This is a genomic window from Alicyclobacillus fodiniaquatilis (genome assembly GCF_042678105.1).
Lineage (GTDB): Bacteria > Bacillota > Bacilli > Alicyclobacillales > Alicyclobacillaceae > Alicyclobacillus > Alicyclobacillus fodiniaquatilis.
Genome location: NZ_JBHUCX010000092.1, coordinates 276,643 through 333,566, shown reverse-complemented (window position 1 = coordinate 333,566; position 56,924 = coordinate 276,643). Strand labels below are relative to the sequence as shown.

Below are 56,924 nucleotides of genomic sequence, written 5' to 3'. Positions count from 1 at the left end.
TGGAGAATGGACAGTTGGATTACGCAGGTGTGGGATATTCACAAGTGGTGTACAAGCAAGTGATGAAGGTGCACCAGAATTCGTACATTGCAGCGCCGCAGAGCGTGGGGATGGCGCTGTATTTCAACCAGAATGTGGCGCCGTTTAACAATGTGAAGGTGCGGCAAGCGCTGGCGTATGCGATTGACCGACCGACGGCGCAGAAGATCGGTGAACCGATTGGCGCGTTTAATGCAGGGACGATTGACGGAATGGATGAGACGGTGGCGCAACAATGGCTGACGCCGGATCAACTGAAGTCGTTGGATCCCTACAACTACGACCAAGCGAAGGCAGCGTCGCTGTTGAAGTCGGCCGGGTTCAAGAAAACGTCGAGCGGATGGGTGATGCCAAACGGGAAGCCGTTCACGTTTAACATCACAGTGCCGAACTACACGGACTGGGATGCGGGGATAGATGCGGTCGCGACACAATTGCGCAAGGAAGGGATCAACGCGCAAACAGCAGTTGTGGATGGAACAACGTGGACGCAGGAAGTGCCGTTGGGCAAATACGCGGTGTACGCGAACTGGTGGGGCGGATCGGACGTGAATCCATCGCAGCCGTACAACCAACTGTACATTGCGGACAACAACTACAGTGTGACGACGACAGGGCAGTTGAAGAACACAGCGACATCGAAGAGCGCACAGCAGGAAGGGATTCCGGAGAACGTGAGCGTGCCAGGGCTTGGCACGGTGAATCCGATGGCGTTGACGGTGCAGTTGTTGGGCGATTTGCCACAACAGCAGGAAAAGTCCATCATCTACAAGCTGGCGCAGACGACGAACTACGATGTGCCGATGATTCCGATTTGGGGACAAGCGGCAGGGCGGACCATCTCGTCGGCAAACTGGACGTGGCCTAACTACAAGAACAATCCAGCAATCTTGAACCAATTCACATATCATACGCCGTTTGTCGTATTCCAGACATTGGGCTTGATGAAACCAGCCAAATAAATAGGACGTAGGACAAGTGGTTAGGCATTCATTCTCGGATGAGGGTGAATGCCTTTTTTGTCGCTTGAAATTTGGTTGTAACGTTTTGCGAACCTAAGTGTGGATCATAGAGTGAAATACATATAATTCATAAAGTAGTTAATTATTAATTATATTTGAACATATGAACACCAATATATATGTTATTGTTTTGGATTGAATGATGACTTTTGATATGAATGTTTAAGAGATGGAGCGCTTCATAGTCTAGTATTCAAAATCAATGAGCACATCTGTATGGATATCTAATATCAGATGCGCTAGCTTTATGCGCTATATATGGTGTTTTATTCGTTGTTTATCAATATATATGGTGTTTATGTGAGTTCAAATCATTCTACAGAGCACGCTTACAATTTGATCTGAAGCGTGTCAAAGAAGTCGGATTTTATTTGTTATTGACAAACTGAATTGTCGGAACTATTATTTGAATTAACATATTGAAATATATCATATGTATGCATATGAATATTGGTTTTCAGAGGCGAGTGCGGATGAGCAATACAGGACCGCTATACGATCAAATTGCAAAGACGTTGATACAGAGCATTGTCGAAAATCAATATCAAGAAAAGATACCAACGGAAATTCGGTTGGCAGAGCAGTTTGATGTGAGTGTGCCAACCATCAAAAAAGCGATGACTGTACTTGTGGAAAACGATATCGTCACGCGCATCCCTGGCAAAGGAACATTTGTGAAAGATCCAGGTAAGGCGCGGAAGATTGCGCAAGGCGGTCAGCGTGATGAACCGGAAAAACTGGAAGGAAAAGCTTTGGTTGTAGGGGTTGTGTTCCCAAGCATCAGTGATGACTTTACCAGTGGCTTGTTGAACGGCATCACGGAAGCGCTTGCTGAACATCATGCGCATGCGCTGCTGGGAATTTCACAAGATGATCGAGCGAAAGAAAGCGAAATCATTGAGGATTTTTTAAATGCTCACGTGGATGGATTGATTATTTTCCCGATTGAGGGGGAGGTGTACAACCAGGATATTGTCAGGCTTTCGCTGGACGATTTTCCACTCGTGCTGATGGACAGATGGTTGCCTGGGATTGATGTATCAAGAGTCGTCAGCGAAAACGCGCTTGGCGCCGAACGCGCAGTGGATTACCTGTATGAGTTAGGTCATCGAAATATTGCGCTTGTGTCTGTCTCGTCCGATTCTCCGCTGTCGACGCAGAGCATCGTCGAAAGAAAACTTGGGTTTATACAATCTCTTGAGAAACACGGGAAAACTGCCCAAGAGAGCTTGGTTTGGGTAGAGACCCGAAATCCAGCTGGTAGTCGGGAAATTGCAGTCGAGTACATTGTTCAGAAGTTTAGAGAAAATCCATATGTCACAGCTGTCATTGGAACATCGGCATCCGATACGAGTCTGGTTTTTGAAGCTGCATCACGTTTGGGGATGCGCATTCCAGAGGACATCTCTGTGATGGGGTATGACATCGGGAACATGTTCCGAGGCATGGATACCTTTTTTTCTGGTGAGGTGGATGGCAGTCCAGTGACATGGTTGGATCAATCCGAGCACTTGATTGGCAAAGAGGGTGCAAATCTGATTTGTAGATTGATTTCCGAACCCAAACGCAAAGAGATTGTGGAAGTTCCGATTACATTGCGGATTGGGGCAAGTTGTTCTTCACCGAATGAAAAGGCGCGTGTTGGTGAATGAAAACGCGAGTACGCGTGACTAATTTGTCATTTGTAAGCGGCTACTAGATGACGGAAGTGAGTTGACATGTATGCCATACGAGAAAATCAGCATTCGCAAGTTGCGTCACATGTGTAACCGTATCCAAGATCGCATTTATACAAAAATTGCGCCGCTGTCTGTGAGCGCCTGGGTGACGCCGGAACCGGTGTCCTACGAAAATCGGATGTCGGGCAATCAAATCACGCTGGCGCCGGGAGAAAAATGGGGAGAGTTGTGGGACTGCGCATGGTTTCACTTTGAGGGTACCGTCCCGCAAGAAGCAGCAGGACAAGCTGTTGTTTTGCTCATTGATGTCAACGGCGAGGTTTGTCTGGTGGACGAAGAAGGGACGCCGTATCAAGGACTCACCAATGTGAATTCAGAGTTTGACTTGAGTCTTGGTCTACCCGGGAAACGCGTAGTTCGCATCCATGAAAACGCGCGTGGTGGTGAAGTGATCGACCTGTGGGGCGATGTCGGCAATAACGACCTGTTTGGTCGCTTTCGCAGCGGCACGCTGAAGGAAGCGGACATCGCCATTTGTCATGAAGAGATTCGCCAGCTTTATTACGACGCAGAAGTGTTGCTGGAGTTGGCGGAGCACCTGCCGGAGCAGTCGGTTCGCAGAAAACGGATATTGCAAAGGTTGTATGAAGTCAGCCTACTCGGGGAAGTGAATGATGCCAATGTCGCGCAAGCGCGTCAATTGCTCACACCAGAGTTGGAGAAACGCGGTGGGGATCCATCGTTGACAGTGAGCGCCACTGGACATGCCCACATCGACTTGGCATGGCTGTGGCCCATCCGGGAAACGTTGCGCAAAGGTGCCCGTACTTTTTCAACCGCGCTTCGCATGATGGAACGTTATCCCGATTACGTCTTTGGCGCAAGTCAGCCACAACTTTATCAATGGATGAAAGAGCGCCATCCGAAATTGTATGAGCAGATCAAACAGCGTGTCAAAGAAGGCCGCTGGGAAGTTCAAGGCGCGATGTGGGTGGAACCGGATTCCAATGTCTCAGGCGGTGAAGCGCTTGTTCGCCAAATATTGTACGGGAAGCGCTTTTTCCAACAAGAGTTTGATAAGGATGTAAAAGTGCTGTGGGTACCCGACATCTTCGGATATGCAGCGAGTTTGCCACAGATTTTGAAGAAATCAGGCGTCGATTATATGATGACGCAAAAGTTGTCGTGGAATAAGTACAACGACCACCCGCATCACTCATTTTGGTGGGAGGGCATCGACGGTAGCAAGGTGCTGACGCACATGCCGCCAGAGGATACCTACAATGGTCCTGCAGCGCCGAGGTCCATTCTCAAAGCGGAAAGAGAATACCTCGACAGCAATGTGTCTGAACACTGCCTCTTGCTCTTTGGCATTGGAGATGGCGGTGGCGGTCCAGGTGAAGAACATCTGGAACGGCTGAAGCGAGAGAAAAACCTGCAGGGCTTATCACCTGTTGTACAAGAGCCTGCGATTGACTTTTTTGAAAAACTAAATGAATTTGCAAGTCAGTTTCAAACCTGGCGCGGCGAGTTGTATCTGGAGTTGCACCAAGGCACATTGACCACGCAAGCGCGCAACAAGTGGTACAACCGAAAATTGGAGAAAGCTTTGCGCGAGTTGGAATTTGCCGCAGTGCTCGAAGCTTTGCATGGCGGGTTAGACTATCCGGCGCTCGAGTTGGAAGAGGTGTGGAAGGAAGTATTGCTCTATCAATTCCACGACATTCTTCCTGGTTCATCTATCAAGCGTGTCTATGATGAATCTTTGGAGCGATACGAGAAATTGTTGCAGCAAGTCAATGAAATGACGGAAGCGCGATACAGCAGTTTCGCTGCTCGCATGACTGGCAATGGGGCAGAACAGCCAGTGGTGGTGTTTAACTCACTGCCTTGGGCGCGTACGGAATGGTTGAACATCGGGGATAAGTGGATGAAAACGACGGTTCCGGCAATGGGGTATCAAGTACACGATTTGTCTGAAATCGAAAAGATGCCCACATCGAGTGCGCTGCGGGCCGAAAATGATTTGGTCGAAAATGATATCTTCCGTATCCGTTTCGCAGCGGATGGCACAATTTGCTCGATTTTTGATAAAGAGTCACAACGAGAAGTTGTCGCAGATGGCAGCAAGGCAAATCTGCTTTCTGTGTATCAGGATGGCGACAATGCATGGGATTTTCCGACAGATTACAGGCAAATGCCTTGTGAACAGATGGAATTGAAGAATGTACAAGCGAAAATTGACGGACCACAAGCCGTCATTGAGCAAACCTATCAAACCGGTGAATCACAACTCCGGCAGAAAATTGTTTTGACGTTGGGCAGTCGGCGGATCGACTTTGTCACAGAGGTTGATTGGCGAGAGTCCGAAAAAATGTTGCGCACTGCGTTCCCTGTGGATATCTACACGGAGCAGGCGAACTGTGAAATTCAATTCGGACATCTAAAACGGCCAACGCACCGCAATACGATGTGGGATTTTGCGAAGGATGAAATTTGCGCGCACCAGTGGATCGATTTGTCGCAATCCGATTACGGCGTGTCATTGTTAAATGATTGCAAATATGGTCATCGAGCCTACGAAAATACGTTGGATCTCAACCTGCTGCGCAGCACATCTTCTCCTGGTGAGCAGGCGGACAAAGCCATTCACAATTTTACGTACAGCCTTTTGCCGCATGCCGGGGATTTTGTACAAGCAGAAGTGTATCGAGCAGGTTACGCGCTAAATGTTCCAATTCAAGTCATTGAAACACAGGGTTCACAAGCGCAGGGGCAAGACGCATACTCTTTGATTTCGTTGGATGTGTCGAATGTCATGATTGAGTCGGTCAAGAAGGCTGAAGATAGCGATGACATCGTCATCCGTTTGTACGAAACGAACGGCGCTAAAGCAACAGCGAAGATCAGTGTTCCATTTACTTATCACACGGCGCATTTGACTGATTTGTTGGAGCAGTCCATCGGCCCTATTGCGGAGTTTGGTGAAGTGATTCAACTCGATTTCACACCGTTTGAAATCAAAACGCTGCGAATTTCCAGGTGAGCGTTGTTTGTAATTAGGGAGGTGAGGCAGAGGAGAGCTTTCTCCATGCATTACTTATATTAGTACATTCTCTACATTTATGTTGTTTTGAATTATTCATTTTGTAAGCGTTTTGGGTTTGCCTTTTTAGAAGGGGGTTCACTTGTATATGAAGAAACAGGCGAAAAAAGCGGCAAAGCTCTCGATGATTGCTGGTGCAGCAGTACTTCTGGTATCTGGGTGTGCACAAGGCGCAAGCAGTGGCGGATCGTCCAATCAAAGCGGTGGTACGACCAAAGCGACGGGCACCATCACTTATGCAGGTGGCTGGGCGACCAATGGTGTCGTCAATCCATTCGGAACAAATAACATCATCCAGAATGACCTGAGTTATGTGCCGTTGGCTTGGTACAAGTACACTGGGAATTATGATTACTGGAAAGTACTGGCGACCAGTTGGAAGATGAGCAAGGACGGCAAGACGTTCACGGTGAATATCAACCCGAAGGCCAAGTGGTCAGACGGTTCGGCGCTGACGGCAGAAGACGTGTACGTGACGTTCGAACTACAATTGCTGACGGGCGCAGCCGAGGGCTGGGGTCTCAATGGCATGAAAATCGTGAATGACCACACCATCGAATTCACGCGCGACCCGAAGACGCTATACAGCACGGTGATGTTTGAGCGTCAGATTTTGAACAACGTGGAGATCTTACCGGCGAAGGTGTTCAAGCAATACATCCCGTCAGACATCTGGACACTGTCCAAGGATTGGAACGGCGATCCGAACGCGGCATCGACGAAGGCGGCGACATCGAAACTGACCCAGGCAGCGACGAAGGCGCAAAGTGTCAACATGAAGGCATCGGATCTGATTTACAATGGACCGTGGTCGTTGGTGCGGACAAGCTCATCACAGGAGTTGTACCAGAAGAATCCAAATTACTTATATGCGAACAATGTGACAGCGTCGAAGGTCGTTGCGTTAAACCAGACGACGAATGACGTGACCTGGCGGGCGTTGGAGAATGGACAGTTGGATTACGCAGGTGTGGGATATTCACAAGTGGTGTACAAGCAAGTGATGAAGGTGCACCAGAATTCGTACATTGCAGCGCCGCAGAGCATGGGGATGGCGTTGTATTTCAACCAGAATGTGGCGCCGTTTAACAATGTGAAGGTGCGGCAAGCGTTGGCGTATGCGATTGACCGACCGACGGCGCAGAAGATTGGTGAACCGATTGGCGCGTTTAACGCCGGAACGATTGACGGCTTGGATGAGACGGTGGCACAACAATGGCTGACGCCGGATCAACTGAAGTCGTTGGATCCCTACAACTACGACCAAGCGAAAGCAGCGTCGCTGTTGAAGTCGGCTGGGTTCAAGAAAACGTCGAGCGGATGGGTGATGCCAAACGGGAAGCCGTTCACGTTTAACATCACAGTGCCAAACTTATCTGACTGGGATGCAGGCGTGGATGCCATCGCAACGCAATTGCGCAAGGAAGGCATCAACGCGCAAACATCGGTTGTAGACACGACGACATGGACACAGGAAGTGCCGTTGGGCAAATACGCGGTGTATGCGAACTGGTGGGGCGGATCGGACGTCAATCCATCGCAGCCCTACAATCAACTATACATTTCGGACAACAACTACAGTGTGACGACGACAGGACAGTTGAAGAGCACGGCGACATCGAAGAGCGCACAGCAGGAAGCGATTCCGCAGAACGTGAGCGTGCCAGGGGTTGGCACGGTGAATCCGATGGCGTTGACGGTGCAGTTGTTGGGCAATCTGTCGCAACAGCAGGAGAAGTCCATCATTTATAAGCTGGCGCAGACGACGAACTACGATGTGCCGATGATTCCGATTTGGGGACAAGCGGCAGGGCGGACCATTTCGTCGGCAAACTGGACGTGGCCTAGCTACAAGAACAACTTGGCCATCGAGAACCAATACACATATCATACGCCGTTTGTCGTATTCCAGACGTTGGGCTTGATGAAACCGAAAAACTAAACGATCTCGTTAAATTAAAGGGAGTGAGTCGTGTGATGAGGGAACATGGTCACCGCGTGGGGTTCATGGAGAGGATCGTTGCCGGAGCACGACTCTTCTTCATCTGGTCCGTATTTTTACTTGTGTTGGAAATCGTCACGTTGTTTGGTGCGACTGCGCCAGCATCTAGAGTGTTGGATCTGTGCGCGATGGTTTTCACCATCGTCTTGATGCTGGCGACTACCGTCGGTTTGCGTCTGCTCATAAAATGGCAAACCAAGCGAGAAAGGCATGAACGGGTATGAAATGGTTAAAACGAATTCTCATGGCCTTGGCAACGACGTTTGTGGTGGCCTCCCTTACGTTTTTCTTGGTTCGCTTGATGCCTGGCAGCCCTGTCCAGGTCATGTATATACAGTTGATACAAAAGGGTATCCCTGCAAGTCAGGCGATGAACCAAGTTCGCCAGATTCTGAATGTGATACCCAATCAGCCGCTGTGGCAGCAGTATATACTGTGGCTCGGCCAAATTATTCACGGCAACATGGGTCAATCGATTCAGCAAACGGGTGTCCCGGTTACAGAACTGATTTTTAATGCGCTGCCATGGACACTCATCACTGTCGCAATTGGTTTGCTCATCAGTTTCTTCATCGGTGTGGTATTTGGTGTGTTGAGCGCGTCCTGGCGGAACAAATGGACAAGCAGCGTCATTGACAATATCGGATCAGTTGCGCACGCCATTCCACAGTTCGTCACAGCAGTCGCATTGTTGTATATCTTCACAGTGATATTTCACTGGTTCCCGTCTTCTGGTGCTTACAGCATCGATGTGGTACCAGGATTAAGCGGGCCGTTCATTTTAAGTTTTCTCTACCATATGGTCTTGCCTGTTTTCACTTATGTTTTGACCGGTTTTGGCTCATGGACGTTGCTGATGAAGTCATCGACCGTCACTGTGCTCAAAGAGGATTTTATGATGGCTGCCCGGTTGCGCGGATTGCCGCAGGATAAATTGATGGGGTACTTGGGGTGGAACTCCATTTTGCCTTTGTTCACCAGTTTTATGTTGAGTCTCGGCGCGATGTTTGGTGGTTCTATCTTTATTGAAGGAACATACGCGTTCCCTGGTATTGGGAATCTGCTGGCGACCGCCATTAACACACGCGACTATCCCGTCATGCAGGGTTGTTTCATTTTGACTACTGCGACAATCATTGTAGCCAATTTGCTGGCTGACTTTGCTTATTCAAAATTAGATCCGCGAATTACGGCGTAAAGGGGAGAAGCGCAATGATGGTGGCCTGGAAGGTTTTCAAACGCCGTCCATCTCGAATTGTTGGATTGGTGTTCCTGTTATTCTTTGTCCTGATGGCTGTGTTTGGCAATTTGGTTTATCCACATGCACTCAATGTCAATCCGAATGATATCTACGCACCTCCGTCGTGGCATCATCCACTTGGCACGGACTATGCTGGGCGCGACGTTTGGCAGCAAATTGTGCAAGGTGCGCTGAACGTGCTCTGGGTGGCGGCGCTTGCAGCTTGTTTTACCATGGCGATCGGAACCCTTGTCGGTTTGGCCGCTGGGTATTTGGGACGAGTAGTTGACACGATATTAATGCGCATTACCGATTTGTTCTTGACGATTCCTTCCATTGCATTGTTGCTCATTTTGGCTGTGAGTCTTGGCATGAGCAACATGGTGGTGTTGGCGCTGTTGCTCAGTTTCACGAGCTGGGGCGGTCTGGCGCGGGCCATTCGTTCCATGGTGCTGAGCTTGCGTGAGCGAAGTTTTATTGAAGTTTCCAGAGGGCTAGGCCTCGGTCGCTGGTATGTGTTGTTTCGCGATGTTTTGCCCAATTTGATGCCGTTCGTTTGGACACATCTGATGTTGGCCATCACCGGCGCCATCTATGGTGAAGTCGGGTTGTTCTTCCTGGGCGTGGTGCCGTTTAAGGCGGATAACTGGGGTGTTATGCTCAATTTCGCCACAGGCAGTTCGGGTGCGATGTACAGCACGCAATCCATTCTGTTCCTCGCTGCACCTATCTTGGCCATTGTGTTGGTCCAAACAGGTATCGTATTGTGCGTAGATGCGGTCAACGAATTGGTCGATCCGCGGTTACGCGTATCGCACTAGGAGGCGTTCACGTGGAAACAGTATTAGATGTACAAAACCTATCAATTGAATTTCCCACTGAAACAGGCGTCGTCCGTGCGGTAAAAAACGTGAGTTTTCAGATTCAAAAAGGCGAGAGTCTGGGGATTGTCGGCGAAAGCGGCAGTGGGAAAAGCACAATCGCATTCGGTTTGTTCAACAGTGTGCCGGAGCCAGGGCGGATCGCCGGAGGTGAGGTCCATTTTATGGGCGGCCCGAACTTCTTGGACGTCAAGGGAGAGACGCAGCGCAGATTCTATTGGAGCAAGCTGTCGATGGTCTTTCAAGCTTCGCAAAATACGCTCAATCCGCTGTTGAGAATTCGCAGACAGGTCGAAGATATCGCGGAAGCTCACCGGGTGGACAAGAAAAAAGCGAAGGCGAAAGCATTAGAGTTGTTTGATATGATGCACCTCGACGCAAATCGGGTGATGAACGCTTATCCACATGAACTGTCTGGCGGTATGAAACAGCGAGTCAGCATCGGTTTGGCGCTGTTGTTGGATCCAGAGGTGATTGTATTTGATGAACCGACTACGGCTTTGGATGTCATCAGTCAGGCTTCCGTCCTGCAAATCTTAAATCAGATTCGCAAGGAAAGCGGCATTTCATTGATTTTTATCACGCATGACATCTCGGTCATCAGTGAGGTGGTCGACACTGTAATGGTCATGTACGCCGGGCAAGTGGTCGAGCGCGGGCCGGTCAGCCAAGTGATGCTGAATCCGACACATCCTTATACACGAGGACTCATTGGGTCCATTCCGCCGCTGGTTGGAGATGTGACACATACAAGGGCGATTTCAGGCAATCCCGTTCAACTGTCCAAGGTATCCGGCGGTTGTCCGTTTTATGCTCGCTGTGAGTTGCGGCAGCCAAAGTGTTTGGATGTTGCACCACCGTGGATGGAGTTGGACAACGATGTGGCGGTTGCCTGCCACTTCGCAAAGCGGGAGGTGACCCTACAGGGATGATTGAACTAAAGGATGTTACAAAGCGATTTAAGTTAAAAGGTGATGCGGCCAGGAAGCGGAAGACGTTCACTGCTGTCAATGAATTGAATCTGAGTTGGCGGCGCGGCGAGTTCATATCAGTGGTTGGCGAAAGCGGCTGTGGCAAAAGCACGCTGGCAAAAATGATCGCGGGGCTGACGGAGCCAACCGAGGGAACGATGTCACTGAATGGGGAGCCAGTTCGCCTTCATAACCAAGCAGAGCGCGTGAAGTGGGCGAGAACTGTTCAGGTGGTGCCGCAAGATCCCTATGCATCGTTAAATCCAGTGCGCAAAGTGCGCTCTTCTTTGGCCGACGCATTTTTATATCATAAACTCTCCACGCGGCAGGATTTGAACAAAAAAATGGAATCGCTGCTAGAGCACGTCGGTTTAAGTGGGCGAGAAACGTTAGATAAGTATCCGCACCAATTGTCAGGCGGCCAGCGGCAACGGCTCGTGATTGCCAGAGCGCTCTCTGTCGATCCCGACTTTCTCATCGCGGATGAATCTGTATCGATGATGGACGTTTCATTGCGGGTCGGTATTTTGGATTATCTGAAACAGGTGTCGCGCGATCGTGATCTTGGGCTGCTGTTCATCACGCACGATTTTCGGGTAGCGCGGTACATTTCAATTACGGGTAAAATCGCGGTGATGTATTTGGGGCATATTGTCGAATATGGACCAACAGAGGAAATCTTGACGAATCCGATGCACCCGTATACGCAGTCGCTGATATCTGCTGTGCCGCTGATAGCAGGGCGGGAACGTCGTGTTGAGGAAGTGGTGCCGAAGTCGTTTGAACTCGACAACGTCGATGAAACGTACCATGGTTGCCCATTCGCTGCAAGATGTCCGTTTGCACAACCGGATTGCCTTGAGGAACGTCCTGTATTGAGTGAGACCGTGAGCCAACATCATGTTGCTTGTCACTATGCGACCGCTCGGAAAATGATCGTTAATCAATAGACCGCCCTACGTGATGCGTCCCACACGAATCATGAAAATGCCAGTGAATCAGGGTATCGCGAATGGCGCACACGAGGGTACCATATTGTTTCCGGGCAGAAAAAAGGTGTGTTGCCAGACGTATCTAGAAAACTCACTATATTTCACTTCTGTCTTAAACGTCACTGGGTATTAGGCATTCGTCTCCATGAGGGATGAATGCCTTTTTGGGTTGGGCCAAGTCATACGGATTTGCTTTTCTGTACAAAATATTACATATTGCAGTTGGTGTACTGTGTGATATAATACACATAGTTCTCAGGAACAGGATAGCGACAAATGTGGGTACTGAAAAGGCGAACAATGTATTTTGGAAAATATGGTGTCAGCAATGGCTTTAAAAAACGAGGAGGGAAATTAATTTGCAACATAGCTATACGTTCATCATCATCGCATTGGCCATCATGTTTGGTGTTTATCGGCGCATTCGGCGCAATATCGGGTTTCAGCCGCTCAAGCCGAGTCGTTTGCGCGTGAGAGCGTTTATTTTCATCATCATTGGCATATTGCTGTTGGTTGCAACCATTGCGCATCCGATTGCCTACGTGTCTGACGCAATCGGAATTGCATTAGGCTTATTGTTGGGGTATTTTGCGATACAGAATACCCAATTTGAGCAACGAGGGCAATCATGGGCATATCGCCCCAAAGGCTGGATTGGCGGTGTGGTCATCTGCTTGTTCTTGGCTCGATTGGTTTACGGATTTTACAGAGACTTTGAAGTCATAGGCAATGCATCAGCAACCACTGGCGCAACATCACCATTTTCGTCCAGTTATTTTGGCGGTGATCCGTGGACTGAAGGGATTATCTTTATCTTGTTTGCTTATTATCCATGTTACTTCTTGTTTCTGGCGTATAAAGCGCGCCATCTGGATGGGGATAGGTTAACACATGCCCGTTGATTTGAGTTGTCGTATCAATCGGTTCTTTATACGCAACGGTGATGTACACATTCCAATTCTGCGTTCTCCCAAGGTACTGCTGCTTGAGCCAAAGCCTTCATTGCTACTCAAATGAAGGCTTTGGCTTGTTTAAATGAACTGAAAGTGAAGTATGTTTTTGGTTATTTCTTTGTTTGGCATTTTTTCGTTTGGTTAAAGATCATTTTAACCATTGACAAACTAAATTATCAGACTTATTATATCCATTAATATACATTGTATGTTTTGTATGTTTAAATATTAGATTAAAATGTAGAGTTGGGGCGAGTGCCGTTGCCGAATGCAGAACCACTTTATAACCAGATTGCAAACGCTTTAATTCAAAGTATCGTTGCCGGTCATTATCAAGATAAATTGCCGACAGAAGTGGCTTTGGCAGAACAATTTGACGTGAGTGTCCCAACGATAAAAAAGGCGATGACCATTCTTGTGGAGAATGACATTGTCACGCGTATTCCGGGTAAAGGGACATTTGTAAAGGACTACGAAAAGGCGAAATACATTGCGCTTGAGGCCGAACAGGAAGATGGGCAAACACAAGTGAAAAAGCCACTGGTTGTCGGCGTTGTCCTGCCAGAAATCAAGGATGATTTTGCAAACCGCTTGTTGAATGGGATCACGAGTGCTTTGTCAGAACGTGGCGCGTATGGAATATTAGGACTCTCCCGGAATGAGCGGGAGATGGAGAGCCAGATTATTGAAAATTTCTTAGACATCGGTGTGGATGGCATCGTGATCTTTCCGACCGAGGGCCAATTGTATAACCAGGACATCGTTCGGCTCTCGTTGGATGATTTTCCACTCGTGTTGATGGATCGATGGCTGCCGGGGATTGATGTGTCAAAAGTTGTCAGCGATCATGCGAATGGCACGAAACGGGCAGTCGAGTATCTGTATGAGCTGGGTCATCAAAATATTGCACTTATCTCTGTTTCTTCTGACTCGCCATTGTCGACACAGAGCATCATTGAAAGAAAAAATGGTTTTTTGCAAGGTATGGAGAATATCGGCATGCCCGTTGCGGATCACTTGGTTTGGTTGCAGGATAGAAGTGACGATGAAAATCGAGAGCTTGATGTTGAATTTGTGATGAACAAAATCAGCAGTCAGCCAGATGTAACCGCTTTAATTGGCATTTCCGCAGCGGATACGCGCATCGCTTTTGAATGCGCCAATCGCCTGGGGCTCGCTGTTCCTGAAGATATCTCCATCATTGGATTTGATATTGGCAACGCATTTCTCGATATGGGTTCATTTTTTAACGGGGGCGTGGATGGGCGAGTGGCTTGGTTAGATCAATCAGAAGATCTGATTGGGAGAGAAAGCGCAAATTTAATCTGCAGGCTCGTCAAAAATCCATGTTGTAAAGAGGTCATTGAGGTGCCGATTTCGCTCCATACTGGCGCGAGTTGCCAAGCGCCGAGGCATCTTGCGCGACTCGTTGAAAAATAGCCTTGCGTGTGCATAGGGCGGCTGATCATGCCACTCTATGCACATTCACGCTGTCTTAAATTCCGCACATTTCATGATATTGCAGAACACCAATTCGTGCGCTGATTTTATTGTTGGTCGTCACTTTGCTTCAGCAAAAAATCAATTTCCTCTTTGTACTTCCCGCCAGGTGTTTCAAGAATTTGCGGTATGCCACGCAATTGTGGGTGATGAACGATGCGTTTCAGCGCGTCACCGCCCAGTGTGCCTTCACCCACATTGGCATGGCGATCTTTCTTCGAGCCGAATGGATTTTTTGAATCATTGATATGCGCCACCTTTAGGCGATCAAGACCAATGGTTCCATCAAACTGTTCCAGAAAGTCATCAAAATGATGGACAACGTCATAGCCGTAGCTGTAGTTATGACACGTATCGATACACACGCCCAGCTTGTCCGCATGTTTGACACGTCGAATGATGTCGGCGATTTGTTCCAGGCTGTTGCCCACTTTCGATCCGTCGCCTGCCATGGTTTCCAAGCAGATGAACAGTTTCTCTGTTCCTGTTAATATCTCGTTGAGCGCGCTGGCGATTTGTTCAATGGCAAATGATTCGCCTTCGCCGACATGCGCACCTGGGTGCATGACAATGTAGCGAAAGCCAAGATATTCTACACGTTGAATTTCCTCGCGTAAAACGTCTTTGCCGTACGTGCGCGTAGCTTCCTTCGGGCTGGCCAGATTGACCAAATAAGACAAGTGCACGACAGGATCGACAATCTTGTGCGCCTTCATCAATTCAAGGCCAGCTTCCCGATTAAAATCCTCAATCGGACGAGCTTTTCCTCCACGATTGCTGCGCGTGTAAATCATAAATGTATTGGCGCCATATGAAATGGTTTCCTGCACTGCATTGAGCAATCCTGTTTTAGCCACGGACACATTTGCGCCCAACAAAATGCTGTCGTGTTCTCCTTGCACATCAATCCCTCCGTATCTGTGGTTATGTTAGCACATCACCCGCTGCGCTTTCAGCAAAGGTGCTTCGGGATTTCAAGATGACTGTCTGATGGATGGGTTGGGCAAGCTATGGTACATCTACAGAAGGCGCAGCAGCGCAGCGCTGTCTCATCACGGCAGGGGGGTGCAAAGATGGTACGGCATGGTTTTCACTTGCCGCGCCCGGCATGGTGGCTGCTCGTGGTCAGCGGTTTTTTCCACCTGTCCATCGGGCTGTCGAACACATTTGTGAACATTTTTGTGTTCAAGGTCGATCACAGTTTTTCAGCCATTGCCTGGTATAATTTGCTGGTCTTCATCTTGTTGCCGTTTACGTTCGTACTCGGTGCATGGATGGCTCGTCGGACTTCGACGGCGCTTGTTCTACGGTTGGGGATTGCCATGCACGCATTATTCTATGGAATCACGCTCATGATTGGTGAGCGGGCGGCGCATATGCCGGCATTGCTCGGCGTGTTGATGGGCTTTGCGGCCGGGTTTTACTGGTTGGCGTTTGATGTCTTGAGCGTAGAGTACACCGACAGAGGCGGGCATGAGCCGTTTTTTGGCATCCATGGTGTCTTGACATCTGTGACAAATGTGATTGCTCCGCCGATTGCAGGTTTGTTGATCAGCCGAGAGGATTTATTTTTCGGCGGCCTGACAGGTTACCACATCGTTTTTGGCATATCATTCGCGCTATTCTTGGTAGCGACGCTATTGAGCTTCCGTCTACATAGTGAAAAAATGTCGAAGATCCGTCTCGGTCGAGGCTTTGGCGCATTGCGGCGCAAAGCCTGGTGGAAACTGATGGTGGCTTCTTCGATTTACGGATTGCGCGAAGGTGTATTCATGTTTTTGATTGGACTCTTGGTGTTTTTGGCGACTGGCAGCGAAATGCGCCTCGGCGAATTCTTGCTCTTACAGGGCGCGCTTTCCTTTGTGGCCTTCTATCTTGCGGGACGTTGGTCAAACAAATTTCGATCCCGCCTATTTACGATAGGCGTCATCGGCATGTCCGTCGCTGCAGTGCTCTTTCTGTTTCCCATCACAACACCGACCATTGTCACTTATGGCTGTATCACCGCGGCCACGTTGCCATTTTTTTCAGTCCCGTTGCAGGGGTTTGTGTATGATACGATGGAACAAATCGACATCCCGGAACTCTCTACAACTACGCATATCATCGTGCGCGAATGGTTTGAAAATGCCGGACGTGTGATAGGGATTGTGTTGTTTCTCGCCATCAGCGCCAATCAGTCGACGACACAAGCGAAAGGGTTAAGCTGGCTCTCTTTTGGGCTGGGATTGGTGCAAATCGCTGCGTGGGCGCTTCTTTGGCAGGGGACGAAGCATCAGGGCGGAGGTAAACGCAGACGGCGCCTTCCTGATGAAGAAGACGCGCAGGCTCAGGATAGAGCGCGTAAACGGTTGACACCTACATCTTAAATGGCTAAACGAAAGGACGGGGATGCATTCCCCGTCCTTTTGTAATTTGCAAATGATAGAACATTACTTTTGGAAAAACGCGCGGTTTTTCTCAATGTATTCGTGTTCTTCCTCTGGAAGAAAATCTTCCTGGAAAATAGCGGATACCGGACAAACGGCTTCACAAGCGCCGCAGTCGATACACAGGTCAGGGTCAATATAGAATTGGTCGTCGCCCTCGTGGATTGCGTCTACTGGACATGTTTCGACACAGTCACCTGATTTTTCACCAATACATGCAGAAGCGATGATAAATGCCAACCAGAAAACCTCCTTACTGCAGAACCTATTGAATTCTTCGTAAATAATATACTAGGGCTACGGCGAGTGCAAGCATTACATCTTGGTAAATCGTCTAACTTGAGCGGATTTCTAAGTTTACACGGTTATGCAAGTTCCGACAACGTCGATTGCGATGTCGCCGAATGTCGATAAATCGCATCATTTTCATAGCTGCCGCGGGTGTGATCCCATCCCGAGACAAATGCGGGCGCAACTTGGCAGACTGCAATCGCGAGTGCGGCGCCAGCGATTAAATCCACGCCGTAATGTACTCGCAAATACAGAGTTGAGAGAATGATAAGCGAGACGTCAAGCGCATAAAACCAGAACAATTTCCGACAATAGCGCCACGCGTGAATCAACATGACCACCGAGAGACCAGTGTGCAGACTGGGAAAACAGTCTCGGCTGAGAAATGGACCATTGCCGTCCACTAGATTCTCCAAGGGGCCAATCGAGTGCGTAAAATGCATTGTGAAAATTGGACCAATGGCAGGGACGAAAAAATAGGTGATATAACCGATATAAAAGGCGCACACAGCAGCGGTTACATATTCCCGCATGGCCAGATGACTGTGTCTTGAAAACAGGAAGACACTGAAATAGGTCATGACAAACCAGGATGAATAAGCGCCGCAGAACAATAGCGTGAGCGGCCAACAAGTCACCGCGTCAAACCAGCGCGTTGGCGACGTTCTGAATAGGACATCGTCCAAGTGCTGCAAGAGCCGGTCGTGATCGTATGGATCAAAGACGACGGTGTAAAAGTTAATCACATCAAAGACGATAAGCACTGCGATAAAAGTCAGCGCGACGCGCGCGAAACGGTGGAGCTGAACAGCATGCGTATCCGTTTTGCGCCGTGTAAACCATGCGATAAGGCCAATCAACACACTGAGTGTCCCGTATAACCAGAAGTCGGGACGGTCGACGAGTGAAAGGGCATTGTCCAGCAGTGGGTGCCGCGAACCGCCTGTGCCAAGCACGCGATGCAGGCGAGCTGGGAAAGAAATAAAGACGACAAACAGAACAGACAGCATGAACAGACTCGCTAACTCATAAACTTCAAGACGGGCCAACGGTCGGATGGTCTGTGCAAACAGCTTAGACATTTGCCTCACCCAAATCGTCTTAAAAATAAGTGTCATCCTTTCATATGTCTGAACAAACACAGCACACGCAAAAGACAACATGCCTTATACTATACCACATTGGTTCAACACAGCTTGGGTATAATGGATAAAAGGATCCTCTGGTGGGAGTTGGTTTTGTTGAGTACATTTAAATCACGGTCGGCAGGGCGCGTTCATGTGCACACACTGCCTTCCACACGCTTTCGAACAAAAGATTTGTCCATTCGGTTACATACCCCATTGACACGTGAAACGGTCACGTCGGTTGCCATGCTCCCCTATATGTGGATGAACGGCACCAGCAAACATCCGAGTACACGCGATTTGAGCATTGCGTCTGACGAGCTATACGGCACCATCATCCGCACCAGTTTAAGCAAGCGCGGCGCGTATCAGGTGTTGGAGATTTCGGCGTCCATCCCTGACGTGAGCAGCTTGACAGACGAGGAAGTGGTGACAAAGGCGGCAGATTTGGCCTGCGAAGTGCTGGTGGATCACGCTCGCGGACAGGTGGCCTTTTCATCGAGCGCAGTTGCCCAGGAGATCGACTTGCACAAACGGCGCATCGAAGCCGTGCGGGATGACAAGATGGGCTACGCCCTGCAGCGGTGTATGGCGGAAGTGGCGGCGGATTCGGCGGTGGCCTTACCGCGGTTGGGCATGATGGAGGATTTGCCCGGCTTGACGCCCGATGCGCTCTACGACGCGTATGAATCCGTGTTGCAGAGTTGTGAAGCAAACGTGTATCTTGTCGGTCCATACACAGACGCAGACGCTCTGGCAGATAAACTGATTCAACAGTTGCAACGTGTCTTGCCAGGCGATTCGCTGCGCGCAGAACTGCGCGTCGATGCACTGGCGGTTGATGGTCAAAGCGTGCGGACAGTGAAGGAAGCGCAGGACGTCATGCAGGCCCAACTCGATGTCGGCTATCGCACCGGGGTGAATCTGGCGGACAAAAAATATCCGGCGCTGGTGATGATGAATGGTGTGTTGGGCGGTTTTGCCCATTCGAAACTGTTCCAGAATGTGCGTGAAAAAAACTCGTTGGCTTACACCGTTTGGTCGCACTTGGACGGCATGACGGGCATTCTGGCTGTGATGACCGGGATCGAACCAAGCAAATATCAGCAGGCGCTCGACATCATTCAGGAACAGCTTGTGGAAATTCAGCATGGCCATGTGACAGACGAGGAAATGTTGTTCACATACCGGGGGCTCAAAAATCAGTATACCGTTTGGTTAGATCAACCTTCCGCATTGGCCAACCTGCACTACAATGGTATCCTCGCGGGCAAGCCGAGAGAAGTGGCTGATATGCTTGAAGCGCTTTCTAGCGTATCGAAAGAAGATGTGGTGCAAGCTGCAGCTTTATTGCAGCCACACACCATCTATTTCTTGACAGGGGAAGGGGATGCGTGATGACACGAGTGTCTGAAGAAAAAAATGGGATGAAGGTTCAAGTGATAGAACAAACCCTGGCGAACGGATTGACAGTCTGTCTGATTCCACGTCCGGGCTTTCAGCAAACATTCGCGATGTTTACCACCAAGTATGGCTCGATTGACAACGAGTTTGTCAAAGGGGACGAACAGATTCGTGTGCCGGACGGGATTGCCCATTTTTTGGAACATAAAATGTTTGAAGATGAAGAGAAGGAAGTTTTTAGTCAGTTTGCCGAACATGGCGCTTCTGTGAATGCGTTCACCACGTTTGATCAGACGGCCTATTATTTCTCTGGAACGTCCGATTTGAAAGAAAACATCAATATCCTGCTCGATTTCGTGCAAAAAGTGTATTTGACGGATGAGAACGTCGAAAAGGAAAAAGGGATTATTGCCCAGGAAATTCGCATGGGTGACGACAATCCGGATCGGAAAGTTTTTATGGATTTGTTGTCGGCAATGTACAGTGCGCATCCTGTTCGCATCGACATCGCTGGGAGTGTCGAGTCGATTCAGAAGATTGATAGAGCGACATTGCTGCAGTGCTATCAGACATTTTATCATCCAAGCAACATGATTTTGGTGATTTCTGGCGGTTTTGACCCTGACGAAGTGTTGAGTTGGATTCGCGAAAACCAATCTGCGAAACATTTCGATCCGCCAGCGCACCTTGATCGGGTGTATCCGTTCGAACCAGTAAAGCCGAATGTGAACTTACAAAAAGCGCAGTTGCCGGTTTCACTGTCGCGTTGTTTGATTGGGTGGAAGGAAACACATCTGCCGCAGGAAAACGAGGATTTAATGCGCCAGGAACTGCTGACAGGCCTCGTCCTTGACACATTGTTTGGCAAGACAAACCTGTTCTATGAAGAACTATTGCGCGACGGTCTTATCGACAAAGGATTCTCATGGGAATATGAGCTGACTTATCAATATGGCTATACGGTAATAGGCGGCAATGCGCCGCAGCCTGAAAAACTGGTGGAGCGGGTAAAACAGTATGTTGTCAAGGCTACTGAACGTGGCATTCCTGCGGAAGATTTTGCACGCGCGCAAAAGAAAGCCATTGGCCGTTTTATGATGAGTCTTGACCAAGTGTCCAGCATCGTTCGAGCATACACGACGTATCGGTTGCGCCATGCAGATTACTTGGCCACCGTTGACGTTTTACAGTCTTTGACCCTTGATGATGCCGAGGCGAGATTGCGCGAACATTTGCGTGAAGAACAGATGGTGGTTTCCATGGTTCTGCAAAAAAGCGCGTCAGCCTGACCATACTTTGCCATGGGTGACTGCTACAATTGAGCGTTGGTGTTCATATTGTGGCTTTTGCACGATGCTCCCAGGCCCTGAATGGTTGTTGGGTTTCACTTGAGCGGCCAAGTCGATGGTCGCTTCGGATTGGTCAGCAGGACGTTCTCTGAATAAGTTCAAGATGAGCACGCCGGCAAAAATAGAGAGTAGGCATAAAATGCACGCTGGAATGATGGCAGCGTGTATTTTTGCTGTGCGCATATGCACACTCCTTTCCCTGGATGACAGGTGATTTTGTATGAGCATACGTCAAACGAATCGCGAAGGGTGTCAGTTCATGGATGTAAAAAATGGCGGTTGTGCGCTTATTTTGTCGAAAGTTTGGCATGAGTTGCATTTTAAACCGGATCGATTCTGCGTTAATATGAAAGGAAAGAAGTGTGTCTCGGCGAAAAAACAGCCGACGAAAAGATACGCTTGGAGAATCTATTCCGTCTGGGAGCGATGTTTAGATTGTGGCAAACGTGGTTGATTGTACTTTGCATCCTCATCGTGGTCATTGCTGTGGTCGTTTACGCCATTTATAAGTTGACGACGAAAGGATTTCCCAAACCAGCTTACCGACGTCCGCAGTTCGTGCCTGAACCGGACAAGTGGTCTGACACAGGTTTGTATATTGCATGGATAGGGCATTCGACCCTGCTCATGCGCATCAATGGCATCACCGTTCTGACTGATCCGGTATTCTCGCATAAAGTTGGGGTGCGCATCCCCTTTCTCACGATTGGTCCGGCAAGGCATGTCTCTCCCGCACTGGAACCAGAAGATCTGCCGCCCATCGATGTGGTGCTTCTTTCACATGCGCATTTGGATCATTTGGACATGCCCAGTTTGCGGGCGGTGGTCAGTCCGGCCACAGAGATCGTCACTGCGCATGGAACGGGACGTTTGCCGCGCAAATTTGATGCGAAACACGTGCATGAATTGGCGCCTGGCGAGACGTTGACACTGTCCTGCGGCTTGGAGATCAGCGGCCAGCGCGTTCGCCACTGGGGCAATCGATTCCCTTGGAATCGCAGGTACGGATTTCTCGGCTACATCCTCAAGCATGCCGATTGGCGCGTGTTTTTTGCGGGGGATACCGCGTATACACAGGCGCTGTCCGAGGTGAAGGCGCACCACCCAGATGTGACCTGCATGCCGATTGGCGCGTATGCGCCAGAGACGTTCCAAGGCGCGCACTGTACGCCAGAGGAAGCGTGGAAGATGTTTGAGGACACTGGCGCGCAAGTGCTCGTCCCTATGCATCATGACACGTTCGTGCTTTCGCGTGAACTGGTGGATGAACCGTTAGCTCGGCTGATACAAGCTGCTGGTGAAAAGAAAAATCGGATTGTGATCACCCAACACGGACAGACATTTTACGCCAAATCCCGACAATCGCTCAAGAGGGATTGACGCTGACCCGATTTTCTATGAAAATTCAGGATAACATAGATAAAATATTTGGGCGTGGTAGGCGTTGGCACTGACCAAGGCACATGCGCAAAGAGACAAAGGAGTCAGAGTCAGATGGCCCAATTAGATGCATTGCGCCTCGGGTGGCCCGGGTTGCTTGCCGCATATGGCGAATGGTTGCCTATTTCAGAACAGACACCGCAGTTGACGTTGCATGAGGGGAATACACCACTTGTTTACGCAGCTAAATTGAGCGAACAGGTCGAGGCGTCCGTCTATTTGAAGTTCGAGGGCGCAAACCCGACCGGATCGTTTAAAGATAGAGGGATGGTGCTCGCGGTTGCCAAAGCGAAGGAAGCTGGCAAGCGCACTGTCATCTGTGCCAGCACGGGCAACACTTCTGCCTCTGCGGCAGCGTACGCGGCCAGGGCCGGAATGGAAGCGGTGATTCTCATTCCGCATGGTTACGTCGCATTGGGAAAATTGGCTCAGGCCGTCCAGTACGGTGCGCGTATCGTGGCGGTGCGTGGCAATTTTGACGAAGCGCTGGAGATTGTGCGGGAAGTCGCTGATCCATTGGGCATGGCGATTGTCAACTCCGTCAATCCGTATCGTCTCGACGGGCAGCAAACGGCTGCGTTTGAAGTGTGTGACGTGCTGGGCCAAGCGCCTGACGCGCTCTATATCCCTGTGGGAAATGCGGGCAATATCAGCGCTTATTGGCAAGGGTTTGACGCCTATTTTCAAGCGGGTAAAACGAAGCACAGACCGCGCATGTACGGCTTTGAAGCGGAAGGGGCTGCCGCCATCGTGCGTGGGGAGCCGATTGCGCAACCGGAGACATTTGCGACAGCGATTCGCATCGGCAATCCTGCATCTTGGGATAAAGCTGTCCATGCGGCTGACGCGTCCGGCGGGCAGATTGCTTCGGTCACGGACGCGGAAATTGCGGCGGCGTATCGCTTGATTGCAAAGGAAGGGTTGTTTGCCGAGCCAGCCTCTGCCGCGAGCGTTGCTGGGCTGTTGCAGCGCCATCAGAACGGGCAAATCGAGCGCGACGAGACCATCGTCTGTGTGCTCACAGGAAACGGCCTAAAAGACCCGGACAGCGCAATCTCCTTGGCAGGCGATGTGACGGAAGTGGTTGACTGCAATTTTCAGGCTGTTGAATCGTTGCTTGGGGGGCGCGTATGACCGTCCATCGTCTTTCGGTGCGCGTGCCAGCCACCAGCGCCAATCTGGGTCCTGGGTTTGACTGCATGGGGCTCGCGCTCGAATTATTCAACGAGTTTTCTTTGGAATTGGAGCGCCCATTTGGCGTGACGGTCAGTGGCGAATGGGATGAGCGGCTGCCGATTGGCGAACAAAATGTCGTTGTGCAGGCGATGGTGCGGCTCTTTGCAGAGGCAGGGGTTGCACTTGATGATTTGCCCGCTTTTGCGCTCCATTTGGACAATCAGATTCCCATTTCGTCTGGTCTCGGTTCAAGCGCATCGGCGATTGTCGGTGGATTGCTCTTGGCGAACGCGCTGTTGAGCACGTATCGACCAAACGCCGCTTTGTCCCAACAGGAGGTGTTGGCGCTGGCCGTGGCCATCGAAGGTCATCCGGACAACGTCGCTCCGGCGCTGCTTGGCGGCGGAACACTGGTTTTTCACGATAAAGCAGGGCCGCGCACCGTTTCGTTTCCGATTCCGGATGCGCTCTGTTTTGTCGCCGCAACGCCCGATTTTGCTTTGAGCACAGAAGAGGCGCGCAAAGTGCTGCCTGCTGTCTACGAAAGGGCGCAGGTGGTGGAAAATGTCGCACAGTGCGCCAGGTTGATGCTGGCCCTCACCATGGCAGATCTCGATTTATTGCGCGGCGGTTTGACTGACCACCTGCATGAACCGTATCGCTTGCCACTGGTGCCTGGCGCCAAGGATGTGGTGCGGGCTGCAGTCGAAACAGGGGCCTTTGCGGTCACCTTGAGCGGCGCAGGTCCAACACTGCTGGCTTGGTGTCGTCAGGATCACGCCGTGCAAATTGCCGATGAGATGACGTTGGCTTGGCGCAATGCAGGCACGCCATGCCGTTCACTTGTGCTCTCTCCATGCAAGGAACCGACAAGTGTCTGTGTTCATCACGCCATTTCGTAACCGCAGATAACGACCATGCAGACCGTGCGTGCTACATTCGCACGGTCTTTTCATATGCTACAAGACAGAGCGCGTAGTGTGATGCGCCCTGTACCAGCAGCATCATGACAATGCCAGTCAACGGCTGGCGTGGCACCAGTGTCACCAAAGGAGAGAAGAGGATGCGTGATAAAGACGATTTGACGATCACGCGGGCAGTACGGGCGTCATACAACCTTAAGGTGGATAAACTCACATGGTGCGATTCGCTTTACCTGCGGCGTGTAGCGGCTCGTCTTGAGGCGCGAGACAAGACCTATAAATTAAAGCGGTTTGCTGGCACACAGCAGCGACTGCAAACGCTGGCCAATGGTTATCAGCAAGTCGCGGCGTGTAGATTGCATGAGTTTCCCACATGGCATCGGACAGCACAAGGCAAAGCATACATACGTGTACAGGGGCAACTCTTGTATTTGCTGGATTGGGTACACGGCAAACCGTTTGAGCACACATCCGCGCACGCGTATGCGCTTGGTCGCACATTGCGCAAATTGCACGTGCCACCGCGCAGCCGTCAATCGTTCACCACGCCTTCACTAAGGCGGCGAATTGACCAAATTGAGCAAGTGACAACCCTTTTGTCCAACAAGGACAGCACACTTCACTTGCCCTCTGTCGCGCGTGATTTCATCACGGTGCAAACGGACGCGCTTGTGCCACTGCTGAAAACATCCATGCGCATGTTGAAAGAACTTGGACCCAAATTGTCATACGTGATGGTGCATGGAGATGTCACCGTGCCCAATGTGCTGATGAACGGGAGAACCGCTGTGCTCATCGACTGGGAGCGGTTAAGCCTGGGCTTTGCCATGGAGGAACTGGCAAAAACGGTGATGAACACGTGCAATTTGTCCATTCCACATGCGCGTGCGCTTTTGGCGGGGTATGGCTGGTCGTCTCTTTCCGATGACGCCAAAGCCGCTTTCGGTGTCTTCCTGCAAATTCCGCGCGAAGTCAACTATCTTCTTTTGCGGGCGTCGCGCAGGCGGCCAAGCAAAGCGGATAGGGCGCAGTGGAAACTGGTGATGGACACGTGGGCGGAACGACAAAGGCTGTTCGAGGCGCTGGTCGATGTGTAAAAGGGCGTTGTGACAGATGAGGTGGACAGGCCTTGTCGTGTAGTACAATGGGGAAGGAACGTGGTGGCCTGCCGAAGCATGGTAGGGCGCTTAGGTGCCATATGATTTTTGGAGTAGGAGCGAGTTTAGGTTGGAGGACATATTAAACAACACTTTGATGTCCCATTTGGGGATGAAAATCATTGAGTCAACACCGGATAAAGTGGTGATGACGATGCCGGTTGATGCGCGTACACATCAGCCCATCGGCTTGCTCCACGGCGGTGCGAGCGTGGCGCTGGCTGAGTCTGCTGCCAGTCTTGCCTCGCTTTTAAACCTCCAGTCGGAGGAGAAGACGGCCGTTGGTCTCGAAATCAACGCGAACCACATTCGGGCCGTCCGTGAAGGGCTAGTCACGGCGACGGCGACGCCAATTCACCGTGGCGCTTCGACCATGGTGTGGGATGTGAGGATTACAAACGAACGAGATCAACTCGTTTGCATCTCCCGCTGTACGGTTGCCATTATCAACCGCAAAAAATGAAGAGACCGTCATGCATGATGCTTCCTACACCGGCAGCATCGTGAAAATGCCAGTCAATGGGCGCATCGCGGATGACGCACACCAAGGTATTGGATTATTTACAGGATAGGGGGATGTGGACGGATGATTTTTGAAACGACACTGCGCGTGCGGTTTCGTGATACGGACATGTACGGGCATGTCAATAACGCCACTTATGCCACCTACGTGGAAGAAACGCGCGTCGCGTTTTTGCTGGAAGTGTTTGGTGAGTTTACGGTTCCGCTCATCGTGGCCTCTGCCGCTTATCAGTACACATACCAAACCCGGTTTCCAGAACATCGAGATATTGTGGCGAAAATGTGGTTTAGTTCCATCGGCAATTCTAGCGCCGAGATTGCGACAGAATTGCTGGCCCAGGACGGTACTTTGCTGTGCAAATCACAGGTGACGATTGTTTATTTTGATTATCAAGCCCAAAGGCCAGCGCGTATTCCAGAGGACGTTCGCTCCGTTTTGCATCGTTACACCATGGACAGCCCCGAGTAACAAGCAGGAAACCCGCCATGTGCGATGTGTCCCGCATCTATATCACTGTGTAAATCATCCGTGCAGCGCGGGTGGCGCTGCACTCTGCACCAAGGTGTCGATTTCATTTTCGGAATGGGGGAATAGACGAATGCATTCGTCGAATGAAGAAAATCAGGTGCCGAGCACCTGGACCAATCCGCTCGCCATGTTTTCCCTGGCGGGAAAGCGCGCAGTGGTCACTGGAGCCAGCCGGGGGATTGGCCGCGCGCTGGCAATTGGCCTAGCGGCAGCGGGAGCAGATGTCGCGCTCGTCGCTCGGGATGAAGCCGCATTGACGGCTGTACAGGACGTGATATTGGCTCATTTCCCACAGCGTAAAGTGTCTGTTCACATCTGTGATTTACAGCAGGTAGACGATATCACAGCTGTCGCTGAAGCGATTTATTCGCTGGGTGCGGTGGATATTTTGGTGAACAATGCGGGCATGAACATCCGTACACCTGCTGTCGATGTGACACCTGCCGAATGGCAGGCGATTGTTGACACAGACTTGCGCGGTGCATTTTTTGTGGCTCAAACGTTCGGACGACGGATGGTCGAGCAGCGCGCTGGCAACATTGTCAACATCTCTTCTGTGGGGGGACATGTCGCCTTGCGCACAGGTGTCGTCTATGCCGCTGCCAAAGCGGGTGTGATCCAGATGACCAAGGTGTTGGCGATCGAATGGGGAAAACATGGCGTGCGTGTCAATGGCATTGGTCCCTGGTATTTCAATACGCCGCTGACTGCCGAATTGCTTCGTCGTCCAGAGTATCTCGCTGACATTTTGGCGCGCACACCGCTGAACCGTGTCGGGGAACTGCAGGAGTTGATTGGCCCGACCATTTTCTTGGCTTCCGAAGCGGCCAGCTATGTGACGGGACAGACGCTGTATGTGGATGGCGGTATGACCATCTATGGGTTTTAGACAATCGGGACATGATGCGAGGGATTGATTCATAGATGTAAGAAGCGTTTTGCGGGATTTTCGCAAAACGCTTAACTGTTTTTGGGGATGGGTGGACATTGCATGATGTTGATGAGTAACGGTCCATTTCGATATCACGGGGTGCATGTGGGTCAGGTGTTCGATGTAGACTAGATATCCAGTGGAGTTATTTATCCAATCCGTTTGAGGGTGCCTATTGAAAACGTTCGATATCTGCCACAGTCAGATCGGTGAGATCCGCCACTTCTTCGATGGGCATCCCTTTGTTCAGCAAGCGGCGCGCAACAGCGAAGGCTTTCATGCGTTCTCCCTCAATTTTGCCTTCTTCTCTGCCTTCTTCTCGGGCGCCTTCAATGTTGGATATCCAATCGTTCATCGCTTTCTGACGGGACTCATACAATTCACGCGCCTCACGGTCTTGGCTCAAGAACTCCAGCGTCGTCAACGCTTTTTGCAAGGCCGGTTCTCCCATCACAAGTTCCCCCATTTTTTCCGGTGTAGGTCCTAGTAAAAACAGCATCCAACGCACCAGCTTTCGCTGTTGCCCCACAGAGACCTCTCGCAATTTTTGCAGTTCAATCATGTGGACTTCGATATCATTCGTCAAGACGAGCCCAGTCCTCGTATCTAAAAGTTGAAATATGCTGTGGTAATGCTCACTGGCAAGATAATTGAAACCGAGGATGTTGATGGTCACGGTGCGACAGAGATTCCGATAGCGTCCACCTTCAACCAACTGGCCACCGTACATCCGAGCCCAATAGTAAAGTGTGCGTTTCTCAATATCTCGCTGGTTCCAAAGCTGTATCTCGATATTGACCAGTGTTCCATTGGATGACCTGGCTTTGATGTCCAAAATGGACTGCTTGTCATGAACCGCATCTTTGTCCAAAAATGGATTGAGAATTTCGATCTCGGTCACACCGGGTTCATTGGCCGACTCAAAAACAGCGTTGAGAAAATCCAACAGAATATCCTTATTTTCCTCGATGCCGAAGATACGTTTGAACACAAAGTCGACACTTGGTGTGAGCAGTTCCATGGCCATCACCCATCCTGAATATTAAATCGGTACATTCGTGCTAAACTATCCACAATGCCCGATTTGTTTGATATAAATTCTTTTAGGATGCAGGCATCGTAAATGCGACCTGATAGATATGAGCATATCATATCTCAGAACATCATTCATCCATCGCCTTCCAGTCATTTCGAGTTAAGACTCCTGTGTTTCACGTGTTGGCAAAGGCGCTATGTCATCGCCCTCATCGCGCTTTTCCGCATTCGAATTCTCGATCACGCCGCTTGAACTTTGCACAGTCAGCAATGACGTGTCCACATCGGGCATGCGCCGCTGCAGAAAGGCCAGACGCGCAGCTTGCTCAACATCATCATCCAATGGATCCAGCGGTGTCGATTGGCCGGCGTAGGCAAGTGCGGTCGACAGAATGGCGTCGGCAAACTGCGGATTTTTGGGCAACAGCGGACCGTGAATATAAGTGCCCCAGACGTTTTGGTGGTGAACCCCCTCGAACCCGCTCTCGCCATTGTTGCCGTGTCCATGGAGCACTTTGCCGAGCGGTGCATGATGGTGCACTGTGCGGCCGCCGTGGTTTTCAAAGCCCATGATGACGCCGTATTCCTCTGTTTCAATTGCCACGTTGCCAATCAGGCGCGACAGGCCCGTGCCCGCGCTGGTGTACATGTCCAGCACATCGAGTCCAGCGATTTTTTCGCCGCTTGGCATTTGATAATATGCGCCGAGCAATTGATACCCGCCACAAATAGCGAGTAGCGGCAGCCCAGATGCAATGGCGTGCTTGAAATCACGCTGATAGCGCGACAGATACTTGGCTACCAGTTCCTGTTCGCGGTCGGAGCCGCCGCCCAACAAGACGAGATCGTACGCTGTCAAGCGAAGGGTGTCATGATGGGTGACTTGGTGCAGATTCACGTCGATGCCGCGCCAGCGCAGGCGCTGTACCAGTGTCAAAATATTGCCGCGGTCGGCGTACAGATTCAATAAATCAGGATACAGATGCGCGATATTCAGTGTTTGTCGACTCATGCTCTCTCGCCTTCGCAGATAAGGTGTGTACTGTTTTGTGCAACAGTGTGTACGTGCTTAAGATGAAAACGGGGGTGTCACGTTCGACACCTGCGTCAATCGCCAGTTGAACGGCTTTATCCATATCTGGCTCAATGCTGATTTTCGCTTCGTCCACGCCAGCGTATTTCAAGCGCAGCGCCATGTCTTCCGCGCGCAAACCGCTTGTGAAAAACTTATCGATGTCATGCGTTTCAGCGAACAATTCAAAATCTGCATCCCAGAGCCAGGAAACATCCCGTCCGTCAGCTGCCAAATCGTTGATGCCAATGACGACGGTTTTGCGACCCGGCTCTGTCACCACCGCCTGTACGACACTGTCACATCCCGTTGGATTCTTAATCAGGTTGAGCGTCGTTGTGGCGGCAGTGTTAAACGCCTGCATCCGTCCGTCTGGTGGGATGTAGTCGGCTAAGCCTTGATGTATCGGCTCCGCCCACAATCCCACCACGCGCGCGCCGCTTGCGGCAGCCAGCACGTTGTAGGCGTTATATAGGCCTTGAACAGGCATCGTCAAGTGGAGATCAGGCACATCCGCTTCCTGCAGCGTCATCGCCTTTCCTTGATAGATACCGATAAATTCTGGATGTGGGCGGCCGAAATCACAGTTGGGGCATTGGTACAGGCCGAGTTGACCATACCAAAACGCGCTGTATTGCAACTCATGACCACAGCGCAGACAGAACTGGCCGTCGCGCATTTGCTGGCGCTCGCCGGATCGTGCTGTTTCCCTGGCCATCCCGTAATAAAACGTCTTGCGACTGGCGCGCAGGCCGATATTGCGACAAATTGGATCATCGGCATTGAGCACCAAGCAAGCATCCGTCTTACGGATGGCGGCAAACAGTTTTTCCACCGTCGCATCGAGTTCGCCGTATCTGTCCAACTGATCGCGAAAGACATTGGTCACAATGGTGATGACGATGGGCAACGCTTCGGCAATGTGGGGGAAAGTGGCTTCGTCCACTTCCAGCACAGCGGTTTTTGCCCGAAACCGACCGCGCCAATTGGCGTGTTGAATGAATGCAGTCGCGATGCCTTGGGCTAAATTTGCCCCTTTGTGGTTGGTGATAATCGGCTCGTCGTGCTGCATCATGGCCGCGAGGAGTGAGGTTGTCGTCGTTTTGCCATTGGTGCCGGTCACGACGATGACACGCTCAATGCGCCGACCCATTTTATGAATAAATCGCGGCGACAAACGCAGAACAAGTTTGCCGGGGAAACTGGTGGCATCTTTGCCGCGCAGGCGCAACAGCCCAGTTACAAACTTGCCGATGAGAGTTGCGAACATCATCTTTTTCGTCCTTTCAAAGCTGTTTACAATCCTGAAAACCAAGACGGCGCCAAGGGCTGCGCCATCCACGATACCCCCTGATTGACGGGCATTTTTATGATACTGTTGGTGTGATGCGCGTCGCGTATGGTGGGTTGGGCGCATATCTCGCCCGGTCATTCGCGAATTGGCATTTATGTGGATTATACTATAATCAGGCGGGACAGACATGGAAATGAGGGAAGCGGATTGTTTGAAGAAAAATCGATTACCGCGCAAACCAAGGCGGAATTTTACGATATTTTGAAAGGGCAACTGCATCATCTGCTCGAAGGAGAGGCAAATTCCATTGCCAACCTCAGCAATACGGCGGCATTGCTGAATCTTCATGTGCAGGACATCAACTGGGTTGGTTTTTATCTCTGGCAGCCTGCGGACGAACAGTTGGTGCTCGGTCCATTTCAAGGCAAGCCTGCTTGCATTCGCATCGCTTTAGGCAAAGGCGTCTGCGGCACAGCTGCAAAAGAGCGGGAGTCAGTCGTCGTAGCGGATGTGCTGACGTTTAATGGGCATATAGCCTGCGATCCGGTTTCGCGTTCGGAAGTGGTCATTCCGCTCGTGGTTGGAGATGAACTGATTGGCGTATTGGATATTGACAGTCCGCTGCCAGGACGCTTTGACGAAGCGGACAAGGCAGGGTTGGAACAGGTTGTCCAAGTGATTTTGCAACACACCAAGTTTTAAAATGGATAAAGGGAGGTCTGTAACAATGCGCTTATATGGCTATCGTCGCTGTTCGACTTGCCGCGAAGCACAAAAGACGCTGGAGGCCAATGGGGCAAAAGTGGAGTTTCACGACATCGTTGAACATGCACCGAGTGAAGAGACCATTCGGTTTTGGGTAAAACAATCGCAAAGGCCAATTTCCGACTTTATCAATACGCGGGGAACGGTTTATCGCGATAAGGGGCTAAAGACAGCCAACCTTTCAGAAGACGAGTGGATCGTCCAATTGGCACAGGAAGGGAAACTGATCAAACGGCCCATCCTTGTCACGGCGCGGGACGAGGTGCTGGTTGGTTATCACGAAGGCGCATATCGCAGGCTTGCGCTAGGGGAATGAGTATGGCGTTCAATTACGATGCGTAGGGCTTTTTACAAGTTCTTCGGTGAAGGGCGTGTGTATTTGACGAGACTGTTTTATGGCCTTGAGTTGCCGCAGGAATGGAAGGACGCCTTGCGTGCGCTGCAAACGGCCTTGAAAGCCAAACAAGTTCAAGCAAATGCGTGGAACAATCCAGATTTGCTGCATATGACCGTCTTGTTTCTCGGGCAAATGGAAGAGGAGTCCCTGACAAATGTGGTGGCTGCGGGGGAAAAAGCGGTCCAGGACTGTCGTCCGTTCCAGTTGACGACAGGTTCCCTTGGACAGTTTTCCCGCAACAAGGTGTTCTGGCTAGGGCTGGACAAGCAACACAGCGATTGGCAAGCGCTCAACCATCTACACCAACAAGTCAAAGCAGCTATCTTGGCTCAATTGCCGCTCGATTTGGATGAGAAGCGATACCGACCACATATCACACTTGCACGTAAATTACAGCAGCACGTCGATGTGGACCGGCTCGCTTTGCCAGAGCCCCTGACGGCGACATTTACAGACCTGTGTCTCTTTGAGTCAACGCGGATTGACGGTCAATTGTGTTACCCAATCCGCCATCGTTTTGCTTTTACATCACACGCAGATGAGGAAATGCCCATGAAGTGGTGATGCAATGACAACAGGCGCCGATGTGACGGCGCCTTGATTGATTCGCATTTTCATGGTTGTGCCAGTAGGACCATATTGCGCAAAGCAGATTATCTTCTTCTTTTTTCTTCATAGAATTTCAATCCCATCGCGTCGAGCCTCATATCCATATCCAGAAAAGACATATCGCCGAGTGCATGTCCTTCGCTGCGAAGTGTTGTCGTGATGAGCGTGCGCAGTGCTTGCTCAATCGTGTCGATCTCGACGTCAGGCGTGTAGATTTCCTCGATGAGTGCTGCAAACATGTCTACCCACCGTCCGGTCTCTTCTATGGCTGTCGCTTTTGGCGATCTCCCGAAATGCGCATGGTACACCCAAGTGAACGGGAGTTGTTCTAACATCGTCAGTGTATTGTGGACAGCGGCGGGATCGAAGTCAATCGGTGAGGATGACGGAAGAATGAAATCGTAGCCAAAGTGCGTGAGTGCATCAGGATAGCAAATGCCCACCGCGTCGCCGGCAAACAGCGCATCTGACAATTCGTCGAGAATGGTGAAATGATGTTTGGCATGGCCAGGAGAATCGAAAAACTGGAGGGTTCGTTTGCCGATGGCAAGTTTGGAGCCGTGCGCTTGGGTGCGAATTTTGTCCGCAGGCACCGGCACCATGGCGCCAAACAGGCTGTTGGCGCGTTCGCCGTACACTTCTGACGCGCCTGCCCACAGCTTGCTCGGGTCTGCCATATGGCGAGCGCCACGCGGATGGACGACCAAATCCGCGTTTGTCGCCTTTGCCATCATTTGTCCAGCGCCACCGGCGTGATCGAGATGGACATGCGTGACGATGACGTGGGCTAAATCCGCTGGGCGCAATTCAAGGGCGCTAAGGCCATGAATCAGCGCATCGTGCGAATTGGCAGCGCCAGTTTCAATCAAGGTCGGCGCGTCATCGAGAATGAGGTAGGCCGCTGTGCGCTTAGGTGTATTCCGTTCAAGTACATCGATTTGCCAGACGTCTTTAGCGACTTCAATCGGTTGGGGAAAGTTCGCGTTCGTCAAGTGTATTCACGCTCCATTCCTCGCCATCCAGCGCTGGATGGCGACACGTCGATGTCGTTTCGTGTCTATCAGCGTTTGTCCCGCTTTGAATTGCGTCGTTTCTCTGCGTCCTTCTGCTGGTTTGACATGCTTTGTTGATCTCTCCAGCTCAAGGACAGGTTTCGACGGGTGTGGCTGGCAGGAATTTGTCCGCTGTTTTTCTGACTGCCTGTTGCGTTCCACGTGCTTCTATGGGTCTTTAAACTGGTGACCTTTGCTGGGCGTTGCGTTTTCTGAAGCGACGATTTGCCAGCGGCAGTTTGGGCTCGTCCGGCAAGGAATTCATCGACAGAAACGATTTCGGCCAGCGCGTCGTGATCTAACGCCACATCGGCTGTCTCCCGCGAAACGCTCAATAATATCCCCATGCCGAAGAGGTTGATGACGATGGCTGTGCCACCATAGCTGATGAACGGCAAAGGAATCCCTGTGACCGGTAAAAGCCACGTGACTGCGCATAGGTTGATGGCCGCTTGGATGATGATGGTACTGGTCAGACCGACGGCCATGAGCGCGCCAAATCTGTCGCGGGCATAGCGGGCAATGCGAAACCCGCGCCAAGTGATCACCGCGAAGATGGCCAACAAAGCGGCATCGCCCAGCCAACCCCATTGCTCGGTGAAGACGGCAAAGATAAAGTCCGTGTAAGGTTCCGGCAAATACCCAGTGGCCATGATGCTCAAATCAAAACCGCGCCCGGTGAGACCGCCATTCGTGATGGCTGTCAGGCCTTGAATCAGTTGGTAGCTATTTCCGCTCGCTGTTTGGAACGGATGAAAGAATGATTCAAGCCTGCTACTCCGGTAAGAGGCAAAATGGGCAACCAGGTATGCGCTTGGCAACATCACGGCGAGCGTGAGAATGATTGGACGCATGCGCAGTCCAGAGGCGAACATCACGACAAGCGCTGTGCCGAACAGCGTTGTGGATGTGCCCATGTCAGGTTCAATCAGAATCAGGATGGTGAGCATCAGTACAACCAGCATTGCAGGTCGGAATGTTCGGCGTGAGTCATGTAAAATGTTCATTTTTTTTGTCAGCAAAAATGATAAATACATGATGACGACGAGAATGGCGACTGCAGATGGCTGGAGGTGAAAGCTTGTGGTGCCCAACCAACGTGTTGCGCCTAAGCTGCTACGGCCCACACCGGGCACGAGAACCAGCAGTAACAAAGAAACGGCGAGGAGCAAGAGTTTTGCAGCATGCTTGAACCAAAAATGGTAGGACAGGTATGTAGCAAGATAAAACACAATCAGGCCGAAAATGCTTGCCCCTAGCTGGCGGATGGCCATATGGGCGGCTGATTGGCCGTTGTGCAGCTCGATGACGGTACTTGCAGAATAGACTGTGACAATGCCAATTCCGGTGAGCATGAGGACCGCAATCATGAGGATATAGTCCGGCTGGTGCCGCTCGGTCCGCATTGTAAACACCACCTCGTGAATACAGAAACAGTTCTTCGATGTCAGCGCTATACGTAGCGCTAATGAATTCGACATATCATCTCGATTCCCTGCCTGCATGTACAGCGGAGATGCAAATGCGTTTTGTTGTCGGAGGTAGAAGGAAGAGGGCGGGCAGTGCCCGCCTTACCACCAATGCATGCCAACGGCCGTAATCCCGAGAATTGCCGCGATGGGGATGGCCATGTGCCAGCCGCCGCCTGGTCCACCACCTGGCGGCATGCCGACAGGTCCGCCAGGGCCCATGGGCATTTGGCGGAGCATCTCATAATTTGGATCCCACTGCCAAGCTGTTTCCCGGCTCGGTACGTGCCCGAGGATGATATGATGTTTATTTAGATGAACGATCACGCCTTGAAATGTTCCAAAATGCGTATGGCACTGAACGTGCTGACCAAGTAATTTGCGCACGTGACGATGCGTAACCATGTGTATACGCCTCCTTTGCACTGCCTAGCTTATGGGGCGCGTATCCCGGATGTAGCGGCGAATGCACAGATTGTCCGACCTCGTTTATAATGGGAAGGTGACAGATGTATGCGTCCGAACCTAAAGACAGAGGGTTTTTGGAACATGGCGCATCGAGGCGCTTCTGCTGTTGCGCCTGCCAACACGTTTGCCGCCTTTGAAGCAGCTGTGCAGATGGGGGCCAATGTCATTGAGACAGATGTGCATTGGACCCGAGACAACGTGCTGGTGGTTGCGCACGATGATACAGTTGACGCTGTAAGCAATGGCTCTGGACGGATTGCCGAGATGAACTACAAGGATTTGCTCGCACTTGACTTTGGCTATCGGTTTACACTTGACGAAGGAAAAACGTTTCCTTTTCGCGGGCAGGGCGTGCGTATCCCAACATTTTATGAATTGTTGTCCAAGATGCCTGGGATTAGAATCAATGTAGATCTCAAACCGGAAATCGCGCATGCCAGCTCTTTTTTGCGTGTTGTCGCACGGGCAAACGCCATGCACCGCGTAGTGCTCGCATCATTTCACCACCGCACATTGGTAGAAGCGCGCCAGCGTTGTCCAGAACTGGCGACCAGCGCCTCCACCCGCGAAGTGGTGCAGTTTCTCCTTGGGCTGCAGGAATGTTCGATATTGGGTCAGCGAAAGCCAGTGTCGTATGTGGCGCTCCAAGTTCCGCACCGTTTTTGGGGACACCAACTGGTCAACGCGCGTTTTGTCCGTCGCGCAAAACGGCAGGGTGTGGCGGTGCACGTATGGACGGTGGACCATCCGGCTGATATGGAGCGATTGATCGCTTTAGGTGTAAACGGGATTGTGACAAATGAACCAAATGTACTGAAAGCTGTGTTGGCGAAACAGCACTGAGGATTTTTTTGAAGTCCGAGGGAATATCGCGGTTGATCCGCTGAACAGCTGCGTTGAAAGAACACGGAGGGCTTGAGTTTTGGAAACATTACGCCGCAATATTCGCGATTTGGATTTTACCACATTTGGTGTATTGCTTTTGCTCGCAGTATGCGGCACGGTGGCCGTGGACGCCGCATCATCCGGTCCGCACCACATCGGCGTGCCCAGTCATATCATGACAAAGCAGATAGGTTATGAGGTGTTTGGCTGGCTGATGATGTTTGCGGCCACCTTGTTTGATTATCGCCTCTTGCGGCGTGTTCGCTGGTGGGTGTACGGTGCGTCGATTCTCGGGTTGCTCGCGGTGTTTGGCGCTACGCCGGTCAATGGCGCGCATTCGTGGATCAACCTCGGCGTGACCACCTTCCAGCCGTCCGAGTTGGCCAAGGTGACGATGATTCTGTTGATTGCCGCCTTTATGGCTGGTGTTGATGAATCTGAAGTGCCGGATTACCGGCTGCGCAGTGTATGGCCAATTGCGCCAATGTTTGTGGTGCCGTTTGCGCTCACGTTTAAGGAGCCTGCGCTGGGACAAGCTTTGGTGATGTTGGCCATCGTCATGACCATGTATACTGTCTTTGCAAAGAAATCCCATTTTATTGTCGTCATGTTTGTGGTTGTCGTGGTCGTGGTCGGCTTTACGGTGTTGGCGACCATGTTTCCAGTTCAATCGACCGACTTTATCAACAATGTGTTGGTCAAACACCATATTTTGAAATCCTACCAATCGGATCGCATTACGACCTGGCTCGATCCCAACTGGGACACGAACAACACGGGATATAATGTGCACATGGCGCAAATTACCATCGGCAGTGGTGAAGTCTTTGGTCAAGGATTTCTCAATGGCATCGGTTCCAAGGGCGGATGGGTGCCCAACCAGTGGACAGACTACATTTACTCCGCTGTCGGCGAAGAATTTGGTTTTGTCGGTTCTGCAGTGCTCATTTTACTGTTCTTGGTCTTGATTTATCGCTTGATCAAAGTGGCTCGCTCAGCGGGTGACAGGTTTGGTATGTATATCGTGATTGGCATCATTGGCATGTTCTCCTTTCAGGTGTTTGAGAACATCGGCATGGATATGTATTTAAGCCCTTCAACGGGGATTGCGTTGCCGTTTATCACGTACGGCGGCACATCGCTGGTCATTGACTATATTGCCGTTGGGGTAGCTCTGAGTGTAGGATTGCGCCGACGGAAAATGCGCTTTGATAACGCGCTTTGATTTCATGCGAATGGTGGCGAGTCCAGACGCCGTATTGATTATCGGGAGTAGAGACGAGGGAGAGAGAACGTGGAATTTTTGTTGGCGGATCGAATTGAGCGGTTGCCTTCGCAGTTTTTCGCATCGTTGACCAAACGGGTGGCGGAAGTGCAGGCGCTCGGGCACGATATCATCAATTTGGGGCAGGGAAATCCGGATTTGCCTACGCCACCGCACGTGGTCGAGGCACTGCGCACGGCTGTTCAGGACCCACGCACGCACAAATACTCGCCTTTTCACGGACTGCCAGCCCTAAAAGAAGCGGCGGCGGATTTTTATCGCCGGACGTACGGCGTCACGTTGGACCCAGAGCGGGAAGTGGCAATTTTGGTCGGCGGGAAGACTGGGTTGGTTGAAGTGGCTGAACTCTACTTGGAGCAAGGGGATATTGCGCTTGTGCCGGATCCTGGCTATCCGGACTATTTGAGCGGCATCGCCTTGGCAGGGGGGACGGCGAAATCGATGCCTATCACGGCGGCAAATGGCTATCTGCCCGATTTTGAGGCGGTCACGGCGTCTGAATGGGAACGCGCAAAAGTGTGGTATCTCAACTATCCGAACAACCCGACTGGCGCAGGGGCAACCAGCGCGTTTTTCGACGATGTGATTGCGCAGGCATCGCGGCACAATGTCATGGTTGTGCATGATTTCGCTTATGCGGCCATTGGCTACGATGGCAAACAGCCGCCATCGTTCCTGCAAGCGGCAGGCGCGAAAGATGTGGGGATCGAAATTTACACGTTGAGCAAAACCTACAACATGGCTGGCTGGCGCGTGGCTTTTGCGGTGGGAAACGCGGATGTGATTGCGCATCTGAATTTGTTGCAGGATCACTATTACGTCTCTATCTTTCCGGCTGTGCAAGAAGCGGCCATCGCCGCGCTCGGGGCGGATCAATCCGCTGTTGCCACACTTGTGGCGACATATCAGAAAAGAAGGGACGCTTTCTTGAACGCCGCAAGTGTACATGGTCTCCAAGCGCCAGCACCAGCAGGTTCCTTTTTTTGCTGGTTACCGGTGCCAGCTGGCTTGGATTCCATTTCGTTTGCCGAATCGCTCTTGGTCAACGCGCATGTCGCAGTCGCGCCCGGCCGTGGGTTTGGCGAACATGGCGAAGGCTATGTACGACTCGGTCTACTGACCACGGAACACAGATTAAAAGAGGCTGCTTGGCGGATTGCCCACTTTTGTCACACACAGCTCTGACGCATATTCACGATTCACAATCCAACCCTAGGCGCCCCGTTTCAGGGGCGCTCTGGACCCTCGCCAATCTGTGACTTCTGTCGGAATTTATCAGCCAATTCAATGAGCCAGATGTGATGATAAGGTTCCTGATATAACACGGGCTCGACACGCCTGTCCTCTGGTCCAAGTTTGTACATCCAAACCGTCGTTTGTTGTTCGATCCCCTCGTGCATGCGAATACCTAGGTGGATGGAGTCGCGATAGCCATTTTTATAGACAATGACGCCGAGTTGTCCATGCAGTTCAGCGACGATTGGCCGATAGCGCGGATTGCGGTAAACGGGCGCGTCAAACCATGGCGTTTGTCCGTTTTTATCGGTTTTGTAGCGCTGCCCATTTTCAATGACCACGACTTCAGCTCCATCAAGCGGCTGTCTGGTGCGTCCGTTGATGACGTTGACGCGCAGCTTCGCCGTTTTCCGCCGTGTGTAACCCCAACTTTTCGGGCCTTGGGGAACTTCAGATGAATTTGCAACCGCGTTTGAAGGCGGCGCCGATGGCGCATCTGTGCCATTGTTCGGCGCTGCAGGCTGGCTTTGTTTTGGAACTGCCGGTTGCGTCTGCTTTGGCGCCTTCGGCGGTTTTTCGCTTGGTTTTGTCGCCGATCCGTTTGCCGTGCTGTTGACGGGGGCAGGTTGGGCGACAGTCGGCATGGTGCGATGCACGCCGGTCTTTTCTGCATGCGGATTGGTCGGGATCGACAAAACGATCGCGACGGACACAAATCCGCAGAATAATACGTTTTTAAGCGATGGAAAACGCTTCATACGCCTGTAACTCCTTGCCTCTTCGTGTTAGGTGATTTGATAAAGCGAACGATTGACGTAATAAAATTGCAGAATTTGTGTGTAAGTTTGTCCTTGTTGTGCCCAGTATTGGCTGCCCCATTGCGCCATTTTTTGCGCATTGCGATACTGCCAGTTGGGGTTGTCCCTGATGCCTGCTCGGTAATTTAGCTCAAAAATTTCACCACCCGGTTTGGTGTAGGCGTCTCCGGCAATAGCGGCAAACGCCGCATTTGTCGTAGGCTGCCGCGAGTAGTAGCGGAACTGTTGAAAGTTTGTCGTATTGTCGACATCGAAGGTAAATCCGTCGATGGTGACAGGATGCAGGTGGTGGTACCACGCAAACATCTTGATGGCCATCGCGCCCGCTTTCAGCGATTCCGGATTCCAAGAGGGAAACCATTCGTTTGGCAGCACATCTTCGCAATAGTCCAAGTACGGCACAGCTTGAACGTACGAAATGGCGCCGCGCGGGTCTGGCTCGCCACTTGGGTTGTTCTCGCGAATGGCGACCCGAATGACGGTTGGTACGCTGGTGTTGTAAATCGTTTGGGCAGCGAACACATGGGGAACACTGGGCAGACACAAGGCTGCAGCGCAGGTTCCGACGGCAAGCGTCAATTTCAATGAACCATTCATCAGTGCACTTCCCTCGCTTTGCTGGGAATTTTGTTTTTACTTTGCCCAACCTGCTATGTGTCATGCACACGTCATAAAACAGATGTGACATCCGAAATGGTGGGTTGTAGAATGGAGGCAACCGTGCTCCAGAAATGAGGTGTGCAGTTTGCAAAAATTAAGTTTGACGGGAAAAGCGAAACATCAAACAGATGATCAAATGAAGGGGCTGTCCGCTGTATTGGTGGATGGCGATGATATTTTTGTAGACAATGGCGCGATTCACGCAAAGAGCCGTCTTGAGGTCGGCATTCAGTTCGTCAAATCGTTGGACGAAGTGCCAAACGCACGTCATATCCAAGGTTTGTGGATCACGCTCAAGCGGCAAGAAAACGGTTTGGGCTTCACTGGCGCCATGCCCTTTGATTTATGGATTGACGCTGGGCAAAAGATAGGGTACAAAAAATTGTCGGAGCAAGTGAACAACATGGACAAAGCCGTTCGCGGGATGGTGGATTTGAGCAAACTTGAGCCTTCACTGCGGATGAGCATTGGTCAGTATCTACAAAAAATTCGACCGGATTTGTGGGAAAATGCATCAGCAGATTTCCGCCATGCATTTGCGCTAGACGAGAAGTGATACACAGGGGGCAGTAAGGTCGTTGAATCAGAATGAAACGCCATTATTGGATACGCTTTTGCACCACGTCGAACGCGCGCCTGTTCAATTTCACATCCCGGGTCACAAACACGGTCGCGGCATGGACCAACGGTTTCGTGATTTTGTCGGGGATAAGGCGCTTTCGCTTGATCTCATCAACATCGCGCCGTTGGACGACTTGCACCATCCAACGGGCCCAATTAAGCGCGCGCAAGAGTTAGCCGCCTTGGCATTCGGCGCAGATTACACGTATTTTTCGGTGCAGGGGACAAGCACGGCGATTATGGCGATGATCCTGTCCACTGTGAGGCCGGGGGACAAGATTTTGGTGCCCCGCAATGTGCACAAGTCGGTCTTGACGGCCATTATTTTGGCGGACGCCAATCCAATTTTTTTGCATCCAGAACTGGATACGAATTTTGGCATTGCGCACGGTCTTTCCGTCGAGTGCGTGGCGGAGGCATTGGCGCTTCACCCGGATGTGCGCGCACTGGTGGTCATCAATCCGACGTATTTTGGGATTTCCGCTGATTTGACGCGGCTTGTCGATTTGGCGCACAGTTATGGGGTGCCTGTCCTCGTCGACGAGGCGCATGGCGTACACACTGGATTTCATTCCGAGTTGCCGTTGTCCGCCATGCAGGCGGGGGCGGATATGGCCGCGACCAGCGTGCACAAACTGGGCGGTTCGATGACGGGCTCCAGCGTGTTAAATGTCCGGGAAGGGATGATAGATCCCCGGCACGTACAAGTTGTTATGAGTATGTTGACAACGACATCAACCTCCTATTTGTTGTTGGCCTCACTTGATGTCGCTCGCAAGGAATTGGCGGAGCATGGACATGAACATATCTCGTATGCTTTGGGATTGGCGCTTGCTGCCCGTGAAAAAATCAATCAGATTCCTGGGTTGACGTGTTTGGATGAAACTTGTCTCGACAGCAGTGCGGCATTTGCGCTGGATCCAACAAAATTGACCGTTTCCGTAAAAGATCTTGGCTTGACGGGATACGATGTCGAGCGGATCTTGCGTGAAAATTACAATATTGAAGTGGAACTGAGCGATTTATACAACATTCTGTGTATTGTCTCATGGGGCGACACCGAGGCGGACATGGATGTGCTGGTGTCTGCATTGGCAGAAATCGCGGAGGCGTACCGGGATCGTCATGGTCGGCGGGAAGTGACTGTGAAGTTGCCAGCCATGCCGGAGTTGACCATGTCTCCTCGCTCTGCCTTTTACGCAAAGACGCAAGTCGTGCCGCTGCATGCTGCGATTGGGCGCATCATGGCCGAGATGGTGATGGTATACCCGCCAGGGATCCCTATTTTGATGCCTGGCGAAGTGGTGACACAGGTGAGTATTGACTATATCGAGGAAAACCTGCGGGCAGGCTTACCTGTGCAGGGGCCGGATGATCCCGAAATTCGTTATATTAAAGTCGTTCAAGATGGATGTTAGATCACCTGTGTTGCAGTAATCGCATTACGAGATGTGATTTAATGGGGATGACGTGGCACCGGAGTACCAACTTTATTTTCACTGGAGGTAATGATGATGAGTGAGTTGCATGTGGGTGACGTGGCGCCAAACTTTTCAAGTGTGGACCAGGATGGACAACCAGTTTCGCTCGCGTCTTTAGCGGGAAAAGTGGTTGTGTTGTACTTTTACCCGAAGGATGACACACCGGGATGCACCAAGGAAGCGTGCGCTTTTCGGGATATGCAGTCTGTATTTGCCGATGCTGGTGCCGTGATTTATGGTGTTTCCCGCGACTCGGCCGATGCGCATCAAAAATTCCGGGCGAAGTACACCTTGAATTTCCCGCTCTTGGTCGATGAAGATAGTCAGATCTGTGAAGCGTACGGTGTGCTCAAGGAAAAGAACATGTTTGGCAAGACGAGCATCGGCATCGAGCGCACCACTTTTGTCATTGATGCCGCTGGCAAGATTGCAGCCGTGTTTCCAAAGGTGAAAGTGGATGGCCATGCGGACGAGGTATTGGCTGCGGTTAAAGCCGCCCAGTAAAACAATGCACAGGTCTGATCAGCTTGATGCGTTACGTGTTGCATCGGCGTATAATAAAGGTGAAAGGGGGACGAATTTGAATGATTACCCTGACCGAAAACGCTGCGGAGAAATTGCGTGACATGTTGAACGACAGCGACCAAGAGCTGGACGCTTTGCGCATTTATACCAAGTTGGGTGGCTGTACAGGTTATAGTTACGCAATGGCCTTGGATATCCAAAAACCGAACGATTTGTCTTGGGATATCCATGGCGTAAAAGTGGTTGTTGATCCAGAGAGCATCGAGTTGATAGATGGCTCGGAAGTTGATTACGTCGATGATTTGACTGGCGAAGGGTTTAAAATCAACAATCCCAACGCCACGACCATGTGCGGTTGCGGTTCAAGTTTTCGAACTGCCGACAAAGCGGGGCAACCTGGTTCTTGCGAATGATTTACAGCCAGCCTGTGGTGTCATGCCACAGGCTTTTTGCTTTGTAGCACCATGCATGGGTCGCTTGATTCGTCAAAATATTAGAGGAGCGACGTTGTTTGTTTGAACAAGTACTGAAGGATCCGGTTCATGATGAGATTTTATTTGAGGACCCTTGGCTTTGGTCCCTGGTCAATACCCCAGCTTTTCAGCGGTTGCGACGCATACGTCAACTCGGAACGTCTTATTTGACATTTCACGGCGCAGAGCACACTCGCTTCGCGCATTCACTTGGCGCTTACGAGACGATGCGGCGCGTTCTTTCCCATCTGCAGCGGGAGTGTGGCTGGCCGACAGAAAAGCGCGACCTTCAACTTGCGCTGGCTGTGGCCTTGCTGCACGATATCGGCCATGGACCGTTTTCGCATACGTTTGAGTCCATTCTTGGCGTGCATCACGAGGACTGGACCCATCGCATTATTTTGGAAGAACCACAACTGCGTGCGCGATTGGATGAAATCGATGACACGTTTGCGGCAGATCTGGTGGCCATTTTAAAAAAGGATGGCCGGTTTCCAGCCATTGAAAATCTAATTTCGAGTCAACTTGATGTGGACAGAATGGATTATATGCTGCGGGATGCAAAAGCGACCGGTGTTTCGTACGGTCAGTTCGAGTTGGCGCGGTTGATTCGCTCATTCACGCTTGTCGATGAACGCGTATACGTAAAACAATTGAGCATGCACACGGTGGAGCAATACTTGTTGGCGCGTTACTTCATGTATGTGCAGGTGTATCTGCATCCTGTCACTGTGGGCAGCGATGTATTGGTGGAGAAAATTTTGATGCGCGTGCGGGATTTGCTCAAAGCGGGCATGGAATTCCAAATCCCCCCGACGCTCTACGATGTGCTTACTGCAGACATCGCGCCTATCAATGCCTATTTGCGATTGGACGAGTCCGTGCTGCTTTATGCATTTCACCTTTGGGCAGATGCAGCGGATGTTGTACTGGCTGATTTGGCGCGGCGTTTTCTAAACCGCCGTTTGTTTGCGCCAGTGGTTCGGCCAGAATTGACTCAGAGCGAAGCGGCGGCGTTGCGGACAATGGCCAAGGCGATGAATTTTTTGCCTGATTATTATGTCACAGGGCGTATTTGCCGCATTCCCGGTTATGAAATCCTCGGTCAAGGCATTAACATGGTGGACAAGGCGGGCAATTTAACTGACCTGAGCCAAGTGTCGAAATTGATTCGAACACTTGTCCCAAGTCAAGAGCACCGCCTGTTTTTGCCCAAGGAAATGCTGGAAGGAACGGATGAACCACTTGTGCGTCGAATTCAGTCCATCGTGTATGCGGGTCTTTAAGGTTGTCCTGACTTTAACGCCTTTTTCTGCTTCCACGGCTGAACCAGAACCACAAGACCAAAAGGACTAAGACCAATGCACCTATGTATGTGAGCGGCTTTAATTTTTCGTCGACAATATTCCAATGTGCATGGAGCGCTAGTCCTGCGTAAGTCAATGCAATATTCCATGGCAGCGAGCCGAGAATGGTGAAGAGGAGAAAGCGCCAGAGGGACATTTTGGCCACACCGGCAGGCAAGGAAACAAATGCGCGCACTGCCGGTACTAAACGTCCAATAAATATGGTGATCTCTCCGTATCTGTGAAACCAATGTTCAGCTTTGTGCAAATGTTGCTCGTTGAGTAGCACATATTTGCCAAATCGGCGGATGAATGACCGACCGCCATACAGGCCGATTCCATAGGCCACGAGGCTGCCAACCGCATTTGCGATGGTGGAAACGATGACGATGGTCCAAAAATTGAGCGTATGATGATACGCCAAATAACCGGCGAAAGGTAGTACCACTTCCGATGGAATGAGAATACAACAACTTTCCAAGGCCATCAGAAAAAAGATGGCTGTATTCCCGTAGTGTGAAATCAGCACACTAAGGCCAGACAACGTTCATCCCCCATTCATGGTTTCAGGTAAAATTTCAAATGGCAAGGCGAATGCAGTTGAACCTTGTTGCAGACGGTTCAAGTGCGCATCACCGTGGTAATCGTAACCGATTTATGCGAAAAAGTGAATGTGGATCATGATTTGCACAGTTTCGACAAGAAATATCCGTTGACAAGGGTTTGGTTTATCCCCAAAATGGTGGGGATGGTTTGCAACGTGACAAGTAACGTCAGTGAATGTGCAAAAATGCAACTCACTGACGGGGAAAGTTGAGGGTTATGCATGTCCCTGCTTCACGGTATTTTGAATGTCGTGTACGTGATCATGCAAATTTTCACCGGAGTGATTGGTGTATATCAAATTGCAATGTCGGTGTTTGGCATTTGGCATCGCAAGGAGAAAGTCATTCATCAACCAGAAAAAAAATTTGCTGTTGTTATTCCGGCACATAATGAGGACCGAGTGATTGGTCCGCTGATTGACAGTCTAAAGGCGCAGGATTATCCGACGTCGCTGTTTGATATCCACCTTATCGCTGACAATTGTACTGATCACACGGCAGATGTTGGACGCAATCACGGTGCGACAGTGCACGTTCGCATGGACAAGGAAAAACGCGGAAAAGGATTCGCCATCGAGTGGATGCTTGAACAATTTAAAGCTTCGAAACATCAGTATGACGCAATTGTGATGTTTGATGCGGACAATTTGGTCCATCCTGATTTTTTGCGCATCATGAACGACAAACTTTGTCGTGGACACAAAGTAATACAAGGTTATTTGGGCGTGAAAAATCCGTTCGATACTTGGGTCAGTGTGTCTATGGCAATATCTTACTGGTTTAGTAATCGGATGTGGCAAAAAGCGCGTCAAAATTTACGGCTTTCTTGTTCCTTGGGTGGCACAGGATTGTGTATCGATCACGGCTTGTTACAAGAAATGGGCTGGGATGCCACTGGTTTGACTGAGGATCTGGAATTTGGTGTGCGTTGCGTTGAACGCGGCGTCATCCCCATTTGGGCGCACGACGCGAAAGTGTACGACGAAAAGCCGACAGATATCTTATCGTCTTATCGGCAGCGTCTGCGCTGGATGCAAGGTCACTTTCACTGCGCGAAACACCATATGTTTCCGTTGATGAAACAGGGCATTATGGAGCGCAGTATGGTGAAATTTGATGCAGGGATTTATCTGTTTCAACCGATGCGCTTCTTAATTTTGTTCTTGACGTCGCTCATGATGCTCTTGCAGTTCAGTACGCCAAAAACAACCGTTGTGACGCATATTACGCATTTGTTACCGACGGATTTTTGGCTGGCAGTCAACCTGTTTTTGTATTTCCAAATGCCGCTTGCACTTTTGCTTGAACGAGTAAATTGGCGTGGATACTTCGGTTTGGCCCTGTTGCCATTGTTTTTGTGGACATGGGGTCCTGTGACTGCACAGGCGTACTTTACGAAGGCGAATCGTAAATGGTCGCACACAGAACACAAACGTTCCATACGGTTGGAGCAAATCAGGAGTCGTTGAAAAGATCGATAAGTCGACGAGTGGCGGCATGCGAAAGCGTGCCGCCACTTTCTGTTTTAATCTTCCTTTTGGCGCATCTCTTCTTGACCCAGCAGTTCCAATGCCGCCTGTATGGGCATGCCTGCTTGGATACCCAGTGATTCCGCTGTTTGTGTACAGCTTTCCACTGTTCCCTCAAGCAGTTCTGCCATCGTTTTGACGCCTGTCGCGCGCGCTGCGATGATGCCTCTGTGCGCAAGTTGTTCACGCAAAAGGGAAATATCTAGCGCACCACACATGACATAACCGATGTGGTTGCTCACAACAAGCAAATTCGTCTTGGGTAATGCTACATGCGTTGCAGTAAAAGGGTAATTTTCCACCCAAATCGGTTCCACACTGACCAAAGCTGATTCCTCCTTCGTATACCCGCATCTCCATCAAGTTATTCCACAAGGGCTTGGTTCGTTGACAGCAGATGTGACCAGATAAATTAGCGGGCGTCTCTTGGCTGCGAATCTCGGTCGAAGAACACCTGAAAATCCATCAAATTGATTGGCTCGAAGACTTTTTCACATGTCCCCTAGGTGTGATACGATAGGCATGTTTGTGGAAATGTACGCATAGCTGCAATCATGTTACTTTTGTACAGGGAAAGTGGTATCAAAACAGGGTTCAAAGTGCATGAATGATGTAGCGTTATGCATGGATTTTTTAAGGGAGTAGAGGAGGAATCGCATTGACTTCACGCATTGAAATCATCCGTGAGCTGTGTGACGCATATGGTGTATCTGGCCATGAGTCGAATGTCAGGAAATTGTATGAGCGTTACTTGACGCCTGTTTCAGAACGTGTGGAACGTGACAATATGGGCAGCGTTGTCGGAGTGAAAACGGGAGATGCTTCAGGACCACGTGTGCTGATTGCGGGCCATCTTGATGAGATTGGCCTAATGGTCAGCCACATCACCAATAGCGGATTTTTGAAGTTTCAAACGCTGGGTGGCTGGTGGTCGCAAGTCATGCTTTCCCAACGCGTTGTTGTGCAGACGCGCAAAGGCGAAGTCATCGGAGTGACTGGTTCAAAGCCGCCACACATCTTGCCTGCCAGCGAGCGAAACAAAGTGGTCGAGATCAAGGACATCTTTATTGATATCGGCGCTTCCAGCAAGGAAGAAGCAGAAGAGATGGGTGTGCGCTTAGGGGATCCGATTGTACCTTGGAGCCCATTCACGCAGATGGCCAACAGCAAGTTGTACATGGGCAAGGCGCTGGATAATCGACTTGGCTGTGCGACAGCTTTGGAAGTGCTGCGCGATTTACAAAGTGAGATGCATCCGAATGTCGTGTATGCGGGGGCAACCGTCCAAGAAGAAGTGGGTCTGCGCGGTGCAAGAACGCTGGTCAACAAGATTCAGCCAGATATTGCGATCGCCCTGGATGTAGGGGTGGCTGGCGATACACCAGGCATCAGTGAAGATCAACGCGGTTATTTGGCCGATGTGGGGAAGGGCCCGCTCATCATGCTTTATGATGCCTCTATGATTCCAAACACGCGCTTTCGTGATTTCGTCCTGGATACGGCGAGTGATGCGGGCATTCCGGTTCAACTTGAGACGATGGCCGGCGGCGGAACCGATGCTGGGCAATTCCATTTGTATGGCGCTGGTGTGCCAAGCATCGCCATCGGGCATGCGACACGGTACATACACAGCCACAATGCAGTGTTTCATCAGGATGATTTCGACAATGGCGTGCGTTTGGTCGTGGAATTGGTCAAACGTTTGGACACGACAGTGGTCAAAGAAATCCAAGAGTGGTAAAGTGGATGGACAATGGGCGTCAAAATGCTTTGGCGCCCGCCCTATCGGGGAGGGCACAGCGTAGATGCAAGATTTATCACACTTTGTACAAGGTTTATGGGTGAATGCGCCATTGATGGCAGCGGTTTGTGCAATTTTACTGACACAGCTTTTAAAAGTGCCTGTGCACTATGCACAAACGCGCACGTGGGAATTACATAAAGTGATTGACGCTGGCGGCATGCCAAGTTCGCACGCGTCAGGCGTGGTTGCATTGACCACTGCGCTCGCTTTTGTCGTGGGGCCGCAATCTCCCGTTTTTGCGACCTCTGTTGTTTTTGCGGCGATTGTGCTGTATGACGCTGGCGGGATTCGCAGACACGCTGGGGAGCACGCTGTGTTGCTCAACCGCATTGCAATGGAATTTTCACGGCAAAATATTGGAGCGCCAGCGGCAACGGAAGAGACAGAGGGCGAGCGCCTCAAGGAAATATTGGGTCATGAACCGGCCGAAATTTTTGTCGGTGCAGTCATTGGTCTCATTATTGGAACTGTATTTGGAAAGTGGTGGTAAGCGACTTGGCGGATTCACAATCACATGTCGTTTGGCAATCTGCAAGTGGTTATCATGAGAATGCAGAAAAACGCAATCCAACCCCACATTCGGTACTTGTCTTTCCGATTTTAGATCATCATCTGGTCTTTGTGCGTCACCCCTTTCGCGGTTGGGAGGTACCCGGCGGCAAAGTGGAGTCACATGAATCACCTGAACAAGCCGTTCGTCGCGAAGCGTGGGAAGAGTCAGGCCTGATTCTAACAGCGCCGCTACAATGGATAGCAGAGTATCAAATTCAGACAACGGGTGGTCCGCGTGCAAAGTGGATATACATCGCTCATGTATATGACATTAAATCGCGCCCGCCCGCATCGGAAATGATAGACGTTCAGTTGTTTCGGCCAGTCATTTCTCCCTCGGAGGCGCGCCGCAGATCTGATATCAGTCCGGTATTGCAAGATGACATTTATGCACTTGTCTGGCCGAATGTCTGCAGTGCGTTGTGATCGAGCTGAGCGATGGATTTACCGTCAGAGAGGTCGATTGAGGCGTCGAGTGCGGCGCTTTTAGGCAACAAGTGTTTTTTGTTTGGATGGAGAAAGGGGATGAATGCGCATGTTTATCACACAAACGCATCGCGAACAAGTCCGCGTGTGGCTACAAGGGCTGGATGAACGCGTGCAGTGGATGTTGCGCCTATCCAGTCGGCAAGATGCATGGGAGCAAGATTTAACTTGGCGTCTGGCCGCCGAGCGCGCGCTACACACCAGTGTAGAATACACAACGGACATTGGTTCGCTGATTATCGATGCACTCGTCATGCGTGATCCTGGCGGGTATGCCGATATTCTAAAAATACTGGTTGAGGAACGTGTCCTTGAGTCCCAGTGGTTTGAACAATTTGAACCCATCATCTCACTCCGTGCGCGTTTTATTCGTGATCATGCGAATGTGCGCCCCGAAGAAGTCAGAGATGCCATTTGTACATACGCAAACCTGTTTCCGCCATTTGCAGCTGCAGTTGCAGATTATCTCGAACTCTAAGCGCCAAAGCGGCGGTTGGCGATTTGATGAACCGGTGCCGCATCTTCAGGTGTTTTGGGCAAGTATATTTCGACGTGACAGTGGCGCTTGACGCCAAACGTAAGCGCGCCGCGTCGACTTTCGACCAAGACATCGATGTGGTTGCCGCGAATGGCGCCACCAGTGTCCTCTGCTACACGCCATCCCACGCCGTCAATGCGCAACAGTGCGCCATATGGAATCACGGTTGGATCCACGGCCACAGTTCGGCCGGACGCTGCGGATGTGCCAGTAGCGGTCACACCATACCCAGGGTCACCAGGATCTTTCCCTGTCGATATTTTGTCCAGGTTGTATGCGGTTAACGTAAATGTCCCTTCCTTTGCTGTGTAATCTCGTAAATCAAAAACCTTGCCAAATGCCGAGACCGCTTCGTTGTCTCGCGGCAATTCAGCCGATTGCTGTGCAGAGGCATGCGCACACGTTGCAAACCACATGATGATGGCACATAACATCGTACTTGCCCAACGCTCTGACTGTAAAATACTGAGTCTTTTGTTCATACTTGTACCGTGACCAAATGAGCTGGATTGTATGCATCAAAATGATATTGGTTTTATGTTCCATACATTGGTGTCGTGGCTGGCGAACCCAGAGAAACCTTGCAAATCAGTTTAACAAAGTGTATAGTAATACCCGTTCCTGTTAACAACTCATGAGCCATTAGCTCAGTCGGTAGAGCACCTGACTTTTAATCAGGGTGTCCCGCGTTCGAGTCGCGGATGGCTCACCAAGAACAATCGCGCAATCACGTAGATTGTCGGTATGGGTCCACGATTTAGGCGTGGGCCCATTTCGTGTTTAGTTGATGTAAATGCGTCGATACGCAAGTCCAGTGGGTTTCACACTGTGAAAACAATCGCTCAATTGGAGGTATATTGTGAAGCCTGTTCTATTCGATGTACCAGAGCGCGTCGAAACCGAACGCCTCATACTTAGAGCGCCACAGTCCGGCGATGGCGTTCATCTGCACACGGCAATCAAACACTCATTTGCCTCTCTTTCGGAATGGATTTTTGATCACATTCCAGAAATGGACGAAGCGGAAGAAATCGTCCGTAAGAGCTACGCTCGGTTTTTATTGCGAGAGCGTTTGGAATTTTATATGTTTGAAAAAGCATCCGGGCTGTTTGTGGGATCATGCCAGCTTCTCGGGATTCAGTGGCGCGTCAAACGGTTCGAAATTGGCTATTGGATCACGGATTCAGCCTCTAAAAAAGGATATATGACCGAAGCCGTACATCAACTCACAGATCTGGCATTTCGCCATTTTGGCGCGAATCGGGTCGAACTGCGGTGTGACAGCAAGAATGGCGCTAGCCGCAAGGTGGCCGAACGCTGCGGCTATCATCTGGAAGCCATTCTCATCAACGACTATATGAAGCCGTTTGCCGAGATCGAAGAAATCGTCGATACCTGTCTATATGCTCAAGTCAGACTGAACGATGGCTCATATGGCTATCCAACGCATCGGCCGGTTTGAGTTGAATGAGCCTGCATCCGCCGAGAAAGCCCGGTTCTGTCACGTATTGATACCGCGCTTTGCGATATTCGTCCACATGGGCAAAATGAACGTGGCCACAGAAAATTCCCCAAATGTTCTCACTAGAGCCTTCCAAAAGCCATTGACGAAACGTCGCTGTGCTATCGTCCACGTCCCGAACATGCCAGCGCTGCTGCTCTTCAGTTGTCCACGTGGTCGCGCCCATCATAATTGGCGCTTGCCATCTCTGGCGCACGTCTGGTTCGAGGGAAGGCACATATAAAGGGATGTGCATAAACAGCAAGCAAGGGCCTCGTTTTGCGTGCTCTTCGACGTAGTGGAATTGAGCAGGCGTCACTTGATAATTGCTGTTGTCGATCGCGATCAAATTTACGCCGCCCAACTCCAACTGTTCGCAGCCTGGCGCATGATGGGACCACGCGCGAAATTTGCTATAGTTGCGCAATCTTAATTCATCGCTGGCAGCTAGGTGGGGATAACTCCAGTCGTGATTCCCCATGGTATATAAATATGGCGCCTTCAAAGTTTCAAATTCCTGCTTGATTCCCTCCAGATTGGCATGTGATGGAAAGTCGATGATATCTCCAGTGAACACCGCACCGTCGACATGATGTCCGTTGCACAATCGTATGTGCGCCGCAAAAATTTCCCTTGAGGTGACGTCGTCGAAACTTTGGAAGACTTTTGTTCTCTCAGCGGCGATTTGTTGAATTTCTTTTTCGTCTTTGGCGTTCACTTCTGTCAAATGGCTGTCAGTGATTTGCATGATTGAGATCTCTTTTTGCAAACCTGGTATGCGGATAAGCGTTTCCATTGGATGCAGATGTTTTTTCATTCTCTCATCCTCCAGTTTTTTCATCGGACAATGCGGTTGCGTATGGCAAACACGACCGCCTGTGTGCGATCCTCCACACGAAATTTTTGCAGCACGCGGTGCACGTGCGTCTTGACCGTGCTTTCTCTGATATGAAGGACATGCGCAATTTGGTCGTTGCGCAACCCGTAAGCCATCTGTTGCAAAACTTCAAGTTCTCGTTCTGTGAACGATTCTACAATGTTCGCATCCAGCGAAATATCATCTAGGAGTTCATCCTTGTGATTGAAGGCTTGGGCAATAACTTTGGCGGCGATGGCGGTGCGAAAAATGGATTCTCCTCGATGCGCAGAGTAAATTGCGTCGAGCAATTCTTCAGGGGTGGCATCTTTCAGCAGATAACCCACAGCGCCAGAGCGAATCCCATCATAAACGTAATCCTCCAAATCAAACGTGGTCAGAATGACAATTTTGCAGTCAGGCAGGATCTGGAGAATGTCGCGTGTTGCATCCAGTCCATTGTAGTTTGGCATTTGGACATCCATCAAGAGGACATTTGGTCGGTGCGCGCGGGCCAATTCAATCGCCTCGCGTCCGTCGCCTGCTTCTCCAATGACGCGCATGTCTGTCTGCGCGTTGATGACATAACGCAGTCCTTGGCGGATCAACGGTTGATCATCGACAATGCCTACGCGGATAGGTGATTCGGTCATGGTTTTTCCCCTTTCACCGCCTGATCGTCAAGTGGTATGCGCACAGTCAATTCCAGTCCATGCGGTTTGACAGGTCGCATGACGAGTGTTCCTCCAATTCTTTCACACCGCGCTTTCATTCCTGACAGGCCAAAGCCTGGAACGGGCGGCGCTGAGGCGTCAAATTTTCCGTCGTCTCGCACGGTGATGATGATTTGTTCGTCAGTCTCCCGGATATTGACCCACACTCGTGTCGCGTCGGCGTGGCGAATGATGTTGGTGAGCGCTTCTTGCAGTGAGCGATAGAGCACATCAGCGGCTGACTGTGACCATTGGCTGATAGGCTGTGCAACCTCCATCAAGACGTTGAGGTGTGTCTCTGTGTTCACTTGATTGATCAAGGCACGGAGTGCGACAATACCAAGCCCGGCGTCGTCAGCCGCCATGTTGTGGACGGAGGTTCGCACATCTTTCAGATTTCGCCGCGCAACATCAAGCACATTTTGCAGCACGTTTGGCACTTCGCTCGCATCGGATTTCATGATGTGTGGTAGGGCTTGCAATTGCACAATCATGGATGTCAATCCATGTCCAATGCTATCGTGAATGTCCCGCGCAATCCGCGTCCGCTCATATTGGACCGCGTACTGTAGGGATCGAACAGATGAATCCTGCAATTCAGCGTGTGCCTGCTGTAGTTCCTCATGCGCTTTTTGGAGTCGCCCATGGATTTCGGTCAACTCCGCAAGATGGCGCTGGGTCAGCGCTCTGGCTTCCCGCCGCATCCGCAGACCAAACAGGCCCGCATAAATCCCTGCGTCCGCGCCGATGAAAAACGGCACAGCCGTAGAATTGACATGTGAACAATACAACCATAGCGTTGTTTCGGATATGAGCACAAGTGCCGCTAAGACAACGGACACGCTGTTTGACGTTTGCAGCGCAATGTAACCAATTAAGAAATAGAATAATGAAGGCGCCAATGTCTCGCCATGAAACCAGATCCAATCGGTGGCTGTCAGTGCGCAGACCACCAAAACGGCGATCACGTTCCAAGTATTTTTGGTCGGTACAGGCATCCAGATTAGTCTAAGATACACAACGCATAAAACGACATTGGCCGCAGTGTATCCAAATGAAGTGCTTGGAATGGCAAAGATGGCGCTCAGGATGAGCAACAAACTGTATATGATGGACGCAGAACGTCGTGAAATTTTATCGGCAATGACATCGAACCAGCGATTTATGTTCTTGTTCATTTATCGTTTACACCGCAATCTATTTCGTGTCTCCTAGTCAGGGCCAATCATTCCTTTCCCCCACGTTATATCATACATGTGCTGGAAAGAGGCGTTTTGCCCGTTGGCGCACAGCCAATCGTTGCGCGCCTAAACTGACGCCAAAATAGAGCAGAAGACTCACAGAAGCGACTTGACCGCTATCTGCCATGTCAATTGCCAAATGAAGTCCTAGCGCAAAGAGCCATAGCAATATATTGAGCCATGTTCCTCGTTGCATGATGGTGGTGCCATCTAGCCAAAGCCGGATTGCAACGCTGCCTCGCCAATAGCCGATACCTGCGGCAGGACCGGCTAAACTGACAATAAACAAGATGATTTCTATGGGGGAGAGTGGGTTTTGTTTTGCGTATGCCATGAACTCCACAAACCCCAAAACAATCAGGATGATGGGGAGAACCGTGCTGCGAATGGGACGAGTCATGGACTGTCGCCATAAAATCAGCAGAAGTATGACCGAATCAATCAGTATCGTGGACGTCCCCATAATATACCCTCGTTTCATGCTGTTTTGTGTTGCGTAAAACAGAGAATAAGCCATGGGCCAACGCTTTTCGTCCATCTGGGGAGTGATTGTTCTCTGGGGCATCCATCTAGAGGTGGAGCAACCGCCGCCAATTAACATAATCACTCATTGACTTTGCGAAATTGAGCGCCTAAAATTACTCTGTTGTTCGACAAAAGCCGACAATTTTCGATGGCGGCGGTTTGTTTTTTGCAAATATTTTTGTGAAGTTATCGCTTCTAAACATTAAATACATACACAACTCACCTTCTTATATAGAGAGATAATAAAACGTTTAAACGAATCGGGGTAACGGGTGAATGGCGACAAGCAAGAAGAAAAAGCCATTTTTTTTGTGGCGCCACAATCTGGTTTGGTATGTCGCGCTCTTCGTTTTTCTGTCGGAAAATGTGGTCGGTTATTACTACGATGTACACGTGGTTTTTTATCATAGTGACGGTATCAGCCGTGTGGCCAACGCCTTCTACGTTCTCTACAGCAGAGATCCACACCTAGGCGCCATCGGCTTTGTCTGGAATCCGTTGCCGAGTGTGATCGATTTACTATTTCTTTCTCTGTACCACTGGATTCCGGCGATGGCGACGAAGGGCATTGCCGGTCTGTTGATGAGTTCCATCTTTGCTGCATTGACTGCTGGGCTATTGGCCAGAGCGTTTCTTCAACGTGGTCTGCCGAAATGGTCGGCAGTTGTTTTTCCCCTGTTGTTTTCACTGAATCCAATGGTATTTTTGTTTGGTTTTAACGGCATGAGTGACGCGCCGTTTGTCTTTTTCACCATCCTCTGTATGATCAGCTTTCTGAACTGGTTGGATGAAGATCAACTGGGCGATTTGATTGTTGCTGGTTTTGCCCTGGCCTTTGCCTTCTGGTGTCGTTACGAGGCGGTGCCATTTGGGGTTAGTATCTTTGTCAGTTGCGTGATTGTGACAGCGGCGATTCACAAATCGCAGAAACCACCGACTGAAAGACTGTTTCGCTACAGATGGAATCGGGCGGAAGGCACACTGATGGTGATTGCCACACCGCTCATTTACTCGGTCATCGCGTGGGTTCTGTTAAACGCCATGATCATGAAAAATCCCTTGTATTTTCTCAACAGCGATTACTCCAATACGGCGCAAATTCAGGGGCATCTGAGCAATCCGGTTTATGCGGCGATGGTGCATCATCCGCTTTCGGCGGTCGTTTATGCGCTGAAAAAAGTCGCTGTATTCTCTGTGCCGCTCTTCGCGATTTTGCTTTTGCGTCTGTTCAATCGTCGGTTCTTCCGCTGGGACACAGTGATTTTACTGGGCGTGTTTTTTTCGATTCCGATGTTGCAAATCTTGATGCTCTACAAAGGGACAACACTGGCTTGGTTGCGGTACTTCATGTATGTACTGCCGGTGTCAGTGGCTTGGCTGCCCTATGAATTGAGTAAATTGAAGCGGCGTTGGCAAATGA

Annotated in this window: 58 protein-coding genes and 1 tRNA gene (1 of these 59 running past the window's edge); 40 read left to right on the top strand and 19 right to left on the bottom strand. The window is 50.6% G+C overall.

The genetic code is table 11. The features are described from left to right. The 11 genes from ACFSB2_RS23120 to ACFSB2_RS23070 all read left to right on the top strand — a co-directional run. Positions 1-1,001: ABC transporter substrate-binding protein (locus tag ACFSB2_RS23120; protein ID WP_377945444.1), on the top strand; the 1,001-nt coding region annotated here is incomplete at its 5' end. A 533-nt stretch (positions 1,002-1,534) separates the two neighbouring features. Further along, complete coding sequence (locus tag ACFSB2_RS23115; RefSeq protein WP_377945443.1) at positions 1,535-2,713, top strand: GntR family transcriptional regulator; 1,179 nt, start codon at positions 1,535-1,537, stop codon at positions 2,711-2,713. A gap of 70 nt (positions 2,714-2,783) precedes the next feature. Continuing rightward, complete coding sequence (locus ACFSB2_RS23110) at positions 2,784-5,786, top strand: alpha-mannosidase (RefSeq protein WP_377945442.1); 3,003 nt, start codon at positions 2,784-2,786, stop codon at positions 5,784-5,786. Positions 5,787-5,934: 148 nt separating this feature from the next. Continuing rightward, positions 5,935-7,788, top strand: a complete 1,854-nt coding sequence (locus ACFSB2_RS23105) for an ABC transporter substrate-binding protein (protein WP_377945441.1) — start codon at positions 5,935-5,937, stop codon at positions 7,786-7,788. 32 nt (positions 7,789-7,820) lie between these two features. Beyond that, positions 7,821-8,072 (top strand): hypothetical protein, encoded by a 252-nt coding sequence (locus ACFSB2_RS23100; protein ID WP_377945440.1) that lies wholly within the window; start codon positions 7,821-7,823, stop codon positions 8,070-8,072. Beyond that, on the top strand, positions 8,069-9,046 hold the full coding sequence (locus ACFSB2_RS23095) for an ABC transporter permease (RefSeq protein ID WP_377945439.1): 978 nt from the start codon (positions 8,069-8,071) through the stop codon (positions 9,044-9,046). Before ACFSB2_RS23100 ends, ACFSB2_RS23095 begins: the two co-directional genes overlap by 4 nt. Positions 9,047-9,060: 14 nt before the next feature. Continuing rightward, positions 9,061-9,909 (top strand): ABC transporter permease, encoded by an 849-nt coding sequence (locus ACFSB2_RS23090; protein WP_377945438.1) that lies wholly within the window; start codon positions 9,061-9,063, stop codon positions 9,907-9,909. A gap of 11 nt (positions 9,910-9,920) precedes the next feature. Further along, positions 9,921-10,901, top strand: coding sequence for an ABC transporter ATP-binding protein (locus tag ACFSB2_RS23085; RefSeq protein ID WP_377945437.1), 981 nt, complete (start codon positions 9,921-9,923; stop codon positions 10,899-10,901). After that, entirely contained in the window at positions 10,898-11,890 is a 993-nt protein-coding gene (locus tag ACFSB2_RS23080; RefSeq protein WP_377945436.1) for an ABC transporter ATP-binding protein, read from the top strand. Before ACFSB2_RS23085 ends, ACFSB2_RS23080 begins: the two co-directional genes overlap by 4 nt. A gap of 401 nt (positions 11,891-12,291) precedes the next feature. Then, positions 12,292-12,834, top strand: a complete 543-nt coding sequence (locus ACFSB2_RS23075; RefSeq protein WP_377945435.1) for a CcdC protein domain-containing protein — start codon at positions 12,292-12,294, stop codon at positions 12,832-12,834. A 312-nt stretch (positions 12,835-13,146) separates the two neighbouring features. Then, positions 13,147-14,325, top strand: coding sequence for a GntR family transcriptional regulator (locus ACFSB2_RS23070; RefSeq protein WP_377945434.1), 1,179 nt, complete (start codon positions 13,147-13,149; stop codon positions 14,323-14,325). A gap of 107 nt (positions 14,326-14,432) precedes the next feature. Here ACFSB2_RS23070 and ACFSB2_RS23065 read toward each other — a convergent pair whose 3' ends face one another. Beyond that, positions 14,433-15,287, bottom strand: coding sequence for a deoxyribonuclease IV (locus ACFSB2_RS23065; protein ID WP_377945433.1), 855 nt, complete (start codon positions 15,285-15,287; stop codon positions 14,433-14,435). A 171-nt stretch (positions 15,288-15,458) separates the two neighbouring features. Between ACFSB2_RS23065 and ACFSB2_RS23060 the strand changes: the two genes are divergently transcribed. Further along, entirely contained in the window at positions 15,459-16,754 is a 1,296-nt protein-coding gene (locus ACFSB2_RS23060) for an MFS transporter (protein WP_377945432.1), read from the top strand. A gap of 63 nt (positions 16,755-16,817) precedes the next feature. Here the strand turns inward: ACFSB2_RS23060 and ACFSB2_RS23055 are convergent, their stop codons facing one another. Next, complete coding sequence (locus tag ACFSB2_RS23055; protein WP_377945431.1) at positions 16,818-17,054, bottom strand: indolepyruvate ferredoxin oxidoreductase subunit alpha; 237 nt, start codon at positions 17,052-17,054, stop codon at positions 16,818-16,820. Positions 17,055-17,179: 125 nt separating this feature from the next. Beyond that, on the bottom strand, positions 17,180-18,187 hold the full coding sequence (locus ACFSB2_RS23050; RefSeq protein WP_377945430.1) for a phosphatase PAP2 family protein: 1,008 nt from the start codon (positions 18,185-18,187) through the stop codon (positions 17,180-17,182). A gap of 159 nt (positions 18,188-18,346) precedes the next feature. Between ACFSB2_RS23050 and yfmF the strand changes: the two genes are divergently transcribed. Then, positions 18,347-19,630 carry an EF-P 5-aminopentanol modification-associated protein YfmF gene (gene yfmF / locus ACFSB2_RS23045; RefSeq protein WP_377945429.1) on the top strand — a complete coding sequence of 428 codons (1,284 nt, stop codon included), beginning with the start codon at positions 18,347-18,349 and terminating at the stop codon, positions 19,628-19,630. Further along, the gene (yfmH, locus tag ACFSB2_RS23040) at positions 19,630-20,925 is read left to right on the top strand and encodes an EF-P 5-aminopentanol modification-associated protein YfmH (RefSeq protein WP_377945428.1); all 1,296 of its coding nucleotides are present in this window, start codon (positions 19,630-19,632) and stop codon (positions 20,923-20,925) included. Before yfmF ends, yfmH begins: the two co-directional genes overlap by 1 nt. Here the strand turns inward: yfmH and ACFSB2_RS23035 are convergent. Next, positions 20,917-21,168 (bottom strand): hypothetical protein, encoded by a 252-nt coding sequence (locus ACFSB2_RS23035; protein WP_377945427.1) that lies wholly within the window; start codon positions 21,166-21,168, stop codon positions 20,917-20,919. The genes yfmH and ACFSB2_RS23035 overlap by 9 nt on opposite strands. 252 nt (positions 21,169-21,420) lie before the next feature. Here ACFSB2_RS23035 and ACFSB2_RS23030 point away from each other — a divergent pair, with 252 nt between their 5' ends. The 7 genes from ACFSB2_RS23030 (at position 21,421) to ACFSB2_RS23000 (ending at position 27,621) form a co-directional block, all read left to right on the top strand. Then, complete coding sequence (locus ACFSB2_RS23030; RefSeq protein ID WP_377945426.1) at positions 21,421-22,365, top strand: MBL fold metallo-hydrolase; 945 nt, start codon at positions 21,421-21,423, stop codon at positions 22,363-22,365. 114 nt (positions 22,366-22,479) lie between these two features. Further along, positions 22,480-23,559, top strand: coding sequence for a threonine synthase (thrC, locus tag ACFSB2_RS23025; protein WP_377945425.1), 1,080 nt, complete (start codon positions 22,480-22,482; stop codon positions 23,557-23,559). Further along, positions 23,556-24,503: a homoserine kinase gene (thrB, locus tag ACFSB2_RS23020; protein ID WP_377945424.1), complete on the top strand. Its 948-nt coding sequence runs from the start codon at positions 23,556-23,558 to the stop codon at positions 24,501-24,503. The genes thrC and thrB overlap by 4 nt, the downstream gene beginning before the upstream one ends. Positions 24,504-24,664: 161 nt before the next feature. Then, positions 24,665-25,621 (top strand): phosphotransferase, encoded by a 957-nt coding sequence (locus ACFSB2_RS23015; protein ID WP_377945423.1) that lies wholly within the window; start codon positions 24,665-24,667, stop codon positions 25,619-25,621. Positions 25,622-25,778: 157 nt separating this feature from the next. Next, complete coding sequence (locus ACFSB2_RS23010) at positions 25,779-26,144, top strand: hotdog fold thioesterase (RefSeq protein WP_377945469.1); 366 nt, start codon at positions 25,779-25,781, stop codon at positions 26,142-26,144. Between the two features lie 123 nt (positions 26,145-26,267). Continuing rightward, complete coding sequence (locus tag ACFSB2_RS23005) at positions 26,268-26,672, top strand: acyl-CoA thioesterase (protein ID WP_377945422.1); 405 nt, start codon at positions 26,268-26,270, stop codon at positions 26,670-26,672. A 130-nt stretch (positions 26,673-26,802) separates the two neighbouring features. Then, positions 26,803-27,621 (top strand): SDR family NAD(P)-dependent oxidoreductase, encoded by an 819-nt coding sequence (locus ACFSB2_RS23000; protein WP_377945421.1) that lies wholly within the window; start codon positions 26,803-26,805, stop codon positions 27,619-27,621. Positions 27,622-27,835: 214 nt separating this feature from the next. Here ACFSB2_RS23000 and ACFSB2_RS22995 read toward each other — a convergent pair whose 3' ends face one another. The 3 genes from ACFSB2_RS22995 to ACFSB2_RS22985 form a co-directional block, all read right to left on the bottom strand. Next, positions 27,836-28,684: an Rpn family recombination-promoting nuclease/putative transposase gene (locus ACFSB2_RS22995; protein ID WP_377945420.1), complete on the bottom strand. Its 849-nt coding sequence runs from the start codon at positions 28,682-28,684 to the stop codon at positions 27,836-27,838. A 174-nt stretch (positions 28,685-28,858) separates the two neighbouring features. Beyond that, entirely contained in the window at positions 28,859-29,710 is an 852-nt protein-coding gene (locus ACFSB2_RS22990; protein ID WP_377945419.1) for a type 1 glutamine amidotransferase, read from the bottom strand. Next, positions 29,670-31,043 carry a MurT ligase domain-containing protein gene (locus ACFSB2_RS22985; RefSeq protein ID WP_377945418.1) on the bottom strand — a complete coding sequence of 458 codons (1,374 nt, stop codon included), beginning with the start codon at positions 31,041-31,043 and terminating at the stop codon, positions 29,670-29,672. The genes ACFSB2_RS22990 and ACFSB2_RS22985 overlap by 41 nt, the downstream gene beginning before the upstream one ends. 228 nt (positions 31,044-31,271) lie before the next feature. Here ACFSB2_RS22985 and ACFSB2_RS22980 point away from each other — a divergent pair, with 228 nt between their 5' ends. Genes ACFSB2_RS22980 through thpR form a run of 3 tightly spaced genes read left to right on the top strand, consistent with a single transcriptional unit; the run spans position 31,272 to position 32,790 of the window. Beyond that, positions 31,272-31,766 carry a GAF domain-containing protein gene (locus tag ACFSB2_RS22980; protein WP_377945417.1) on the top strand — a complete coding sequence of 165 codons (495 nt, stop codon included), beginning with the start codon at positions 31,272-31,274 and terminating at the stop codon, positions 31,764-31,766. 25 nt (positions 31,767-31,791) lie between these two features. Further along, positions 31,792-32,145 (top strand): arsenate reductase family protein, encoded by a 354-nt coding sequence (locus ACFSB2_RS22975; protein ID WP_377945416.1) that lies wholly within the window; start codon positions 31,792-31,794, stop codon positions 32,143-32,145. Positions 32,146-32,163: 18 nt separating this feature from the next. Then, the gene (thpR, locus tag ACFSB2_RS22970; protein ID WP_377945415.1) at positions 32,164-32,790 is read left to right on the top strand and encodes an RNA 2',3'-cyclic phosphodiesterase; all 627 of its coding nucleotides are present in this window, start codon (positions 32,164-32,166) and stop codon (positions 32,788-32,790) included. An 89-nt stretch (positions 32,791-32,879) separates the two neighbouring features. Here the strand turns inward: thpR and ACFSB2_RS22965 are convergent, their stop codons facing one another. The 3 genes from ACFSB2_RS22965 to ACFSB2_RS22955 all read right to left on the bottom strand — a co-directional run bounded on the left by ACFSB2_RS22965 (position 32,880) and on the right by ACFSB2_RS22955 (position 35,761). After that, the gene (locus ACFSB2_RS22965; RefSeq protein WP_377945414.1) at positions 32,880-33,827 is read right to left on the bottom strand and encodes an MBL fold metallo-hydrolase; all 948 of its coding nucleotides are present in this window, start codon (positions 33,825-33,827) and stop codon (positions 32,880-32,882) included. Between the two features lie 68 nt (positions 33,828-33,895). Then, positions 33,896-35,293: an FtsW/RodA/SpoVE family cell cycle protein gene (locus ACFSB2_RS22960; RefSeq protein ID WP_377945413.1), complete on the bottom strand. Its 1,398-nt coding sequence runs from the start codon at positions 35,291-35,293 to the stop codon at positions 33,896-33,898. A 165-nt stretch (positions 35,294-35,458) separates the two neighbouring features. After that, complete coding sequence (locus tag ACFSB2_RS22955) at positions 35,459-35,761, bottom strand: hypothetical protein (RefSeq protein ID WP_377945412.1); 303 nt, start codon at positions 35,759-35,761, stop codon at positions 35,459-35,461. A gap of 108 nt (positions 35,762-35,869) precedes the next feature. On the opposite strand from ACFSB2_RS22955, the gene ACFSB2_RS22950 reads away from it, so the two are divergent. From ACFSB2_RS22950 to ACFSB2_RS22940, 3 genes are all read left to right on the top strand, one after another. Then, a complete protein-coding gene (locus tag ACFSB2_RS22950) occupies positions 35,870-36,667 on the top strand; it encodes a glycerophosphodiester phosphodiesterase (RefSeq protein ID WP_377945411.1) in 798 nt (265 codons plus the stop codon). 79 nt (positions 36,668-36,746) lie between these two features. After that, on the top strand, positions 36,747-37,934 hold the full coding sequence (locus ACFSB2_RS22945) for an FtsW/RodA/SpoVE family cell cycle protein (RefSeq protein WP_377945410.1): 1,188 nt from the start codon (positions 36,747-36,749) through the stop codon (positions 37,932-37,934). Between the two features lie 69 nt (positions 37,935-38,003). Further along, positions 38,004-39,179, top strand: a complete 1,176-nt coding sequence (locus tag ACFSB2_RS22940; RefSeq protein WP_377945409.1) for a pyridoxal phosphate-dependent aminotransferase — start codon at positions 38,004-38,006, stop codon at positions 39,177-39,179. Positions 39,180-39,220: 41 nt separating this feature from the next. Here the strand turns inward: ACFSB2_RS22940 and ACFSB2_RS22935 are convergent, their stop codons facing one another. Both ACFSB2_RS22935 and ACFSB2_RS22930 read right to left on the bottom strand, forming a co-directional pair. Next, positions 39,221-39,988: a hypothetical protein gene (locus tag ACFSB2_RS22935; protein WP_377945408.1), complete on the bottom strand. Its 768-nt coding sequence runs from the start codon at positions 39,986-39,988 to the stop codon at positions 39,221-39,223. Positions 39,989-40,015: 27 nt separating this feature from the next. Continuing rightward, complete coding sequence (locus tag ACFSB2_RS22930) at positions 40,016-40,645, bottom strand: SpoIID/LytB domain-containing protein (RefSeq protein WP_377945407.1); 630 nt, start codon at positions 40,643-40,645, stop codon at positions 40,016-40,018. Between the two features lie 148 nt (positions 40,646-40,793). On the opposite strand from ACFSB2_RS22930, the gene ACFSB2_RS22925 reads away from it, so the two are divergent. The 5 genes from ACFSB2_RS22925 to ACFSB2_RS22905 all read left to right on the top strand — a co-directional run bounded on the left by ACFSB2_RS22925 (position 40,794) and on the right by ACFSB2_RS22905 (position 45,094). Continuing rightward, entirely contained in the window at positions 40,794-41,264 is a 471-nt protein-coding gene (locus ACFSB2_RS22925; RefSeq protein ID WP_377945406.1) for a YwhD family protein, read from the top strand. A gap of 22 nt (positions 41,265-41,286) precedes the next feature. Further along, positions 41,287-42,747, top strand: coding sequence for an aminotransferase class I/II-fold pyridoxal phosphate-dependent enzyme (locus tag ACFSB2_RS22920; RefSeq protein WP_377945405.1), 1,461 nt, complete (start codon positions 41,287-41,289; stop codon positions 42,745-42,747). 96 nt (positions 42,748-42,843) lie between these two features. Next, positions 42,844-43,314 carry a thioredoxin-dependent thiol peroxidase gene (gene bcp, locus ACFSB2_RS22915; protein ID WP_377945404.1) on the top strand — a complete coding sequence of 157 codons (471 nt, stop codon included), beginning with the start codon at positions 42,844-42,846 and terminating at the stop codon, positions 43,312-43,314. A gap of 80 nt (positions 43,315-43,394) precedes the next feature. Next, complete coding sequence (locus tag ACFSB2_RS22910; RefSeq protein ID WP_377945403.1) at positions 43,395-43,748, top strand: HesB/IscA family protein; 354 nt, start codon at positions 43,395-43,397, stop codon at positions 43,746-43,748. Between the two features lie 98 nt (positions 43,749-43,846). Next, on the top strand, positions 43,847-45,094 hold the full coding sequence (locus tag ACFSB2_RS22905; RefSeq protein WP_377945402.1) for an HD domain-containing protein: 1,248 nt from the start codon (positions 43,847-43,849) through the stop codon (positions 45,092-45,094). A gap of 13 nt (positions 45,095-45,107) precedes the next feature. On the opposite strand, the gene ACFSB2_RS22900 is transcribed toward ACFSB2_RS22905, so the two are convergent. Further along, positions 45,108-45,698 (bottom strand): DedA family protein, encoded by a 591-nt coding sequence (locus ACFSB2_RS22900; RefSeq protein WP_377945401.1) that lies wholly within the window; start codon positions 45,696-45,698, stop codon positions 45,108-45,110. Positions 45,699-45,980: 282 nt separating this feature from the next. Between ACFSB2_RS22900 and ACFSB2_RS22895 the strand changes: the two genes are divergently transcribed. Further along, positions 45,981-47,228 (top strand): glycosyltransferase family 2 protein, encoded by a 1,248-nt coding sequence (locus ACFSB2_RS22895; protein WP_377945400.1) that lies wholly within the window; start codon positions 45,981-45,983, stop codon positions 47,226-47,228. Positions 47,229-47,284: 56 nt separating this feature from the next. On the opposite strand, the gene ACFSB2_RS22890 is transcribed toward ACFSB2_RS22895, so the two are convergent. Continuing rightward, positions 47,285-47,614: a YunC family protein gene (locus tag ACFSB2_RS22890; RefSeq protein ID WP_377945399.1), complete on the bottom strand. Its 330-nt coding sequence runs from the start codon at positions 47,612-47,614 to the stop codon at positions 47,285-47,287. A 332-nt stretch (positions 47,615-47,946) separates the two neighbouring features. On the opposite strand from ACFSB2_RS22890, the gene ACFSB2_RS22885 reads away from it, so the two are divergent. The 4 genes from ACFSB2_RS22885 to ACFSB2_RS22870 all read left to right on the top strand — a co-directional run bounded on the left by ACFSB2_RS22885 (position 47,947) and on the right by ACFSB2_RS22870 (position 50,608). Further along, positions 47,947-49,029 (top strand): M42 family metallopeptidase, encoded by a 1,083-nt coding sequence (locus ACFSB2_RS22885; protein WP_377945398.1) that lies wholly within the window; start codon positions 47,947-47,949, stop codon positions 49,027-49,029. Between the two features lie 64 nt (positions 49,030-49,093). Then, positions 49,094-49,582 (top strand): divergent PAP2 family protein, encoded by a 489-nt coding sequence (locus ACFSB2_RS22880; protein WP_377945397.1) that lies wholly within the window; start codon positions 49,094-49,096, stop codon positions 49,580-49,582. Between the two features lie 5 nt (positions 49,583-49,587). Then, positions 49,588-50,070: an NUDIX domain-containing protein gene (locus ACFSB2_RS22875; protein WP_377945396.1), complete on the top strand. Its 483-nt coding sequence runs from the start codon at positions 49,588-49,590 to the stop codon at positions 50,068-50,070. Positions 50,071-50,179: 109 nt separating this feature from the next. After that, the gene (locus tag ACFSB2_RS22870) at positions 50,180-50,608 is read left to right on the top strand and encodes a DUF86 domain-containing protein (RefSeq protein WP_377945395.1); all 429 of its coding nucleotides are present in this window, start codon (positions 50,180-50,182) and stop codon (positions 50,606-50,608) included. Here ACFSB2_RS22870 and ACFSB2_RS22865 read toward each other — a convergent pair. Continuing rightward, positions 50,605-51,150, bottom strand: coding sequence for a 3D domain-containing protein (locus ACFSB2_RS22865; RefSeq protein WP_377945394.1), 546 nt, complete (start codon positions 51,148-51,150; stop codon positions 50,605-50,607). The two genes, ACFSB2_RS22870 and ACFSB2_RS22865, sit on opposite strands and share 4 nt — an antisense overlap. 154 nt (positions 51,151-51,304) lie before the next feature. Here ACFSB2_RS22865 and ACFSB2_RS22860 point away from each other — a divergent pair. Both ACFSB2_RS22860 and ACFSB2_RS22855 read left to right on the top strand, forming a co-directional pair. Continuing rightward, positions 51,305-51,380: transfer RNA gene (locus ACFSB2_RS22860), tRNA-Lys, on the top strand. Positions 51,381-51,527: 147 nt separating this feature from the next. Continuing rightward, entirely contained in the window at positions 51,528-52,130 is a 603-nt protein-coding gene (locus tag ACFSB2_RS22855) for a GNAT family N-acetyltransferase (protein WP_377945393.1), read from the top strand. Here the strand turns inward: ACFSB2_RS22855 and ACFSB2_RS22850 are convergent. The 4 genes from ACFSB2_RS22850 to ACFSB2_RS22835 all read right to left on the bottom strand — a co-directional run bounded on the left by ACFSB2_RS22850 (position 52,081) and on the right by ACFSB2_RS22835 (position 55,442). Further along, entirely contained in the window at positions 52,081-52,986 is a 906-nt protein-coding gene (locus tag ACFSB2_RS22850; protein ID WP_377945392.1) for a metallophosphoesterase family protein, read from the bottom strand. The genes ACFSB2_RS22855 and ACFSB2_RS22850 overlap by 50 nt on opposite strands. A 20-nt stretch (positions 52,987-53,006) precedes the next feature. Further along, positions 53,007-53,678 (bottom strand): response regulator, encoded by a 672-nt coding sequence (locus ACFSB2_RS22845; protein WP_377945391.1) that lies wholly within the window; start codon positions 53,676-53,678, stop codon positions 53,007-53,009. After that, positions 53,675-54,916: a sensor histidine kinase gene (locus ACFSB2_RS22840; protein ID WP_377945390.1), complete on the bottom strand. Its 1,242-nt coding sequence runs from the start codon at positions 54,914-54,916 to the stop codon at positions 53,675-53,677. The genes ACFSB2_RS22845 and ACFSB2_RS22840 overlap by 4 nt, the downstream gene beginning before the upstream one ends. A gap of 70 nt (positions 54,917-54,986) precedes the next feature. Continuing rightward, positions 54,987-55,442 carry a hypothetical protein gene (locus ACFSB2_RS22835; RefSeq protein WP_377945389.1) on the bottom strand — a complete coding sequence of 152 codons (456 nt, stop codon included), beginning with the start codon at positions 55,440-55,442 and terminating at the stop codon, positions 54,987-54,989. A 338-nt stretch (positions 55,443-55,780) separates the two neighbouring features. Between ACFSB2_RS22835 and ACFSB2_RS22830 the strand changes: the two genes are divergently transcribed. After that, a protein-coding gene (locus ACFSB2_RS22830; protein WP_377945388.1) for an ArnT family glycosyltransferase crosses the window boundary here: on the top strand, positions 55,781-56,924 show its 5' portion. Its footprint extends 482 nt past the window's final position; only the first 1,144 of its 1,626 coding nucleotides appear in the window; the start codon lies at positions 55,781-55,783; the stop codon falls past the right edge of the window.

Excerpts from the sequence above, each read along its gene's own strand:
- thrB (WP_377945424.1), top strand. The coding sequence starts at position 23,556 with ATGACCGTCCATCGTCTTTCGGTGCGCGTGCCAGCCACCAGCGCCAAT.
- ACFSB2_RS22975 (WP_377945416.1), top strand. The coding sequence starts at position 31,792 with ATGCGCTTATATGGCTATCGTCGCTGTTCGACTTGCCGCGAAGCACAA.
- ACFSB2_RS22850 (WP_377945392.1), bottom strand. The coding sequence starts at position 52,986 with ATGAAAAAACATCTGCATCCAATGGAAACGCTTATCCGCATACCAGGT.
- ACFSB2_RS23010 (WP_377945469.1), top strand. The coding sequence starts at position 25,779 with ATGTCCCATTTGGGGATGAAAATCATTGAGTCAACACCGGATAAAGTG.
- ACFSB2_RS22880 (WP_377945397.1), top strand. The coding sequence starts at position 49,094 with ATGCAAGATTTATCACACTTTGTACAAGGTTTATGGGTGAATGCGCCA.
- ACFSB2_RS23105 (WP_377945441.1), top strand. The coding sequence starts at position 5,935 with ATGAAGAAACAGGCGAAAAAAGCGGCAAAGCTCTCGATGATTGCTGGT.
- ACFSB2_RS23015 (WP_377945423.1), top strand. The coding sequence starts at position 24,665 with ATGCGTGATAAAGACGATTTGACGATCACGCGGGCAGTACGGGCGTCA.
- ACFSB2_RS23110 (WP_377945442.1), top strand. The coding sequence starts at position 2,784 with ATGCCATACGAGAAAATCAGCATTCGCAAGTTGCGTCACATGTGTAAC.
- ACFSB2_RS23035 (WP_377945427.1), bottom strand. The coding sequence starts at position 21,168 with ATGCGCACAGCAAAAATACACGCTGCCATCATTCCAGCGTGCATTTTA.
- ACFSB2_RS23005 (WP_377945422.1), top strand. The coding sequence starts at position 26,268 with ATGATTTTTGAAACGACACTGCGCGTGCGGTTTCGTGATACGGACATG.
- ACFSB2_RS23000 (WP_377945421.1), top strand. The coding sequence starts at position 26,803 with ATGCATTCGTCGAATGAAGAAAATCAGGTGCCGAGCACCTGGACCAAT.
- ACFSB2_RS23095 (WP_377945439.1), top strand. The coding sequence starts at position 8,069 with ATGAAATGGTTAAAACGAATTCTCATGGCCTTGGCAACGACGTTTGTG.
- ACFSB2_RS23050 (WP_377945430.1), bottom strand. The coding sequence starts at position 18,187 with ATGTCTAAGCTGTTTGCACAGACCATCCGACCGTTGGCCCGTCTTGAA.
- yfmH (WP_377945428.1), top strand. The coding sequence starts at position 19,630 with ATGACACGAGTGTCTGAAGAAAAAAATGGGATGAAGGTTCAAGTGATA.
- ACFSB2_RS23060 (WP_377945432.1), top strand. The coding sequence starts at position 15,459 with ATGGTACGGCATGGTTTTCACTTGCCGCGCCCGGCATGGTGGCTGCTC.
- ACFSB2_RS22840 (WP_377945390.1), bottom strand. The coding sequence starts at position 54,916 with ATGAACAAGAACATAAATCGCTGGTTCGATGTCATTGCCGATAAAATT.
- ACFSB2_RS22955 (WP_377945412.1), bottom strand. The coding sequence starts at position 35,761 with ATGGTTACGCATCGTCACGTGCGCAAATTACTTGGTCAGCACGTTCAG.
- ACFSB2_RS22845 (WP_377945391.1), bottom strand. The coding sequence starts at position 53,678 with ATGACCGAATCACCTATCCGCGTAGGCATTGTCGATGATCAACCGTTG.
- thpR (WP_377945415.1), top strand. The coding sequence starts at position 32,164 with ATGCGTAGGGCTTTTTACAAGTTCTTCGGTGAAGGGCGTGTGTATTTG.
- ACFSB2_RS23115 (WP_377945443.1), top strand. The coding sequence starts at position 1,535 with ATGAGCAATACAGGACCGCTATACGATCAAATTGCAAAGACGTTGATA.
- ACFSB2_RS23080 (WP_377945436.1), top strand. The coding sequence starts at position 10,898 with ATGATTGAACTAAAGGATGTTACAAAGCGATTTAAGTTAAAAGGTGAT.
- ACFSB2_RS22960 (WP_377945413.1), bottom strand. The coding sequence starts at position 35,293 with ATGCGGACCGAGCGGCACCAGCCGGACTATATCCTCATGATTGCGGTC.
- bcp (WP_377945404.1), top strand. The coding sequence starts at position 42,844 with ATGAGTGAGTTGCATGTGGGTGACGTGGCGCCAAACTTTTCAAGTGTG.
- ACFSB2_RS22910 (WP_377945403.1), top strand. The coding sequence starts at position 43,395 with ATGATTACCCTGACCGAAAACGCTGCGGAGAAATTGCGTGACATGTTG.
- ACFSB2_RS22950 (WP_377945411.1), top strand. The coding sequence starts at position 35,870 with ATGCGTCCGAACCTAAAGACAGAGGGTTTTTGGAACATGGCGCATCGA.
- ACFSB2_RS22990 (WP_377945419.1), bottom strand. The coding sequence starts at position 29,710 with ATGAGTCGACAAACACTGAATATCGCGCATCTGTATCCTGATTTATTG.
- ACFSB2_RS22985 (WP_377945418.1), bottom strand. The coding sequence starts at position 31,043 with ATGATGTTCGCAACTCTCATCGGCAAGTTTGTAACTGGGCTGTTGCGC.
- ACFSB2_RS22935 (WP_377945408.1), bottom strand. The coding sequence starts at position 39,988 with ATGAAGCGTTTTCCATCGCTTAAAAACGTATTATTCTGCGGATTTGTG.
- ACFSB2_RS22870 (WP_377945395.1), top strand. The coding sequence starts at position 50,180 with ATGTTTATCACACAAACGCATCGCGAACAAGTCCGCGTGTGGCTACAA.
- thrC (WP_377945425.1), top strand. The coding sequence starts at position 22,480 with ATGGCCCAATTAGATGCATTGCGCCTCGGGTGGCCCGGGTTGCTTGCC.
- ACFSB2_RS22995 (WP_377945420.1), bottom strand. The coding sequence starts at position 28,684 with ATGGAACTGCTCACACCAAGTGTCGACTTTGTGTTCAAACGTATCTTC.
- ACFSB2_RS23090 (WP_377945438.1), top strand. The coding sequence starts at position 9,061 with ATGATGGTGGCCTGGAAGGTTTTCAAACGCCGTCCATCTCGAATTGTT.
- ACFSB2_RS22865 (WP_377945394.1), bottom strand. The coding sequence starts at position 51,150 with ATGAACAAAAGACTCAGTATTTTACAGTCAGAGCGTTGGGCAAGTACG.
- ACFSB2_RS22895 (WP_377945400.1), top strand. The coding sequence starts at position 45,981 with ATGTCCCTGCTTCACGGTATTTTGAATGTCGTGTACGTGATCATGCAA.
- ACFSB2_RS22835 (WP_377945389.1), bottom strand. The coding sequence starts at position 55,442 with ATGGGGACGTCCACGATACTGATTGATTCGGTCATACTTCTGCTGATT.
- ACFSB2_RS22930 (WP_377945407.1), bottom strand. The coding sequence starts at position 40,645 with ATGAATGGTTCATTGAAATTGACGCTTGCCGTCGGAACCTGCGCTGCA.